Raw genomic sequence first — 57,671 nt, 5'->3', positions numbered from 1 at the left:
TATGACAACCCGCAAGATGCAGTACAGCTTTTGGAAGTCGCTCAGCAGCTGGTTCCGAATGATCCCGTTGTGGAGCGCAAGTTGCAGCAACTGTCGTAACGTGGAGATGTAATGCGGACGATATTGGTCGAAATAGGTCAGTGGCTTTTGTCGCTGGCCTTTTTAATAGCTTATGGATTGATATTTCGATGAAATCTAATGAAGCAGTACAAAATAAAAAGCCCAAGCAAATGCTTGGGCTCCATAAATGTTAATGCGAGTTTTAAAACTCTTTTGGCGCAAAGCCTGTCATCACATCAAGGCGAAGTTCTTTACCAACTTTTGTTAATGGGTGAACGATTACTAAGCCGCGTACGCGTTTTTTCAGTTTGCCGATGTCCGCTTGTTCTGCTTTGGTGATTTCACGAGAGAAAGGCATATCAAGTAAGCTTTTACGTTCTTTGTTCAGCTCATAGTTTTGCTTGTGCTTTAACTGGTTAAGCTTTTTGGTAAGCTGTTCTACTTCATCCGTGAACTTTGTAATCATTTCGTGATCACCACGAGAACGTGCCGCATCAAGTTTACGTTGGCATGTATCTAAACGGTTGTGCAGCTTTTGAATATCAGTTTTTATGCTCATGGTAATTTGACTCAAATTTTAAATAGTCGAGGAGTATAGCATAGCTGAGATCACACGCTCTACTATACTTCTCGATTGTCTGGCTTTAGTTAATCAGTTCATTGCCCGATACGTTACCAGAGAAAAAGGCTTCGACGTTATCAAGCGTCACAGAGGCAATATTATTAAGTGCTTCGTGAGTCAAGAATGCTTGGTGGCCAGTAAACAGCACGTTATGACAAGCCGATAAACGGCGGAAAACATCATCTACAATGACATCGTTAGATTTATCTTGGAAGAATAAGTCTTTTTCATTGTCATACACGTCTAGGCCAAGCGCACCAATCTTACCTTGTTTCAACGCTTCTATCGCCGCTAGTGAATCTAGCAACTCGCCTCGACTGGTGTTAATGATCATTACACCATCTTTCATTTGCGCGAAGGCTTTTTCGTTCAATAAGTGATAGTTTTCTTCACTCATTGGACAATGGAGAGAGATAACATCCGCATTAGCGTAGATTTCTTCAAGCGAACAGTAACGGGCTCCCATTTCTAGCGCTAATGGGTTTTCGTAGGGGTCGTAGCAAAGCAGCTCCATGCCAAGCCCTTTGAAGATACGCATCGTCGCGATACCAATCTTACCCGTACCAATAACACCAACAGTTTTTCCGTAAAAGTTAAAGCCAACAAGACCCTCTAGCGAGAAGTTGGCGTCACGTGTGCGTTGGTAGGCCTTGTGAAGACGGCGGTTTAGGCACATCATTAAACCAACCGTGTGCTCTGCCACTGCTTCTGGTGAGTAAGCAGGAACTCGAACCACTTGTAAACCTAGTTCTTTGGCTGCTTGTTGATCAACTTTATCAAATCCCGCGCAGCGCATAGCAATAAGCTTGGTCCCGCCCAGAGAAAGCTGTTTAAGGACAGGAGCTGAAAGATCATCATTAACAAACGCACATACGACATCACTGCCGTGCGCCATCTTGGCTGTTTTTTCGGTTAGTCGGAAGTCGTGATAGTGAAATTCAAAATCGCGGTTATTTTTAATTTTATTAAAAGAGGCTTCGTCGTAGGATTTTGCACTAAAAAAAGCAATGTTAATCATGGTTCCCTCTCAAAAAGTGCGGACTTTATAAATAAATATGCTTATAAAGTAATGCAACTTAGCCGCAATGAATAGAGAAATCTTCTCTTTGACTTTTGTTGTATCAAATAACGATAAGAAGTACGCCTTTCAGCGAGTCTATCTTATGGTTCCGCATTAGATACTGTTTGCTTTACGAGCATTAACTGACTAGCATTATCGCTCTTTTCTTGTTCACTTTATTAGCTTAGGCGTTACGACAATGTCAGTAAAATGGTGCTCTATGTTCTTGTGTTGTGTGTTTGCTTCTGGCACTCACGCAGCTGTTGACCTCGTTAAAGTCGACAAGTCTAAGCGTCGAATGTATTTGATGGAACAAGGAGCAGTGCTAAAAGAATACCGAATTGCTTTAGGAGCGAACCCTCAAGGACATAAACAAGAAGAGGGAGACAATCGCACACCAGAGGGCGAATACACTCTAGATTATGTTATAGAGGACTCTGCTTTTTATCGTTCTGTGCATATCAGTTACCCTGATGCGATTGATACGTTGGAAGCGAAGCGCCGAGGTGTGTCCCCTGGAGGGAACATCAAAATTCATGGCTTAAAAAACGGTGAGAGTCAGTTGCCGATTTACATCCAAAGTTTTGATTGGACTAATGGGTGTATTGCGATTACCAACGAGGAGATGGACGAATTTATCCAGCTTGTCGAGATGGGGACACCAATTCAGATTGAGTGGTAACAAAAGGTCCCCTTTAATGTTCTGGCTCTTATAGGCTATGGCATAAAGCGCTGTGGATGATCACTAAAAATACCGTCTAACTGAGGCAGGTATTTCAGTTTATTTGGATTGTTCACCGTATAGCACATCACTTTGTAACCGGCTTGTTGGAGTTTGTTTATCTGGCGAGTACGAACCCAGTTAATATTTAGGTTGCAGCTATAGGCACTAACTTCTTCCAAAAGGCGTTTATCTTTTCTCGTAAAGAATTCACTTAACACACCCAATCGGTAGCCACTGCAGTATTTGTGCATTGCTCTAATGACGTCATGACTAAAGCTCGATAGGAGTACATTCTCTTGCGGCATTGGACTTTTTGTTAACGCATTGGCGAGAGTCTGCGCCACTTCTTCCGCTGGATGGTTGTCTACTTTAACTTCGATATTCAAGTTAAGCTTATTCTCAGTAGCTAAAGTGAGCAGTTCATCTAGTGTCACGATCTTCTCGCCTGAAAAGTCTGTGCTAAACCAACTACCGAAATCTAATGCTTTTAACTCTTCCAGGGTGAGCTCATCAACACGCCCTTGTCCATTGCTGCATCGATTGACGGTATGATCATGGCAAACCACTAAAACATTATCTTTGGTAGGCTGTATATCCACTTCCACCCACTTCAACCCCAGGTCAATGGCTGCCTGAATGCTTATTTTTGTATTCTCAGGGTATGAACCTGCCACGCCACGGTGACCAATTAATAACGTTTCCATTCGCTTTATCTTTTGCTTTGCGGTTGCCAGATTGTACTCGTTTTTTCTATGAAGATATATCTAGGTGCATATTGTTAGGAACCTTTAGTAAAAGTGAACATTAAACTCTAATGGCACGTTGCTGCTTCTTGGACTGAGTCCTGTGGACTTAAAGCATTAGAGTGTTAGTTGTTTAATTGGTAAATGAGTAATAAAATGCGAACCATTTTTATTTGAATGGTGAGTGGTAATGTCACGAGTTTTGATAGTCGATGATGACGTTCCTTTGTGTGAGCTGTTAGAAGCGGTTTTGCAAGAGGAGGGCTACATCGTCTCTTCTATACATTGCGGTGAAAGTGCGCTGCAATATATGGAAAAAACGCCTGTAGATCTTGTATTGCTTGATGTCATGTTACCAAACCTTAACGGCATGCAAGTTGCTCGTAGGATCTGTCAGCGCTTCGCGACACCTATCCTAATGCTTACCGCTCTCAACGATGAAAACTCGATGCTTGATGGTTACCAAGCGGGGGCCGATCAGTATATCGGAAAGCCTTTTAATGTCGCTGAGCTTCTAATGCGCATCAAAGCGATTCTTCGTCGTGTCGGCTTGGAACGTCAACGTCAGACGATGTGTAGTACCGTTCAAACGATCAGTGACCAGCTTAATAGCTTACCCCTCACAAGTACGGAAGCTGAACTATTGAGCTACTTGGTAAAAAACCAAGGAGTCGTGATTTCAAAAGCAGAGCTTCAAACCGAAGTGTTAAAGAAAGAGCTGAGTCCTTTTGATCGCAACCTTGATATGCACATCAGTAACATACGTCGCAAGTTAGTTGAAGCGGGGCTTTCCAAGCAACATATCAAAACCTTCCGTGGCAAAGGTTACAGTTATTTAGAGGCTGTAAACCGTTAATGAAGCTCCGGTGTCCACCTTTTATTGCAAAACGTAAAGATAGCTTAGCGTTCAAGTTATTTAGTTGCATGACCGCAATTGTAATTAGTATTTTGGTCGTGCAATCCTTAGCGGAACAAGCTCTGGTGAAAGCCATGTTGAAAGTGCCCGATAGTGTGCGAGAAGAAATGCTAGACCTTGCACATCAAGCCAATGTATTGATTGAGCACGGAGACATGGACGAACTTGCTGACTGGGCAAATGCGCAAAACTTTTATTTATTTGTGTTGAATGAACATCAGCAACCAGTTACGCACCGTCTGATGCATCCGCACTTCGAGTTCAAACTTCAATTTAAGAGAAGCATTGATGATCAACTTGAGGGGAAAGTGAATCGCCCCATCATCAATATTCCTTTAGTTCATGGCAATACTTTAGTGATTCAATTGCCACATCGACTGCACCCTGCAAATGACTTCATTCTGTATTTCTCTATTCTCAAAGTCGTGATTGCAGTGGTTATTTTGGCGCTCTTTTCGCTGCTAATGGCACGTAACTTACAGCAACCATTGGATCGATTGAGAGAAGCAAGCAAAAAGCTATCTAATGGCGATTTTAATGTCAGTGTCGTGAAAGAGCTGAAGTCGAGCACGCGTGAGTTTAACGAGTTAGCGCAAGATTTCGATCACATGACGCAACAGATTCATTCTCTCGCTGAAAAGCAGCGACTGCTTATAAGAGATGTCTCTCACGAATTGAGAACGCCGTTAGCGAGGCAGAACTTGGTTCTGCATCTTTTGCGAAAGCGTGTTGGAGAAAGTGAGCAAAGCCTAGTGACAAGGCTAGAAGATGAAGCAAAAGAGCTAAACCATTTGATCAGCGATATATTGGAGTTCAGTCGCTTGGAAAATGCGCGCTTCGACAAAGCCACGAAACGCTGTGATTTAGAAGTTTTGCTCTCCCCGCAAGTAGAACGTTGCAAAATAGATTTGAAGTCAGAACAGACGTTGTCTTTCCGCTCAGAAGCTGTATGTGCTAAAGCCATTTGTGAAGAAACGCTGGTCATTCGTTGTTTGAACAATCTTATTGGTAATGCCATTAAATATTCAGGACAAGCATCTCAGATAGAAGTTTCTCTGGAAAATTATGTCAAAGAAGGGCAGCAGTTCACCATAATGTCAGTATCTGATGATGGGCCTGGTATTCCAGAGAACAAGCTGGTCGATATTTTTGATCCGTTTACACGCTTAGATGCTTCTAGAGATAAAAAGCTTGGTGGCTACGGTTTAGGTCTTGCGATTGTCAAAGAATCCATGCGTATTATGGGTGGAGCAGTTACGGCGAAAAACCGTGAGCAAGGTGGTCTGAGGGTTACTTTAGTGTTCAAGCAATAAGTATGATTAAGTCGTAATTCTTGTGATTAATATCACGTTATCATAGCGCATCATCAGAGAGTACTTTACAAAAGTTTGCAAATGCAAAGAATGTAAATTTAATGCAAATGGTAATACTTATCACTTATATTCACCCGCGAAATAATTAAGAGGGAATCGCATTCAACAAGTATGTGACCCGAAAAATAATAATCGGAGTGAAAGGATATGTTTACTAAGAGCCATTTGGCGTTAGTGATCGGTGCAGTGTTAGCAACACCTGCAGTGGCGGAAGTTCAAACAGACGAACATGTAGTTGTAGAAGGTCGAGAGTTCGGCTACAAGGCAGATACAAACAGTACAGCAATGCGCATGGAAATGACGCAGCTGGAAACGCCGGGACAAGTAGCGGTTATCGATGAAACGGTAATTGATGAGCAGCGTGCAAGTACACTTGGTGAAGTGCTACGTAACGATGCAAGTGTTAGCGCGGGTGGTACAAGCCGTAACCGCGAACGTTTCTCTCTACGTGGTTTTGAACTTAGCAGTTCAGACGGTTTTCTTCGTGATGGTCGTCAACACTGGTCACACTACCGTCAGCCAATTGAGCTTTTAGAGCGTGTTGAAGTGCTTAAAGGTCCATCAGGTCTGCTATACGGTAAATCTGAGCCAGGTGGCTTGGTAAACATGGTTTCGAAAAAACCAACAACTCAAACACAAGCAAGTTTGAGTCAAGATCTAGGTTCGAATGATCACTCACGCACTGTGCTTGATGTGAGTGGCGCGCTAAATGATGCAGAGACACTGCGAGCGCGCGCAATTTTTGCCAAAGAAAGCTACGGCTCTTGGCGCAGGTACGGTGATGGCACCGAGCCAGAAACGGATCGTACGGTTGCGGGCCTAGTGGTTGAGTACGATATCACAGACAACTTTATGGTATCGGCTCATTACGATCGCACGAAAGACGATGGTAGCGTGGACTCTGGCGCATACATTGTTGATGGCAAAGCGGTTCGCGGTGATAAGTATATTTGGGATGCGCAGTGGTCTGAAATTGATAACGAAGTAGAAAACTACGGTGTCGATATTAATGCGCAAGTCACGGATAACGTGAACGTAAAAGCAGGTTACAACCGCCAAGACTTTAAGCGTTTTGATGTAGAGTCTTACCCTAAGTTTGATCAGTATGAAGAGTTAAATACGATTAAGCATCGAGGCAACGATCGCTCCGATAATTGGGTATTTGATACTGCATATATAGATGTGACGACGGACTTTACTTTGTTCGGTACGGAAAACACGTTGTTAGTGGGCGCTAACTACTTAGATTACAGTTATGATCGCTTTATGGCATTTCATAATGAGGCGAGTATTGCGCCAGGAGAAACGGTGCCTAAGCCTAGCTATCGTAGTTCGAAGAAATCACCAACTGCTGAGTACGATACTTGGGGTATCTACGCGCAAAATATGATGACGATTAATGATTACTGGCAAGTGCTTGCAGGTGTTCGTTATGACGAAAAGCGTGATGATGAACTGACCGAAAACCAGGTTTCTCCAAAATTTGGTGTCATTTTCCACCCATCGACGAATGGCTCGGTTTACGTTCAGTATTCTGAAAGCTTCATGCCTCAAGGTGAAGTCAGCAACGGTAGTCGTACCTACATCAATGAAGGTGAGAAACTCGACGCTGAGCGTGGTATCTCTTATGAAATCGGTACGAAGTGGGAACTGTTTGATCAGCGTTTATTTGTATCTGGTGCTGTGTTTGATATCACGTTAGAGAACATCTCGCTGGATGTTGAAAGCGGCAAAGACGCGGGCGGCAATCTCCTACACAAGAAAACGCAAGGTGGTGAGCAAGTTCACAAAGGCGCTGAGTTAATGGCTCAAGGTTTTGTGACCCCAGAGTTGTCGCTAACCGCTTCTGCAATGTATTTGGATGCAGAGCTTAAGAAGGCAGAAAGATATGAAGGTAACCGCCCTGTAGACGTGCCAGAGTTCTCGGCAAGTCTATGGTCTAGCTACAAGGTTCAAGACAACACTAACTTAAACCTTGGTTTGATTTATGAAGGTGATCGCTACGGTGATGCAAAGAACACCTTCAAGAAAGATGGCTACGCTCGCGTTGATATGGGTGTGTCATACAAACATAAGTACGATGAAAACTTGGATATTATTGCTCGATTCAATGTCGAAAACTTATTCGATACCGACTACTTCGCAGGTGGTGGTAGCACGAATGGCGAGCAAAAAGGTGCGAGTGGGGTTGTGGTTGGAGAAAGCCGCAACTACATGGCAACAATCCAGTTCAAGTACTGATAACAATTTGATTATTAAAGGGGAAGGGTAGTCTTCCCCTTTGGTCGTTTTTGGAACATAGAAATATAACTCGTATGAATCTAATGAAATCAAGTATCGCTCTGTTGATATCATCGGTTTTGATTCCCGCTCACGCGGCGAACTTAAACGATGCACAAGCTGTGCAGAGTAAAACAAACCAGTCGTCGGCGGTAAGCCAAAAACGTATTGATGCAAGCGCAGAAAAATCACTTACTCTAGAAGCTGAAATTGAGCAGCTGCAAGAGGAAGTCGGTAACTTGAAGATTTATCGCGATCATCTTGCAAGCCTTGTTGAAAGTCAAAATCAAGAAGTTGATAGCTTGAACGAGCAAATTGAGCAGATTGCTCAAACTCGTCAAGGTGTCGTGCCTTTGATGTATCACATGCTTGAGGGCTTAAAAGTGCTCGTCGCTAACGACAAGCCTATACGCAAAGCGCAACGTGAGGAGCGAATTGCAAAGCTGGATTCCATGATGACGCGTGCAGACGTTGCGGATGCAGAGAAGTTTCGTCGTATTTTAGAAGCGTACCAAATTGAAATGGATTACGGCACCAAGCTTGGCGTTTACCAAGGCAAGATTAACCTGGGTGACAATGAAGCTGTGGAGGCGGACATTCTCTATTTAGGCCGTTTGTCTTTGGTAGCGCGTAGCTTATCTGGTGACACATTTTGGAGCTGGTCGCAGCAAAAACACGCATGGCAACAAGTGGGTTCTGAGCAAAAATCAGAGCTAGACAAAGCGTTCGCTATGGCGAATAAACAGATCGCGCCGAGCATGTTAACTCTGCCAGTGTCGTTAACCGCTGCGGAGGGCAAATAAATGATGAAAAAATGGTTATCGGTTGCATTAATCTCGACAGCCGCATTAATGCCTCATACAACTTTTGCTAGTGATGCGTTGTTACAAAAGGCGCAGCAAGAAAATCGTCAACACCAATCGCACAATGTCGCGCGTGAATCAGGTTTTAAGCAAACAGAGCAAGAGCTACAGGCTATAAAGAATAAATTGGTGGCAGAGCGGGCTGCTCTTCAAGCAGAAGCGGACTCATTAAGTGTTACCTTCGGTGAAAATGAAGCAGAACTGGCACAGCTAGAAGAAAAGTTGCGTCTAGAAACCGGGAGCCTAGGTGAGTTATTTGGCGTCGTTCGCCAGAACGCAAAAGAGCTAGAGTCTGAGCTAAAAAGCTCAGTAACCGGTGTCGATGCAAACTCATATCAGAAAGATATCGATGCTATTGTTGCGGCTAAATCACTGCCAACGTTGACCCAACTTCAGGCGATGTGGCGCAGCATGGAAGAACAAATCAAAGCAAGCGGTGAAATGGCAAACGTCTCTTTCACACTGCTAAATGGCGAAGGTCGTGAACAAACGGTTAGTGGTGTTCGTCTTGGTTCTATGGCGCTGCTGGATGAGACTGGCTACGTTAAGTGGAATGGTCAACGCGGAGATGCGGTAAACTATCTTCGTCAGCCTGGAAGCGGTCCAACAGCGAATACTATTTCCTCTGGTGACATTGATGCGCTTGTCATTGATCCGTCACGCGGCATTCTTCTTGAGCAGCTCGCAAACTCACCGACTTTGGCTGATCGCCTAAATGCAGGCGGCGTTGTCGGTAAAATCATCCTTGGTTTATTGGCTATCGGCCTATTGATTGCGCTCGTACGTGGTGCATCACTGATGATTTCGCGCCAGAAAATCATGAAGCAGCTGAAAACCCCAGCTCAGCCAGGAAACAACCCTTTGGGTCGCGTGCTTGCGGTATACCAGAAAGACAAGCATCGCAGCGTAGAAGCGTTAGAACTACGTCTTTTGGAAGCTGTTGTTGATGAGCAAACCCACCTAGAAAAAGGGTTGTCGATGCTTAAGCTTCTTGCTGCTCTAGCTCCTATGCTTGGCCTACTAGGCACGGTAACGGGTATGATCGAAACCTTCCAAGTCATCACTCAATTTGGTAATGGTGATCCGAAAGTAATGGCGGGTGGCATTTCGATGGCACTTGTGACTACCGTACTTGGCCTTGTTTCAGCCATGCCTTTGTTATTAGCGCACAACGTATTGAGCTCTCAAGCAGAAAATATTCGCAGTATCTTAGAAAAACAAGGCATCGGTTTAGTTGCAGAACAAGCTGAGCGTGATATGCCGAGTAACAAAAGCCATTCTAACACCTTAGCGGAGAACGCAGCGTAATGGAGCAGATCCTACTCAGCACATTGGGTTTGATCAGTGAGGATTGGGCCACAACCTTGATGAGCTTTATGCAGCAAGGTGGTCAAATCCTATGGTGGCTGGCCGCTGTCGTGGCGGTGTGCTGGCTGTTGGTTATGGAGCGAGTTATTTATCTCACAACGGTTTTCCCTGGGGTAAAAAAACAGCTTTGTGAGCAGTGGCAAGCAAGATCAGAGCACCACTCTTGGTACGCGCATCAAATCCGTGAAGGATGGATTGCAAAAGCGCAAATCGAACTGCGCCAAAACCTATCGACTATTAAGCTACTTGTGGCGGTTTGCCCAATGCTAGGGTTGTTAGGGACGGTGACAGGCATGATTACGGTGTTTGACGTAATGGCATCGCAAGGCAGCAGCAATCCGAAATTGATGGCTTCTGGTATCTCACTTGCTACGCTGCCAACCATGGCAGGTATGGTAGCAGCGCTTGCGGGCATGTTTATTCATGCTCGCCTTAGCAAAGTGTGTGAACGAAAAGCTATCCAGTTAGAACAATCTTTAAGGAGTCAAAAGTGAGACTCGGACGCAGACCTAACCAACAAGATGAAGCTCAAGTCGATTTAACCTCGATGCTTGATATCGTCTTCATCATGTTGATCTTCTTCATTGTGACCAGTTCGTTTGTACGTGAGTCCGGTGTAGAAGTGAATCGCCCTCAGGCTTCTAATGTAGTAAGCCAAAAAGATGCGGGCATTTTTATCGCAGTAACGGCAGCGAATGATGTGTACATCGACAAACGAGTGGTTGATATTGAGCGTGTTGAGGCCTCTATTGAGCACCTGTTACTTGATCAGCCTGATGCCTCGTTAGTTATCCAAGCTGACGAGCATGCTTACAATGGCACTGTCGTGAAAGTGATGGACGCTGCAAAGGCGGCGGGTGTGAAGAACATTGCATTGGCGGCGGAGAAACCTTAATGGGCAGGCTGTTACTTGCACTACCAGCATCACTGTTAATTTCTGTGAGCTTGTTTAGCTTTATGGCGTGGATGGTTGATAAAGGCAACCAGCGTGCACCAGAAGCTTCAGAAGCCGTTCGTTTTGATATGGTGATGGTAGAGAATGAAGCAGACGTGCAGCGTCGTCAACGTTCAGTGCCGGAGCAACCAGAGCCACCTCAAGCGCCGGAGCCAATGGATCTGTCTCAAGCTGACACTCAAATGGAACCAATGAGTCAGATGACGCCAGTCAGTGCTTTAGGTTTAAACACAGCCCTTGAAGGCATCGCGATTAGCGCCCCAAACTTGAAGGGAACAATGGGCAACCAGCAAGCACTGCCGTTGTATCGTGTTGATCCTCGCTATCCAAGTAAGGCGCTGAAACGTAGAGTGGAAGGTTATGTCATTATGCGTTTCACGATCGATGCAACTGGACGACCAAAAGATATTGAAGTGATCGAGGCTGAGCCCGAGCGCATGTTTGAAAGAGAAGCAATCCGTGCGCTTAAAAAATGGAAGTATCAGCCAAAAGTTGAGGATGGTGTGTCAATTGAGCAGTTCGGACAAACCGCTAAAGTGGAGTTCAAGTTAGCCAAATGATGAAAAAATTCTTAATCGGTACGGTATTAAGCCTGAGTGCACTCTCAACCATTGCCAGTGAGTTAAGCCAATACACCGCAGCGAGAGTTCAACGAGCACACAACTTGGCTCAAGAAGAGAAACTGAAAGAAGCGATTTCATCTCTTGAAGCTATGGAGCTTTCTCGTGGATATGACCAAGCTTATGTCGCTCGAATGTTGGGTATTTTTTACTGGCAGAATGAGCAAACTCAAGCGGCGATTAAGCAACTTGAGTTGGCAGTCAATAGTGGTTTGCTACAAGATGAGCAATCATGGCAAACCCGAAAAATGTTGGCTGATATACTGCTGAACGAGCAACGTTTTTCTAAGGCGTTACCTCATTACTATGCCTTGAGCAAAAACATTCCTAAAGGTCAAAAAGCGCATGAGCTATGGCTACGTATTTCCCAATCTCATTATCAACTGAGTCAGTGGCAAAAAGTGCTTTCAGCAATGGCTCGTTATGAGAAGTTTGGTCAGCCAGACAAGCTTGGCGCATTGTCGATAAAGCTTTCTGCTGAGCTAGAACTGAAAAAGTGGAAGCCGGCAATCTCGACCATCAAACGCTTAATCGTGATTGAACCTGAGCGAATTGAATGGTGGCGTCAGCTTGTTGCTCTATACCTTCGGGTTGATGACAACAAACGTGCCCTAGACTCTTTGGCGTTGGCAAAACTGAAAGGGTTACAACTTAGCCAAGATGACTTAAAGCTGCTGGCACAATTGTACGCGAAACGAGGTATTCCTGAGAGAGCTGCGTTGGTGATGAACGAGCTAGAGGATGTAAACTCGAATAGTAAGCTAAAAGCTCAGCAAGCAACGTATTGGCAAATGGCAAAAGAGTGGGAAGAGTCTATTGATAGCTGGCGTATTGCAGCTCAGCTAGATAGGCAGTATTACTGGAACTATTCTCAACTGTTGGTGCAAGAAGGCCATTATAAAGATGCCATTGCCGCGCTCGATAAGGTCAGAGGTCGTAAAGCGGATGTTGCACTTATCAAAACTCGCGCTTACTACAAACTTAAGCGGTTTGACGATGCGCTCGCTAATGCCAAAAGAGCGAATGAGATTAAGCCATCGAATCAGGCAAAAAGTTGGGTTAAGTATCTATCTCAGCTACGCAAAGTAGAATCGACGCAGAACTCATAGCGAACATTTTTATTAAATACCCGAGCTCAGTCTCGGGTATTTTTTTGTCTAAAGTCATAAAGGCTATTTATTGTATGAGCTTTTCATAAAAAGCTAATGCATCAAATGGTCGGGAGAAAAAAGGGCTTTTCTCTATATATTCTTGATGTACCTTGCTCAGTGTTTCAAACTTTTCTCTCGATGTAGGTTCGATATGAAAAGTTAGGCTTTCAGTCGATTCTACAAGCTTTAATGTTGAGGTTCTTGAAGCGTTATTTTTTGCTATTAATAGATAATATGCTAGCTCTTGCTTCTCTTTTAATACACAAGCCTCAAAAGCTTTCTCGCTTAAAAACGGCAGAACAGGAGTTAATGCTTCTATATGCTTCTTTGAATACTCTAGGGTTTGTTTGTCAGGTGTATTCTGGTCTGCCATAGATTCGCACAGCTTTATCTTAGCACCATAATTATCGATAGATTGACTTACGTTGTTAAACAAACTGGCTTCAAACTTTTCACTTGCGAAAGTGACACTTGAGAAAAGTGATAAGAGAATTATTCCAACATTCTTGTTCATATTTTTCCTTCTGAACTACACCATAACGTTTGGCTAGCATCAGAAAATCTTCTCTATCTAACCCTACACTAACTTCTTAGCTTACCTTTTTTATCTAGTTTATGGGTAGCTTTTAAGCTTTTCATTAAATATACATAAAGGCGCATTTTGGTGGAGTCTATCCCACTTTTTAGTATTGGAAATATCATTAAATTTTGAGTCATTAAAATTGATAGGGTTATTATCTAGAGGGTAGGCAATCGGTAACTCACATTGGCGCAAATAGTTACAACATGCGCCAGCCAAGCTGAATTGAAAAAAGTAAACAATGTAAATTAAATGCCAATACGAATGATTATCACCTAAATTATGACCCACATTTATTGGTGATGATTGTTTCTATGTTGCTTAAAAGCAAAGGTGTTCAAACTTGGGCTCGCCGCCTACATATCTATATTTCGATGGCTCTTCTCTTAGTTACGCTGTTTTTTGCAGTAACTGGTATTACCCTCAATCGCCCCGAATTGTTTGAACGCAGTGAACCTATCATTCAACAACATACTCTGACGGTTCCGCACTCAGTTCTATTCTCACATTCAGATACCTTTCAACCTAATCGTGAAGGGCTGGTGGCTTTCTTGACTAAAGAAACCGAGCTTCGCGGTACTCCCTCCGCACTAGATGTGTATACCGAAGTTGAGCAAGGTGAGTTGTTACTCGGAGAGCTTTCTATGGATTTTAAAGGCCCGGGTTATAACGCTACGGTCTTTATTGATATGACTACTGGTGCAGCAGACGTCGAAACGACGCACTACGGTATTGTTGCGCTGCTGAACGATCTACATAAAGGACGCAACAGTGGTGGGATTTGGAAGTGGTTTATCGACGTCACTGCGCTTTTGATGGTGTTTTTTGTTCTTACAGGCGTGTGCTTGTTACTGCCTAAGAAGAAGACGCTCAGAACGTCAATGCAATGGATGAGCTTTGGTACGTTACTGTCGCTCGTAATTTATTTTGTTGCTGTTCCATAACAGCTTTTTTAGAGAACACTTATGTTGAACACAGGAAGATTTTTCCGCCGTAATCACTTTTGTAAAGCCGCTTTGATCGCGGCTTTTGCTCCTTTCTCTCTTTCCGCGGCGCCTCTACCAGATAACGCGAAGGTCGACTTCGAACTCGAACTTCCAAAGATAGATACCTCAATGTATGCACGCCCTTATGTGGCGGTTTGGGTTGAAAACGATCAGCGTAAACCGGTTAAAACCATTCAGTTATGGGTAGGGAAAGACGAATGGTTAAAAGATCTACGCAGCTGGTGGAGAAAAGCGGGTCGTTATGATCGTGAACTTGTTGATGCGGTGACTTCTGCAACACGTCCTGCTGGTCAATACCGCTTTGTCTGGGATGGAACCAATGACGCAGGGGAGCGTTTGAAACAAGGAAATTACACGTTGTACGTCGAAGTCGTTCGTGAACACGGTGGGCGAAACTACTTACGTCAAAAAATAACGCTAGCGGACAGTGACGTGCGCTATGAGCTTAAACCAACACAAGAGACGGGTGTCATCACCGTCAATTATCAAGTTAAGTGATTAAAGGACACAACAATGAAAACCAAAATGAAAGCAGTGGCATTGGCGAGTGTAATGGCAATGGGATTGGCTGTAACCACCACCGCGCAAGCACATCCACGTTGGGTTCTGCCCTCTCACTTTACGGTTTCTAAAGAAGGCGGTGACTGGCTGACATTTGATGTTACTGCTTCTCACGGAACGTTTGTTTTTGACAAGCCAGCGGGTAGTGACCAAGCGTTCGTGGTGATGCCGGATGGCCGTTCTGAGCGTCCTAACTTTGTTGTTCGTGGCAAACGTCGTTCTATGTTTGATTTCTTTTTTACGGAAGAAGGCACGCACAAAGTCGCGATCAATAATCAGCCGAGCTACTACACCCAATACAAAGCGGGTCGTCGTGATACGGTGAAACGGGCGCGAGCAAACAAAGCTGAGCGTGGTGACGTGCTTCCTGAGCAAGCGCGTGATGTGGTTACTCAACTAAGTTACACCCGAGCAGAAAGCTACATTACGGTTGGTATGCCAACGGACAAAGCGTTGGAGATTGAAGGCAAAATGCTGGAAATGAAACCGATCACGCATCCATCGGACATCATTGAAGGTGAGCCTGTGACTTTCCAGTTTTTCTTTAACGGAGAGCCACAAGAGGGCGTTACTGCTGAGATTACACGTGAAGGTACTATGTACCGAAACCATCAAGAACAAATCGATGTGGTGAGCGATAAAGATGGCAAAGTGATCTTCACGCCAGAAGTCGCCGGGCGCTACTTAATGAAAGCGAACTACAAAGGTGAATTAAAAGATAATCCATTGGCGGATAAAGCGAGTGCCAATGTTCATCTTACGTTTGAAACTCAACTTAACTAATCGAATTAGGCTCAGCAATTGCTGGGCCATTTTGGAATTATCATGAATAACACTTCTCTTCTAAAAGCGGTTTTGCTTTTTTCTGGATTTGCGTCCTTTCACGCTGCTGCACATTTTCCTCTGATGAGCTGTCACTTGGCGCAAGATAAAGTGATTTGTGAAGCGGGCTACTCGGATGGATCGACAGCGGTCGACTACGATGTCGAAATGTACGATTACGACGACAATCTGATCGCCAAAGAAAAAACAGATAAGCGTTCCATCGCAGAATTTACTCACCCTGAAACAGATTTCTATTTGGTATTTGATGCCGGACATGAAAGCCCGGTGGAAGTGGATATCGTTGAGTTGAAAGAGAAATGAGTGTACAGAAAGTTCGCCCTGATGATGGTAACCGAGAAGGAAAGTGGGTCGCACTGACAATCGCAGCAATTCTCAGTTCAGCAGCCATACTTATGCCCTACCATCAGGTCGCGACTGAAAAGCCAGACATGCAGTCTCATCAAGTGTTAATCACGGATTTACATCAAAATGAGTTGGGGTTGATCGCTGAGCTTAAGCTCGCTCATGAAGAGATTCGTGATTTGCAGTTAGATACCGGAACTTGGCCTGAGATCTCTGATATGGAGGTGCTTTGGATTGCTCCGTTCGTGAAAGACCAAAACTGGAAGCGTAAAGGTTCTCATCAGTGGCAACGAATTGATGACGGTGTCTACATTGGCGTGAAGACCAGTGCCCAAGGCTCTGCTTCCATGCTGTTGGATAGCCGCAGTTCTCAAGCTGATATTTGGTTTAATGATTCTAGCCGTTCGTTAAATGTGGAGGGACTAAGCGATCTAGCTAAACGCCACGATTTCGGGTGGAAACAAATCATTCTGTCAGACTCTTCTTCCCACTCTCACGCCCATTAAGACAACATAATTGATAAGTACTATGATCAAACGCTCTCTTTTACGTCGTATTCTTACAGCCACCGCGTTATTGACGGTGTCTTCTACTGGCTTTGCTGCCGATAAACTCAGTATTGGTATTACGCTTCAACCTTATTACAGCTATGTTAAAGCCGTTGTTGGTGAGAAGGCGGACATCGTTCCTTTGGTTGATGCTGGTTTTAATCCTCACAACTATTTGCCACAACCTAATGATCTTAAGCGCTTAAATGAAATGGACGTAATAGTGATCAATGGTATTGGTCATGACGATTTTGCACTGAAAGTGATCAAGGCTTCTCAGCGTGATGATCTCGTGGTTATCGAAGCGAACAAAGAAGTGCCTTTATTGCCTGCTATGGGGCAGTCTGTTGGTCAAGGAGCAGTGAACCCTCACACCTTTGTCGGTTTATCAACAACCATTCAAAAGGTTTACACCATCGCGAGTGAGCTAAGCCAATTGGACCCAGACAATGCTACGTTCTATCGCCAAAATGCTCGTAAATACGCGAAAACATTTCGCCTGATGAAGCGTGATGCAATGTTGTCTCTTGGTGAGTTGGACACGGCTGGTATGAAGGTGGCGACAACCCACAATGCTTACGGATATATCCTTCAGGAGTTTGGTGTTGACGTTGCCGCTGTCATTGAGCCTGCTCATGGTGTAGAACCAAGTGCAAGTCAGCTACAGGAAACGATAGAGAAAATTCGTGAATCGGGCATTGATGTTCTGTTTTATGAGCTCAATATGCCGAATCGCTTTGTTGATACCATCGAAGAGGCGACTGGGGTGCAGCTTTATCGCTTTTCTCACATGACTCACGGTGAGTATGAGGCCGATAAAGTCGAGGTTGAGATGCGAGATAATGTGGAAACACTAATCGAAGCCATGAAATTTGTGGCGAGTAAGCGAGCAGGGGAAAAGGCGTAATGACTGGACCTTCCGTTTCCTTAAGTAACGTGGGCCTAAAATACGCCGACAATATCATTTTGCAGAACATCAGCGTCGAATTCGAGAACGCGAAATGTCACGTGATTATGGGACCGAACGGCGGTGGTAAAACCTCTTTGCTTCGTTCGGTACTTGGACTCACGCCATTTTCGGGAAACATAGCGCTCAATTGGCCAGAACCATCAGCTGCATCGGGGAAGATAGGGTATGTGCCACAAAAAGCGATGTTTGAAGCAAGCCTCCCGTTAACCGTGATGGATTTTGTACTGCTTAACCAAACTCGTATCCCTCTATTTTGGCGACGTAAAACCAAACAAACTCAACATGCCCTGGCCCAGCTGGATCGCGTGGGTATGGCAACGCGTTGCGATCGTCGTATGGGGCAACTCTCTGGCGGTGAGCAACAGCGTGTTTTGTTTGCGCAAGCTTTACTGGATGAGCCCAATTTATTGGTTTTAGACGAACCTACAACTGGCATGGATGAGCAAGGTGTTCGATATCTTGAAGGTTTGATTCATGAAGTCGTTGGAGAAGGCAAAACGGTACTGGCAGTGCACCATGACGTGACCGCAGTGCGCCGTTTAGATGCGCAGGTCCATGTTGTAAATCGTCAAATTGTGGCGTCAGGGCACCATTCAGATGTGCTAAGTCCTGATCGTATAGAAACATTATTCAAGCACTACACAGCAAAAGTGGAGGCTGCATAATGGATTGGTTGCGAGAGTTAGCGGTTAGCGGCGTTGAAGCTGGATGGTTAAGCGATAGCTTTTCTTATGCTTTCATGGTGAACGCAATTGTGGCAGCGCTGATATTAGGGCCATTACTTGGTGGTCTTGGTACATTAGTCATCGCCAAGCGACTGGCTTTTTTCTCTGAAGCGGTTGGGCATGCTGCGCTTACCGGAATCGCGATTGGTGTGTTGCTCGGTGAGCCGCCAGAGAATCCGATCATCGGATTGTTTAGCTTTTGTATGATTTTTGCGCTGTTGCTTCACTTTGTTCGTAATCGTACGAATGTACCTTACGACACACTGGTTGGGGTTTTTCTTGCACTAGCGTTAGCGGTTGGTGCTGCGCTGTTAATGTACGTTGCTCGCAAGATCAACATTCACATGTTGGAGAACGTGTTGTTTGGCTCGATCTTGACTGTGACGGACAACGATATCCTTATTTTAGCGATCAGTTGTTTGATCATATTACTGCTTCTTATTCCAACGTTTAACCGCATTTTGCTGACTTGTATTAGCCCGGATATTGCACGTGTACGCGGCTTTAATACCAGCTTTTATGATTACTTATTTGTCATGATGATCACCTTGGTCACCATCGCCGCGGTAAAGATTATTGGCGCGGTATTGGTTGGTGCATTGCTACTGATTCCTGGTGCAACGGCTAGGCTATTGACTAAACGCATGGGCAGTTTCGTTCTCCTTTCTTCTTTATTGGCAACCATTGCGTGTTTAGTAGGAACCATACTGCCGATGGAGCTTGAGCTACCAGTGCCATCAGGCGCATCCATCATCATTGTTTCTGCGGCATTTTTCCTAACAGCAACGGTTTACCGAATTATACAAAAAGCGTAACCCTTTTTATAAAGTAATGAACATGAAGATAAAAAAATTAGCGATAACTTTTGGTTTGGTTATAGCGACGACACTTCCATCGTTGGCAAGCGCCAAAGACATTTTAACCAGCACTCCCGTCACGTACATGTTGTCTGAGCAACTCATGAAAGGTACAGGGATAGAGACTCAGTATCTGCCTCCAAAGCGTTACGGCGTTGAGCGTCTTGAGAACTGGTTCGCAAATAAAGGTACAGAGCAAGTTAAGCAAGCGGGTCAAGCCGCGACGGTTGCTGTTACTCTTGGTGCGATTTGGAAACAAGACCCGACTTATGTTTACGCTCGACAGGGCAACATTCACTTGATTGAAATCGATGCATCGCAGGCCATTTCTCCTAGAGCTCAAGGAGTTGCAGTACTGACATTGGAAAACGGGTCAACATCGAAGTACGCATGGCTGAACCCTACAAACTTAATCCGAATGGCGGGCATTGTTGGAGAGGATCTACAACGTGTATATCCTGAACACCAAAAGGCTATTCAAACGAATCAACAGGCTCTTATGCTCAATGTGCGTGAACTGATCAACCAACAACAGGCAGAGATCTTCGATAAAGGCATCGATTCAGTGGTACTGATGAGTGAGTCATTAGAGGACTTTGCCTCTGGCAACCAATTGTTTGTGGTTGGGCGCGAATTTAAGCCGGAGCTCGAGTGGACAGAAGAAGACAAATTATCTTTAAAAGCTCAGTTTGAACAAGATAAAACGCTATGGTTAGTGACGGATAAACGACCGTCGAAAACCTTGACATCGCTTATTAAACCGAGCCGCATACTGCAAATTGATGTTATTGACCGCTGGGGCAGTAAGGGTATCAAAACTGAGAAGCCACTCGCACGTTGGGAGATGTGACACGTAAAAAGCCACAAATTTTATGATGGGGAATGAAAAGTTCCCTATTTTTTTGTGACTCAGTTCAAAATGTGAGCATTAATACCACTGGTTGCATAAGAAAGTGTTTGTTTCATTTCTATTTCATTACTACTTTGTTATGTGTTCGTTGCGATTGATTCGGATTTAATCTGTTTCTAAGCGAACCGGTACAAACAACTATACGGATGTTAACAATGAAAATGAAAACTCTAGCCGTTGCAGTGGCGGCACTAGCATGTGGTTCACAGGCCTTCGCAGCAGAAGTTTACAACAGCGATGGTACATCTTTATCGATCGGCGGTCACGTTTCAGTTGGCGTGGGTGAGTATTTCGAAGAAGATGTAAAAGTTCACCAAGTGTCTCCACGTATTAACGTTGCGGGTAAGAAAGACATTGGCAACGGTATTACTATCGACGCTAAAGGTGAATGGGCGCTTAACTACCTAAATGGTGGTGAACAGTCATTCAAAACTCGTCTAGGTTACATCGGTGCTACTCATGAGCAGTTTGGCCGTTTAGTAGCAGGTACTCAATGGTCACCTTACTACGATGTCGCTGGCGTTGCGGATCTACCAATCGCGTTTGCGAACGACTTTTTGTACGACAACCACGGCAACCTAGGCTCAGCTCGTGCTGATAAAATGCTTAGCTACCGTAAAGGTTTTGAATTTGGTGAAGGTTTTGCTTTCAACCTAGGTCTAGGTTGGCAAGGTGAGCAAACTTCAGATGCAACAACATACGAGCAACGTGGTCAAGTTGCATTGAGCGGTTCTGTAGCTGGCTTTGGTCTAGGCTACGTATACAGCGGTGGTGATGTTAAAAACGCGACTCTAGGTACTAAGAACGCTGAATCACACCTATTCTCTTTAAACTACGGTCAGTACGGTTCAGGTCTATACGCAGCAGTAGTATACGGTATGAACGAGTACTTTTACCAAATGCGTAAAGACACTTCTCAACTTGAAGCTCTTTTGGCATACGGCGTAAACGATTGGACATTCAGCGTTAACTACGAAGGCGTAGAAGACGAAGAAGACAATAAGACAGTTTCAAGCGAAACTGCGCTACAAGCAGAGTACGCTGTAACTCCTGCTTTCGTAACGTTTGCAGCTTACCAGTTTGATCTAGGTAACGACTACAACAATGAAGAGAACGACTACTGGACTCTAGGTGCTCGTTACTACTTCTAATAAATAGGCCAGTTTCTACTGCCTAAACACATTTATTGTGTTAACGCCTACTCGTTGTGAGTAGGCGTTTTTCTTTCTGCTATCCTTTGGCTATAAGAGACGCTAGTCATTCTGTGCTTAGGTAACCCCACTCTTTGTTTAGAGAGTGCGTCTATAAAAATGCCCGCAACTTGCGGGCATTTTTTGTTGTTAGAGATACAGTTCTATTAATACGCTTATTTTTTATCGAGTAAATCGAGGAAGAAGGCATACTCTAGCGCATCTTCTTTTAAGCGCTTAAATCGACCAGATGCGCCGCCGTGTCCGGCTTCCATATCGGTTTTGAACAACAAGACGTTATCGTCTGTCTTCATTTCACGAAGTTTGGCGACCCACTTCATTGGTTCAAAGTACTGTACTTGAGAGTCGTGCAAGCCAGTCGTTACCAACATGTTCGGGTAGTTTTGCGCCTTGATGTTGTCGTAAGGCGAGTAACTCAACATATAGTCATAGTATGTTTTGTTATTTGGGTTACCCCATTCATCATACTCATTGGTGGTCAATGGAATTGATTCATCGAGCATAGTGGTTACCACGTCCACAAACGGAACATGTGCACCGATACCGCGGTACAGTTCTGGTGCTTGGTTGATGATAGCCCCCATTAAGAGACCTCCTGCAGAGCCACCAACAGCGAAGACTTTATCTTTCGCGCCGTAGCCTTGTTCAACCAAACCTTTAGTCACATCAATAAAGTCGTTGAATGTGTTTTGCTTGGTTAGTTTTTTACCGTCTTCATACCAAGGGCGGCCAAGCATTTCAGATCCACGAATATGAGCAATGGCGTAAACAAAGCCGCGATCCAATAGACTCAAACGTGTCGAGCGGAAAGTTGGCTCAATGGTTGCGCCATAAGATCCATAACCATATTGGTAGAGTGGATTTGTACCATCTTTCTTAAATAAGTCTTTACGATACACCAAAGAAACGGGTACTTCTTTACCGTCACGGGCTGTGACCATGATGCGTTCTGATTGGTAATTGTCAGGATTAAAATCACCAAGTACAGGTGTTTGCTTCATGATTTCTGACCCGCCCGTTTTTAGATCGAAATCGTAGTAGGTTCCTGGAGTGGTTAAACTGCTGTAATAAATACGAACTTTCTCGTTATCCAGCTCTAGGTTACCTGTCAAATAGGCAGCAAACGCATCGTCATTAAATGTGAGGGGGAGTTCTTTTCCTGTTGAAAGCTGACGTACAGTGACGCTTGCTAGGCCGTTAGAGCGCTGCTCATAGACGATGTGATCATTGAATAACTCGAAGTCGACAAGTTGAGTGTTGTCGTCTGCGGCAATCACATCTTGCCATTTAGAGCGGTCATGCATGTCATTTTGATGAACTTTCATCAAACGGAAGTTGACGGCTTGATAGTTAGTATAAATGTAGTACCAATCGCCTAGCTTAGAAATACTGTATTCAATGCCATCTTCACGAGGATAGAACGGTTTCGCCTTTGCTTTAGGGTTGTTCGCATCAATGATAGAGACCCCACTGGTTTCTGTACTCGAATGCCAGATATAAATATCTTCGCCATCTTTGCTTTTGCTTAGTGAGGTGTAATAGGCGCTGTCGGTTTCCTCAAAAATCAGCTCATCGCTGCTTTGTGGTGTGCCCAATACATGACGATAAACTTGGTAGCCCAATAAGGTCTGTGGATCTTTTTTGATGTAGTAAAAGGCGTTGTTATCGTTCTGCCATGCGACAGCGCTTGAGGCCCCTTCGATTTCATCTTGTAGGTAATTGCCTGTTGTCAGGTCTTTGATCTTAAGGGTGTACACGCGGCGGCTTAATGTGTCTTCGCCATACGCCAATAAGTTTTCATTCGGACTAACGTATAGGCCGCCGATACTGAAAAATTCATGTTCTTTTGCTAGTTCATTGACATCTAAAATGATTTGTTTGTCTTTGCCTGCAAAGTCTTTAGCTCGCAAATGGACTTCGTACTCGTTATCTCCGGTCACTTCACTGGAGTAGAAGTAGTTGCCTTTACGAACCGGTACTGAGTTGTCGTCTTTTGCGATGCGCCCTTTAATTTCTTCAAATAGCGTATCTTGAAGTGTTTCAGTGTGCTTTAGAACGGTTTCTGCGTACTGATTTTCTTTCTCTAGGTGCTGTAAAATTTCAGGGTCTTTACGTTCGTCGTCACGCATCCAGTAGTAGTTATCAACGCGGGTATCGCCATGAATAGTCATCGAGTGAGGGACTTTTTTCGCAACCGGAGCTTGAGTTTGTTGAGCAACGATCTGTGTTTGGGAGTATTGAGTCATGCTGGGGATTCCTTGATTGCTGCATCCGGCGACAAGCGCGACCGAGACGGCCAACGTAGTTAAAGTGAAACGCATCTGATTTTATCCTTATTGTACACCCAAGTGGCCTCATCCTGAGGGCTGGGCTTTCATTTTGTTAGTGTTTTTCAGTTGTCCATTCTTTGTTATGGGGTATGCCGAAAAAGTGAGAATCCTCAATATTTTCGAGTTGGCTACTCAATTTGAAGGAAGCTGAAAACACATTGTGTAAGTAGCTGTTATTTTTAACAAATATCAATTCGAAAGTTAAATCATTCTCATCGGGAAATCGATATAGTGTGATATGAAAAAAGGGACACACTTGTTGAGAGTGTCCCTTTTGGATTTTGAAAGTAAGCTGATAATGATCAGATAACTTGCGGTACTTCGTTTGAGTGATTGTGTGCTCGATTCACCCACATTAACCCAAGCATTGCAATTACCGACATTGCCATCATCAAAATGCCCAAAGGCATCTGGTTATGCGCTGGAAATAGTGACGCGAGCAAAGTTGCGACACCTGCCCCCAAGTTTTGCATACCACCCAATGTCGCGCCTGCTGTTCCTGCATGGTATGGGAATGGCGCAATCGCTCCAGTTGTTGCTGCTGGGAAGAGAATACCCGCACCCAAAAAGTACACGGTTGCGCCTCCAACAAGCGTTAATGCCGTGGTTAAACCAAACAAGCCTGGGATGAGCACAATAGCAGAGCCCACAAAAATAGAGACCAAGCCTACGTTTAAAGCACGACGCTCAGAGCGACGTCTTGCGATGTAGCTAGATAAGCCAGCACCCACCAAGTAACCTGGGATCGGCAATATAAACAGCAAACTTACCGTTGTTGCCGGTAATTCTAATACCCCACCTAACAACACCCCAGCCGCCGCTTCGAATACACCCACACCAGCGAATGTTGCAACCAGGCAAATCAAAAAGCCTTGAAAGCGACGGTCAGACAAAACGTGTTTGTAGCTTTTGGCTACTGGTTCGAATTTGCGTTTCTCTTTTGGTAGTGTCTCCATCATGCTTGTCATCATGGTGATCACAACCGCGATAGCAAATAGCGCTAAGAACAAGTAGCTTGACCGCCATCCGAAAGCTTCTGTTAGGTAACCGCCTAATACTGGTGCCATTAAAGGTGAGAAAATCACACACATGCTAATTAAGCTGTTTGCTCTGTGTAGATCAGAGCCTTCAAAGCAATCGCGAGTCAGAGTGCGTGACATCGCACCGCCGCAGCCAATACCTAAGCCTTGGATAAAGCTACCAATCAAGAACCATTCAAATTGATGTGCAAATAATGCTACCAGTGTACCCGCGATGTAGATAAGCAGCCCGACGATGATGATCGGTTTGCGTCCCAAGCGGTCCGATAGTGTGCCATACGCAAATTGCGACAAGCCATATGGGATTAGGTAACAAGCCATCACAGCTTGAAGTGATGACGCAGATACCAAAAACTCGCCCGCCATATGACCGATTGAAGGCACGTACATTGTCTGGGTCATTTGACCCACGGCAGTCAATATAGCGATTAAAAAGGTAAGTTTCGCTAATGGAAACGAAGCAGACATTTGCGTATCTCTCCAAAAAATTTAAGACGTAAAAACCCTTAGCGCTCTTTTACAGAGTGCCAACTGAATTCTTGTGTTGCGGGGGTATTTGCGCGAGATAATAGTGCTTGCTTGTATAATTAGCAATCGAAAAGTGTGAAGTTGAGCAAGATAAAAATCTATGATTTCAGTTAGAAAAACTAATCCGATTTTGTTTTCAAAAAGCGGTGCATTTCTTTGTCTAATTACGTTAAATATTTTACTTTTCGTGAATAGAATGAGCCTTATAGGTAACTGGTTTTAATGGTTAAAGTGCAAAAATAAAGCGTCTGCTCGGTTGATCTGAGTTCAAGATGAAACGAGTGAATAAAAGGTAGAGGAAGGCATCAGAAAGAAAAGGGAGCCGAAGCTCCCTTAGAAATGATTATGTCTATTCGCGCTCAGATGCGTATGCGTAAAGCATTTCTAGTGCGATGGTTGCTCCCGCTAGTGCGGTAACATCACTGTGGTCGTATGGAGGCGATACTTCGACAACATCCATACCCACGATATTCATGCCGGCTAAACCACGAATAATTTTCAGCGCTTTGTCTGAGTTCAAGCCACCACAAACTGGTGTACCAGTTCCCGGTGCGAAGGCCGGGTCTAAGCAGTCGATGTCAAAAGTGACATATACTGGCTTGTCTGCGACGGTGCGACGAATTTCTTCTAGGATCTCGTTCACCGACATGTCATTCGCTTGCATCGCATTAATCACATTGAAGCCGTGATCTTGCTGTTTGTACTCCGTACGAATGCCGATTTGTATTGAGTTCTTCGCTGAGATCAAACCTTCTTTCGGCGCATGGTAGAACATCGTACCGTGGTCGTATGAACTGCCATTTGCATAGGTGTCCGTATGAGCATCAAAGTGAATCAAAGCCATTTGGCCATGATGCTTCGCATAGGCACGTAGGATAGGTAGCGTGATGAAGTGGTCACCGCCCAATCCCAACATGGTTTTACCACTTTTTAGAATTTCACTGGTTGCCGCTTCAAGGCGGTAAGTAAAATCTTCCGCATCACCGCAATCGAACACGAGATCACCTGCGTCGATCACTTTCAGTTTATCCAATACGTTGAAGCTCCACGGGAACTTCTTACCTTCCCATGCCAAGTTGACTGAGGCACGGCGAATTGCATCTGGACCCATACGCGCACCTGGACGCCCAGATGTTGCCATGTCCAGAGGGACTCCCAACACCACAACGTCTGCGTCTGCCGATACCGGGTTACGAATGTACGGCAGACGTAAAAACGACATAGAGTTGGAGTAAAGCGAATAATCAGTTTTAGTAAACAAATCATTCATATCAGAAGTCCTCTAAATAGGTGTATCCTGCTAGACCTTGTTCTAGTTCTGCTAGGATTTGTGCTTGTTCATTGGCTTCAACTCGCTGTGAAACCAATTGTTTATAATTGTCACGAATCGCATCCACGTCGATATGAACGTAGCGCATCATGTCTTCTACACTATCACCTTCGTTGATGTAACTGATCTCAAATTGACCGTGTTCATCAACATTGACTACAGCACTGTGGGTATCACCAAATAGGTTGTGCATGTCACCAAGGATTTCTTGGTATGCGCCTACTAGGAAAAAGCCCATTAAGTACGGTTTGTCTTTGCTCCAAGCTGGTACAGGTAGCGTGCTCTCGATGCCTTGACCATCAACGTAGTGATCGATCGCGCCATCAGAGTCACATGTGATGTCCAACATCACTGCACGACGCTCTTCCGCCTCGCCCAGACCAGAAAGTGGCAGAACAGGGAACACCTGATCAATACCCCAAGCATCTGGTAGAGATTGGAAGAGAGAGAAGTTCACGAAGAACTTATCCGCAAGACGTTCGCTCAACTCGTCCAGAATCGGACGGTGGAAGCGATTCTTAGTGCTCATCTTTCGGCTTAATTCGAAGTAAATGCGAAGTGACAATTGTTCTGCCCACGCACGTTGTTCCAAGTTAAGCACACCTGTAGCAAATTGAGAGTGCACTTCTGCCAAATCACTTTGGGTATCATTATAAATCTCAATTAACGCACGAGCGTCTGTACCATCTTGTAAGTTTTCCCAGTTTCGCCACATGTTTTGTAGCAAAAGCGGAGCGTCCTCATCAAGCTCATGTACTTCTTCCGGTAGGTACGACTCGGTACCAATTACGTTAGAAATCAATACAGCGTGGTGCGCTGTTAGCGAGCGACCCGATTCCGAAATGATCACTGGCATTGGTTGTTCGTATTGCAGACACACATCGCCCACTGTGTTCACGATATTACGTGCGTATTCTGCAAGGCCGTAGTTCATCGAATTCGATGATTGGCTGCGTGTGCCGTCATAATCCACTGCCAAGCCGCCGCCCACATCGAAGTACTCGATGTTTGCACCGAGTGCGCGTAGTTCGCAGTAGAAACGTGCAGACTCGTTCACACCATTGCGTACATCACGGATGTTTGCCATCTGTGAACCAAGGTGGAAGTGAACCAGTTGCATCGCGTCTAGGTTGCCTTCGCGTTTAAGACGTTCAATAACGCTAAGCACTTGCGATGCTGATAAACCAAACTTCGATTTTTCACCGCCACTTGCTTGCCATTTTCCTGCGCCTTGAGAGGCGAGGCGAATGCGTAAACCAAGGCGCGGTTTTACGCCCAAACTTTTCGCTTCTTCTAGTACCAGATCCAGCTCAGAAAGCTTCTCTAGTACGATGAATACCTTGTGACCCAGCTTTTCACCGATCAGTGCAAGACGCACATACTCACGGTCTTTGTAGCCATTACACACGATCACGGAGCTACCTTGCTGAGCCAATGCAAGTACCGCCAACAATTCTGGCTTGCTACCCGCTTCAAGACCAAGCTGCTTGGTTTCTAGTTGAGCTTGGCTCGCTAGAATTTCATCCACCACTTCACGTTGTTGGTTTACTTTAATTGGGTACACCAACAAGTATTTGTTTGGATATTGGTATTCTTCAATTGCTTGGTTGAATGCGTGGCAAATACCATGCACACGTTGGTGCACGATTTGCGGGAAGCGTACTAATACAGGCAGATTTAACTGCTTCGCTTCTAGCTCATTTACAATAGCGCTGAAAGGGATTTGATGTGCACGATCACTACGTGGTGATACATATACTTCGCCTTGGTCATCAATGCCGTAGAAACCTTGGCTCCAGTAGTGAACGTTGTAGTCCGCGCGGATGCGGTCTAATTTAGTTGCTTTTTCCAACTCGATTCTCACAAAAATGTACTTAACTCCTTAATTAATTAGAAGGAAAAGTACAAAAAAGCAAATCATGAGGTATTTACCTCATACCCTGACACGAACTCCGTGTGCGCGCATTAACGGATAAAAGGGCCCTTGAGTCTAATGATTAAAATCTATCATCTCGATTATGATTTGTTGTCGTCGCTACGTGTGAATATTTGTTTACCGAAGCGTCCATTCTGCTGTTATAGTTGGTCTGACCAGTAAGGATTCGGTCATGAAGCATCTCACTAAAATAAGGACATATTTTGCAGCTGCACAGAATTCAGGGGTACATTCAGACCATGTATCTCGCCGAATATCCCGATAGATTATTGTTGCTTGATGGTGCCAGTCGAGCAGACATTCCTCATCTTAAAGACTTTATTGAACATCAACTCCATCGTCCTTTTTCTGATCTAAAGTTGGTTGTTGTGACCCACATGCATCCAGACCATGCTGGTGGTGCGCACAAACTACGTGACTTAACAGGATGCAAGCTATTGGCCGCAAAGCGAGAGAACCAGTGGTATAGCGGTGTAGACGGTTGGCTAATGCATTTGACCGATTTGATGTTAGCACGCTGGATGGCGAATCGGATGCGTAAACCAAAGCAAAACCTGTGGTATTCCCGCAAGCTAAAGCCAGATATTGAACTTATTGATGGAGAGTTTATTCCTGGATTTGATGATTGGCAGGTGCTAGAAACACTAGGGCATACCGACCGAGATCTGTCGGTTTATCATTCTGAACAAGATGTACTGTATGTGGCGGATTTAATGGTGCAGGTGAAACAGCATCTGATTGCGCCGTTTCCCATATTTCATCCGAATCAATATCGGCAATCATTAAAGCGTGTGTTTGAGATGAATCCGCAATGTTTGCTTTTGGCACATGGGGGAGAGGTGACTTTGGATGAAAAAGCGTATCAGCACATTTTGAATACAGCGCCGACTAAGCCAATGACGCACTGGCGAGTGACAAAAGTTAAAGCGAAGGGATTGTTGTTTGCGTTATTTCGTAGGAAGTAGGCTAAGATAAAGCCAGACGAGTGATGCTCAACAAAAACGTTCGATCACTCATCTGAAGCTACGGGGTTAAGATGCCAATAAGTGAGATTGGCTAGGATCAACCAGCACTTTGTCTGCCATACCCTGACGACCTAACAACATCATGTAAGTCATTTTTTCACGGTTAGTCAACGTAATGTCGATTGGCCATTGTTGGTCGCCCATACGCAGCATCGTTGTGATCACGCAGCGGTGCTCAAAAGTACCGTTAGAAGATTTAACCTTACGGTTTGCTTTTAGTTTCGCTGTGCAGCGAACCACTTGTTCTAAATGGTATACATCTGGGTGCAAATCGAATGCAACATAAGACTGACCATCTTTTTCAAAGCAATCAATATTGTCTACATGTAATGAAGAGGTTTGAGCGCCTGTATCAATACGCGCTTCAAGGTGAGTAATCCCTAACTCTGGCAAGCAAATAGCTTCGGCATTCCCAATGATCATTTTCTGATTCATAGTGTCATCCTAGCGACGAGTAACAAGAGAGCCGGTTTTTGGCTCTCTTGTGCGTTAAACAAAAATCAACCTTTACCGCGAGTACGGTTTGAATTTGGCTTAGCGTTTTTCTCGATAAAATCGAAGATCATACCTGCAATGTTTTTACCCGTTGCTAGTTCGATGCCTTCTAGACCAGGGGAAGAGTTCACTTCCATTACCACTGGGCCATTTTTAGATTGAAGGATATCCACACCACAAAGGTTCAAGCCCATCACTTTCGCTGCATTTACAGCGGTCGCACGCTCTTCTTTGCTCAAACGCACGAGTTGTGCAGAGCCACCACGGTGAAGGTTAGAACGGAACTCGCCTTCTTTTGCTTGGCGCTTCATTGCGGCAATCACCTTATTTCCGACAACAAAACAACGGATGTCCGCGCCTTTTGCTTCTTCGATAAATTCTTGCACCATGATGTTAGCTTTCAAACCCATGAAAGCTTCAATCACGCTTTCTGCCGCTTTATTTGTTTCAGCAAGTACAACACCAATGCCTTGAGTGCCTTCTAGCAATTTAATTACTAGAGGTGCGCCACCAACGTTTTTGATCACGTCCTGAATGTTGTCAGGATGGTGAGCAAAGCCAGTGCGTGGCAAACCGATGCCTTTACGTGATAGCAGTTGCAATGAGCGCAACTTGTCACGAGAGCGGCTGATCGCGACAGATTCGTTGACACAAAATGTACCCATCATTTCAAACTGACGTACAACAGCAGTGCCGTAAAACGTAATAGATGCCCCAATACGTGGAATAACAGCATCGTATTGCGGTAATTCTTCACCCTTGTAGCGGATCTTAGGGTTGTTGCTCGTAATGTCCATATAACAGTGAAGCGTGTCGATCACATCGATTTGATGCCCACGTTCTTCACCCGCCTGTTTTAGGCGCATGGTTGAATATAAATTCTCATTACGAGAGAGAATAGCAATACGCATGGCAATTCCTTAGTAAGTCAGTACCAAATTAAAATATAAGTATAGAGCATAGAATGCAGTAGGCAGGTGATCATGTTATGACATAACCTACTTACTTCAACGATTTAGAATTGTGGTTGAACAACCACGTCGTCAGAGGTGCGCACCTTAGGGCGTTTTTTTGTGAGATGAAAACGAAAAAGCATCGTCGACACGACAAAAATATTTTATCGAACGCTCACGCCTTGCGGTATGAGACTGTCAAGGGTGAGATAAATAAAATTGAGCAAAAATTTCATCGCTTTGTCACGAATTATCGCTTAAAAAAGCGGCCAATTTGACCGCTGTTTTTAGCTGTTTTGATAGTGACTTAAAAAAAGTTCCGCCGTTTGGGTAGCTAACAGCCTAGATTCTTCATTCGACAAAGAGGGGCGAATTCCCATTAACTGCGGCCAGAATGCACTGCCTTTAAGTAAGTTGTGCAATTGAGTGCTTGCTATATGTACATCATCAATTTGCAAAGCGCCACTGTTCGATTTCTCCGTAAGCCAGCGGTACAGGGCGGTTTCCTGTTTCGACATTTGTTCTGCTTGTTCTTTGAGATCTTCTGGCTTAAATAAGAAGTGCCCAAATGCCACTTTTGCCAGCTCAATATAGTTTGGTTCCGTCACCACAATGATCTCGCTGTAGAGTAATTCAATCAATTGATCTTTGAGTGGCAGAGTGGCCAAGCGTTTAATATCGCTTTCCATCATTGACGAACGCCAAAGCTCAGTCAGCAACTCCGTCACGATCGCTTCCTTAGAAGGGAAGTGATTATAGACCGTGCGCTTAGAGACTTGTGCGATTGCAGAGAGCTTATCCATGCTGGTGTTTTGCACCCCAAACTCTTGGAACGCTTGCCTTGCCGCGCACAAGATGGCTTCTCTTTTGGTTTCGCTACGACTTTTTCTTTTTACATTCATAAGCTTGCTAAGTTAAGACGATCATTTCTTGATCTATTTTACACTAAGTAGTTTACTTTTGATAATTAGAATGTAAACTGCACCGTGTAGTTTACTTTTGTTCGGGTTAACTTTTTATGAAAAAAACTTTGCTAGCCACAGTAGGAGCGTTCGCGATGGGTACATCAATGATTTCTTGTTCTAATGTTGATACTGAAAAAGCGCCAACATACCCGGACAAATTTGCAAATACAGAGTTGGAATACAAAAGCGGTTTGGGCGACATGTTCGAAATCATGAAAGCGTATTTTACGACTGAGCGCCTTAACCCAACACCAACGATTGAAATTCCAGTGCATGCGATCACAGCGCGGCAACTGTTAGAAGAGCAAGATGACGTCATCTATCGTCTGGGTCACTCAAGCGTATTAATGAAGCTCGATGGAAAACTGGTGATGACCGACCCTGTATTCAGTGATCGCGCGTCTCCTGTACAATGGGCAGGGCCAAAACGCTTTCACCAAACCCCCATCACGATAGAAGATTTGCCAACTATCGATGTGGTGGTGATCAGTCATGACCATTACGATCACCTAGATAAAGCTTCTATTAAAGTGCTAGGCGACAAGGTGGGCACTTTCTTGGTACCGTTAAAAGTTGGCCAATTACTGGTGAATTGGGGTGTGCCGAAGGAGAAAGTGATCGAGCTAGATTGGTGGGAGTCACATTCTGTCGACGGTATTGAATATACATTGACTCCGACTCAGCATTTCTCTGGTCGAGGTTTGACAGACCGCGATACGACACTGTGGGGCAGTTGGGTTATTAATGCACAACAACACAAAGTGTTCTTCAGTGGTGACTCTGGTTACTTCAATGGCTTTAAAGAGATTGGCGAAAAGTACGGTCCGTTTGACTTCACCATGATTGAAACAGGTGCATACAATGAACTTTGGTCAGACATTCACATGTTCCCTGAGCAAAGTGTTCAAGCACACATTGATGTGCAGGGTAAAGTGATGATGCCGATTCACAACAGCACGTTTGATCTGTCGATGCACGATTGGAATGAACCGATGCAACGCGCGTTAGACATTAGTGAAGAGCGCGGTGTAACGTTAGTGAGCCCTGAGATTGGTCAACGCTTGGCGATTGCGGAGCCTCAGCCTGCTAAGGCATGGTGGCAATAATTGCTGAGCTAAACAGCCAAACACCAGAATAGTTAAGTCACTTATCAGTAGTTACTATTAGTAGTTACGTGGTCAGGGATAAGGATAAAGGTGCGATGAAAGCAAAGTGGACGTTGTTACTTACATTAAGCATTCTGCCTACCTTTGCACTAGCAGGGGTAGAGCAAGATATCTCGACGTTGATAAAACGAGTTGAGCAATCCTCTTGCACCTTTATCCGCAACGGCAAGGCGTACACTAATCAAGAAGCGGCAGAACACATGCGCAATAAATGGGATTACGCCAAAGATGACGTTGATTCCGTGGATGTGTTTATAAAAGAAGTTGCGTCGAAAAGTTGGTTATCTGGCAAACCATATTGGGTGGATTGCCAAGAGGAACGCATTACCAGCGAAGAGTGGCTAACATCATTGATGCGCACCACCGACCACATCCAATAACACTTCTTTGATGGTCTGATAGCGCAGAGGTAGAGCACGACTGCGCTTACGAACCAGAAATAGCTCTTCACATACAGTGTTTTTCAGTTGAGCAATGTATAACGTGTCTTTTAGTGGAAAATTGTCGACCGCACTTTGAGGCAGCACGGTGAAGCCAAGTCCTTTGCTGACAGGTAGCAAAATTTGGCTCAATTGATTTACGTAGCCGGATAATGGTAAATCGCTCATCTTAATTTCTTGGAGCTGTGGTTCTTCACACTGGTCAAAAAACAGCGTCATGTAATGCTCGGCATCAGGGTGGCTAATGACACCACAGTCATGCAAGAGTTGTGGCGTTATCTGCTTATTTTGATAATGCTTTGGCAGAACCAAGCACAACCTCTCTTTACCAATTCGCTCACTGTGAAACAGACCTTTGTTGGGAACATCAGTCACGATACCAATATCGATGTGCCCTTGCGTTATGGCGTTGAGAATAGATTGATTTGGCGCGGCTTCTAAATGTAACGATAAGCTCGGGTGCTGTTTTTGCTTCTCCAAAATGGGCCCATACAACATTAACGCCATTGCACCAGAACAAGCCAGTTTACAGTGGCCTGAAAACGCATCATCAAAACTGAGCTCTTCGAGCAGCTTCTTCTCTCTATCTTCTAACTCGAGCGCATATGCGTAGACAATCCTGCCTTGCTCGGTTAATTCGAAGCTTTTGTTTTCGCGCTTGATCAAGGCATGCTGACAACTTTGCTCTAATTTTTTGATGTGTTGGCTGACGCCAGGCTGAGTCATAAAAAGTTTTTCTGCCGTTTGCGTAAAATGACCGACTTCAATCAATGTCTTAAATGTATGTAACCAAACAGGATTAAGCATAGTGTGTGATTTTCTGAGAGCTTTGTTGGGAGACGTAAAGAAAATGATAGCACGGTGTTTTATGAAAACAGAGAAGACTTAAACGATAAAGATGAATCTTTATCAATACATTACAGACAAAATAAAACCCCGCCTGGTTTCCCAGACGGGGCTTATTCTTTTTCGCAGCAATCCAGCTACTAATAGGTGCTCCCTGCATCTATCCTTGATTGTGGCTAAGTCCTTTAACCGAGTTCCTTGTTCATCGCCTTCCTAGCGGTGTCCATTCTTGCCTATCATCCTGACGGGCGAACTCTATCCTAGAGCTTAACTACATCCTTGCTGACAACTCATCCTAAGCTATCAAATCTTCATCCTGAAGATACCCAATCCTTTAGGCTTTTTTCCTGTTCCCGCCAACATCCTGTCGACAAATTGAGTATTGATGTTTTGCTGATTTGACTCAATTAACTTTTCTAAATTATTTTTACTTATTATTTTAAGTGAATTTAAATATTACTTTTAAATCATATGTTTAATGTTTTTTCTGGCATTGCTCTTAGACGTGGTTAATCTATTTGCTTACAACTCTTGTAAGAGATCTCGCACAAGTTTGGTGGTGAATGTATTAATGAGCGCTTTTTGTTCCGAGTTCTGTGGATTGAACTTGATCACAATGCGTTAAAAGGGAGACGATAAAGATGAAAGTGAATTGATCTTGAGTAGAGATTTGTTTGAAAAGAAATAAAAAATCTTGCGGTTTTTATAAACAGTATGGTAAATCTGAAATGCCCACCTTGTTAATCCTTATTAAGATTCAATGACAGTATAAGTAGGGAACTTGATTGCCATTTTTCTGTCATATCTGGTGAGTAAGTTAACTGTGTCAGATAGATAATATGCCGTTTGCCAGTAAAAACAGGCTGCAAGAAATCGGTAATTATCATTATGTTGTGAAATTGGTCACGGTTAAATGATTGATTCCCTTATAGATTGAAGGGGATACGACCTTAGACAATAAGCTCCATGAGGAGCGTTACTTATATAAGATGAGGGACTTTACTATGAAAAAGACTAGAAGAGCTCAGCTACATCGTGTGCGTATTCAATACTGGAAAGACACGAAAGACGCCCCAGCTAAAAAATCATAGTTAATTATACCTAAAGGCACGAGCTGGCTGTGGAACGCAGTTTCCCGTTGATTGCCAGCTCAAAAACGCCAAAATCACTCCGCGCAACTTCCCAAGCACCCTATTTTTAATATCGCATTCTTCCAAAATTAAAAAAGCCAGTCTTAAGACCAGCTTTCTCTACCATTTACTGAGCTCTGCGTATTACAGGTTGCCCTTTAGTTACAGGTAGTTGGCGTCAACTAGTTCGCCCGCTTGCGCGCTTTTCACTTCTGGGCGTGCTTCTAACCATTTGATAACTTGCGCTTTCTGTTCTTCAGTCGCACTGCCGTAACGGTCAGTAGAACATAGGAAGCCTTCAAACAGTTCTAGACCACCGCCACCGAAGCAAAGACCAAGCTCGTCAATGTAGTCGATAAAGTCATCAACGAATGCATCGTAACGGTCGAAGTCGTTAATGTCTGTTTCACAGCTGATCTCGAAACCTAGGATTGCGAACTCACCTAAGAACAGCTTTTTACGGATACGACGGCTCTTGTTATCGATCTTGTCTAATTTCATGATTATCTCTCGTAGATGATTTGATTTCGTACACCTTATACCTTCTATCACACTTTAGCCCAAGTAAAATCAGAATGAAGCGATACAGTTGGTTATTATGTGACCATGATTTAATTGCTTCGTTAGCTGTGTTGGTTTGGTTTGCAGTATTGTTGAAACACAAGTTTCATATGTTTTAAGCACTTTTGTCATTTTTCTTATCCAAACTTCTTGCCGTTCAACTAATCACTTATTTATTAATTAAACTATAAGATCGGGAAAGTAAAAATGAGCAAGGAAACCTTTGACGCGACGCGTTATAACCAAAGTGAAAACAAACCATTTGAAGATGTATTAGAAGCGAGCCTATCTCGACGCAGCATTCTGAAAGGTGGTTTAGGTATCAGTGCGATGACAGCGTTTGGTGCTTTCGGATTGGCTGGTTGTAACTCGTCTGACTCAGGGAGTACAGTAAGCAGTGGTTCGGGCGCATCTAAAGCCGTTCTTAACTTTGAATCTATCCCTGGCTCACTCACTGACGCAGTTTCAATTCCACAAGGTTACACCGCACAAGTACTAGTACCTTGGGGAACACCACTTAATGCACAAGGCAGCGCATGGCAAAATGATGGTACCAACACCAGTACCGATCAGTTAAATGCGCTAGGCATGCACCATGACGGCATGCATTTTTTCCCATTGAACGATAGCACTACAGATGGCTTGTTATGTATTAACCACGAGTACATCGACACATCAGCACTGCATCCAAACGGTCCGACGGTTGAAAATGGCGTACGTACCATTGTAGATGAAGTGCGCAAAGAGATTAACGCGCACGGTGTATCAGTGGTTCGCATTCAACTGGAAGACAACATGTGGAAGTTGGTTGATACCGATCCACTAAACCGTCGTTATACTGGTGCGACAGTCATGGATTTGTCTGGCCCGGTGGCCCACACATCTTTAACTGTCACTCGTTTCTCGCCAGATGGCAGCCAAGCGCGTGGTACGTTAAACAACTGTGGCAACGGCTACACGCCGTGGGGCACGTACTTAACGTGTGAAGAGAACTGGCCAGGTTACTTTGTTAATGCCGGGACTCGTACAGAAGAGCAAGATCGCATTGGTGTCGATGATCAAAGTACACGCTACTTGTGGGAGACATTAGCAGGAAATGCAGAAGAGCGTCTTGATGAGTTCTCTCGCTTTAATGTGGCTCCAACAGGAGCAAGTGCGATGGATGATTACCGTAATGAAGCCAATGGTCACGGTTACATTGTCGAGATTGACCCTTACACGCAAAACTCACGTGCGAAGAAACGTACTGCGCTAGGTCGTTTCCGTCACGAGGGCTGTACTTTCGGTAAGCTTGAAGAAGGCAAACCAGTGGTATTTTATTCTGGCCACGATTCTCGCTTTGAATACCTATACAAATTTGAATCTGCGGCAGCGTGGGATCCAGCAGATGCTAACCCTGATAATCGCTTGGCGATGGGTGACAAGTACATGGACGAAGGCACACTGTATGTGGCGCGCTTCAATGAAGACAGCACAGGTACTTGGTTACCATTAACGCTTGATAGCGTAACAACCGCTGGTGGTACGTTAGCGGATCACTTTGATTCACTGGCTGAAATTATCATCAATACTGCGGGTGCGGCGGATTTAGTTGGGGCAACACCAATGGATCGACCAGAGTGGTGTACGGTTGATCCATTCACGGGTTCAGTATATTTAACATTGACGAACAATACGCGCCGTACAGATGAAACCAATCCTGCGAATCCACGTTTGAATAATAAGTTTGGTCATGTTATCCGTTGGGATGAAGGTGCTGCAGCAACTGACTTTACTTGGGATATCTTTGTGTTTGGTTCTCCAGCAAATGGTGATGCAGATACCAACCGTTCTGGCTTGAATGAGTTAAACCAGTTTGCGAGCCCAGACGGATTAGCGTTTGATGGCCGTGGTATTTTGTGGATTCAGACTGATAACGGCGCAGATGAAGTTACGTCTTACACCAATGATCAAATGTTGGCTGTTGTGCCATCTAAGCTAACAGATGAGAATGGTGATCAAGCTGTGATTGGTGCGGATAATCAAGCTGAATTGAAACGCTTCTTTGTCGGACCAAATGGTTGTGAAGTAACAGGCTTTACCATCAGCCCTGATTACAAATCATTGTTTGTGAATATTCAGCACCCAGGTAACTGGCCATACAGTGAAGATGCAGCCGAAGAAACGCCTGCTGGTGTTTCTGTGCGCCCACGAGCGGCGACAGTGGTTATTCGCCGTGAAGACGGTGGAGAGATTGCAGTTTAAACACCTTAAAATTCAAGCCCTGCAATTGCAGGGCTTGATGGTTTAGGCGAATGCCTAGTTGCACTTTATACCTAGACAACAGGCTTAGCTTTTCAATGAACCGCCTGAAGTACGAATCACGTCTTGATACCAGAAAAAGCTTTTCTTGCGTTTACGTTCTAGCGTTCCTTGCCCATCATCATGACGATCGACATAGATAAAGCCGTAACGTTTGCTCATCTCAGCGGTTGAGTTTGCGACCAAATCGATTGGCCCCCAGCTGGTAAAGCCCATCAGCTCAACGCCATCCAGAATCGCTTCGTGTGCTTGAACAAGATGGTCGTTCAAGTAAGCGATGCGGTAATCATCTTGAATCTCACCGTTTTCATCGATTTCATCACGTGCACCTAAGCCGTTTTCTACGACAAACAGTGGTTTTTGGTAGCGATCGTGAAGGAAGTTCAGCAGAACGCGAAGGCCTTTTGGATCGATCAGCCAGCCCCATTGGCTCTTCTCAAGATATGGGTTTGGTACGCTATCGACGATGTTACCTACTTCTTTCTGTTTCGGGTCTGCACTTGCACAGCCACTTGCGTAGTAGCTGAATGAGATGAAATCGACACTTGCCGATGCGATCTCTTCTAAGTCGCCTGCTTCCATCTGAATTTCAATGCCATTTTCACGGAAGTAACGCTTCATGTAGCCAGGGTACTGACCACGTGTTTGTACATCACCGAAGAACAACCACTTGTTGTTTTCATGCATTGCTGCCAGCACGTCATCAGGATTACAGGTGTATGGGTAGTTGATTGCGCCAAGCAGCATGTTACCAATCTTGCCGTTTGGTACGATTTGCTGACAAAGTTTTACCGCTTTTGCGTTTGCGACTAGCTGGTGATGAATCGCTTGGTAAATCTCTTGTTCATTGGCGTCTTCTTGCAAACCAACACCAGTAAATGGTGCGTGTAGAGACATGTTGATTTCGTTGAAGGTTAACCACAGCTTCACTTTGTCTTTGTAGCGTTCCAGCACGGTGCGAGCATAACGTTCGAAGAATTCGATGACGCGACGATCGCCCCAACCGCCATAGTTTTCAACCAGTGCGTAAGGCATTTCGTAGTGAGATAAGGTCACGAAAGGTTGGATGTTGTGCTCGGCAAGTTCGTCAAAAATTTTATCGTAGAACGCTAAACCTTCTTCGTTAGGTTCTAGTTCGTCCCCGTTCGGGAAGATGCGGCTCCATGCCAAAGAGAGACGCAGACAGTTAAAGCCCATCTCTTTGAACAGCGCGATGTCTTCTGGGTAGAGATTGTAGAAGTCGATCGCCACGTCTTTGATACCCGGTGTACGCTCTTCACGGGTTTGATGCGGACTCAAAATACCGTTTGGCAGCATGTCTGATGTCGATAACCCTTTACCCCCAAGGTTGTACGCCCCTTCTACTTGGTTTGCAGCAATGGCACCACCCCAAAGAAAATGTTCAGGAAACTTAATCATGCTTCTCACTCTTTATATTTAGGAAATGTTTGTGGATTTATTGCTTGAGAATAGTGGAGGAGACACCTCGATACTTGTATCGAGATCGTATTTTTCTCAAACAGCGGGGATGCTTAGTTCTAATGATGATTTTGTAATCAATATCAACCTAGGCTGATTTGAACAATAGAGCGAAAGTCAGCCCATTTTGTTCATTCTTATGCACGGTAATTTGTCCGTTCATATCACGCATATTGTTGGCCGTAATCGCTAAACCCAGCCCCAATCCTTCACCAATTTTCTTTGAGGTTTGGAAGGGTTCGAACATGGATTCAAGCATCTCATTCGACACGCCGCAGCCATTATCACTGACGATCAGTTCGACCTGATTAACGGTTGGATTGACGATCAAGTTGAGCTGCGGGTTGGTGGTGTTGTTCATTGCGTCTAGCGCATTCGAGACAAGATTACCGAGCACCTGAAGCAGTCGTTGTTCTTCACCCATGATATTAGGTAAATCATGAGGAACGCGCACACGCACATCCACCTTGTCTAATTGGGATTGATAAACGCGTAAGGTATCTTCGAGTGCGGAGGTAAGAGAAATTGCTTGTAGGCTTTCTGGTTTGTTATAGGCGAACGTCTTTAACTGGCTAGTCATGCTTGCCATGCGATCAATCAGCTTCTGGACCAATACATTGTTGGCTTTCATCATCTCGGTTTCGCCACGTTCTGCTAGCAGTTCGTTTGTTGTGAGCAGGGTACGCAAGCCCGTCAGTGGCTGATTGAGCTCATGAGTAATCGCGCTCGACATGCGACCCAAGGCGGCCATTTTGCTCGATTCAATCAACTGGCTTTGCGCTTCTTTTAGCGCTTGAGTTCGCTCTTCTACCCGTTGCGCCAGTTCTTGGTTGACCTGTTGCAGCGATTGCTCGGCTTTTTTCCGCTTACTGATGTCTATGATCGTCGCAAGGAAATACTGCTCGCCATGCCAAGGGAAACTGGTTAGCGAGAACAGGACAGGGAAGACGCTTCCGTCACTGCGTCTGGCAATGGTTTCGACCGTGCTGATCTCTGCGAGCTCTTTATGTTTAGGTAAGTCCTTGAGCAACTTAAGTGTGGTGGAATTAGGATTGCCTGCATCGAATAACTCCCAAGCAAAAGCATGTCGATTGACGCTTTCTGGTAAACAGAATAAACGCTTCGCCATTGGGTTGAGATCGAACAGTTGCCCTTGTTCATCAATCAATAGCAAACCAACGTGGGTCTTATTGATCATCTGTTTCAAGCGGCGTTGGGACTCTTCCAACAGAGCTTGAATTCTTTGTTGGTTGATGTGCTTTTGGCGGCGTTGTAAGCCAATGATGACGAGTAATACAACCAATAAGAGCAGCGCTGCTACGCTCCAACCAATCACGTTGATGGTTTGCTGAATCGGCTTAGAAGGGGTGAGGTAGCTTACGTACCAATTCAAATCATCCAATTTTACGGTGTGCGCAAAATAGCGTTGCTGGTTGAGCGTCCACACACTGATATTGGTGTTGTCGTATAAGCGCTGCGTTTCTAACTGAACGGTGTTGCTCGGTTCGTTAAACCAGTCAGCGTTATAGAGCGAGCTGCTCGATAGGAAAAAGCGTTGCTGGCGATTTTGCAACGTAATGATGTCTTGGCTAGTGATAGTCTGTTCGGTCAACAGACTGAGGTTGATTTGCACCACCACAATGCCTGCGATATCCAGACCGTCGTAGATAGGGGCTGCAAGATAATATAGCGGGCTCGAACCTTTGGTTTTGTTCACCAAGGAAACCCCGCCGCCTTGATTGTGAATTTGTTCCACAATGGCTTTTCGGTCAGACAGGCTAAAGCGCTCTTCGATTAAACTCGAGACCAATACTTCGCCAGAGTTAGACAGGATTAGCCAACCTTCCGTATTGGCGGCTTTGTCGAGTTGAGTCAGTTGGGTTTGCAACGGTTCGTAATAAGTCCGGTTTCCTTTCACAAACGCGATGGTTTCCGGGTTATTGGTGACAAGGTAAGGCAAGTGATAGAAGCGTTTGAGTGCACGGCGAACTTCACCGATATAGTCGAGCAGTTTTTGTTGAGCTTCGGTTTGAGTTTGTACGCTCAACCATTGACGAGCAACCTCTCTGCTGGCGCTATAACAAGACAACATCAGCACTGCCGCAATTGCGACCACAAGCCATGTTTTGCCATTCCTTTTGCGCTGCATACCGACTCCATTCAGCTAGTGCGTTCTCACCAACAGTCATTAAAGAGTGCGCCTAACTGGTTGGATGTTAAAGACTTGTAAGCAAGAAGTGAGATCTAGCTCCTTTTCTCCTCAGTGGTTTTTGCTACCGTTAATAAAGATCGATTTCTTTCCCACCCCATAAAGCAGGCAGTAACTCATGGCTTTTGACGACATCCCTAAAATTGCACTTATCGAAGACGATGACATTGTTCGTCAGGCTACCAGCCAATGGCTGCAACTGGCGGGGTTCGATGTGACCGCATTCAGTTTAGGCGAAGAGGGCAAAGCGGCCATTCTTAGCCAAGAATTTGATGCGATTGTCAGTGATGTTCGCCTGCCAGACACCGATGGTTTGTCGATATTAGAAAGCCTGATTGCCAATCACATTCCAACGCCGATTATCTTGATCACCGGACATGGTGATGTTGATATGGCGGTAGGCGCATTACAAAACGGTGCGTTCGATTTTATCGAGAAACCTTTCCAACCGGAGCGCTTATCCCAACGAGTGACCGAAGCGGTAGAAAGCTATCGCGCACAAACGTCTACTCAAGATCGCCAAGAGTACCTATCTAGTGTTAGCGGCTTAGAAGAGGTGTTGATTGGGCGAAGCCGAGTGATGCAACAGCTTAGAGAACAAGTAGCCAAGTTAGCGCGCATTGATACTAACGTGATCATTTACGGCGAAACCGGTTGTGGTAAAGAGCTGGTAGCGACCAGTTTGCACAATGAAAGCCAACGTAGAACCCATCATTTTGTGCCAATCAACTGTGGCGCTATTCCTGAGAACCTGTTTGAAAGTGAGCTGTTTGGGCATGAAGCAGGGGCATTTACCGGAGCGGGTAAAAAGCGCATTGGTAAGTTGGAATACGCGGATAAAGGCACTTTATTCTTTGATGAAATCGAGAGTATGCCGCTGTCCATGCAGGTGAAAGTGTTGCGTTCATTACAGGAACATACGGTAGAGCGCGTTGGGGGCAACCAACAGATCTCAGTTGATTTGAGAGTGATCGCCGCCGCGAAAGAAGATCTCAATGATCATGACGAGTTTCGTCAGGATTTGTACTATCGTCTTAATGTGGCGCAGATCTATTTGCCACCGCTACGTGAGCGAGAAGAAGATGCGTTGATCTTGTTCGAACACTTTGCTCTGAAAAGTAATCCTGAGAGTCGTCTGCTGAGTGAAGCCGATAGAAAGGCCATTCTTGCTTACTCTTGGCCCGGTAACGTACGTGAGCTTAGGAATGTAGCGATGCGTTTTGCATTGGATGAAACCGTCTCCGTGATGGAAATTCTCTCCAGTCGACCATCCTCAACAACCGAAGAGACGCATGCGGGCGTGCCGCTGGCGATTCAGCTACATAACTTTGAACGTAAGGTGCTACATGATTCTTTAGTCAGGCATCATGGACGCATCAATGAGGTGATGCAGGAGTTGGATTTACCACGTCGAACCCTTAACCAAAAGATGCAGAAGTTTGGTTTGAATCGCTCCGACTATACTTAGTGCGATTTCTAGCTAATTCGAAATTACTGGCATAACAAACACGTTATGCGCTTTTGGCTGGAGCTGGGACAAACTTATAATTTAGGTCTTTACCTTCTCCAAACAAGGTAACGAGGTTCCTTCCAGTATGTTTAGAGCTATATAGCGCTTCGTCTGCTTCAGCAAGCGCCTCTTGAAGTGATTGCCCCTCAGATAACTGACTGATACCAAAGCTCATGGTCACTTCAGTTTTAAATGATTGCAAAGCGGTTTCAGTTTCGACCGCAAGGCGAATTTGCTCTGCGACAATTTTGGCTTGCTGTGCTTTTTCGAGCAAAACAATCATGAACTCGTCACCACCAAATCGCACAATGCAGGCGGACTCAGGAAGATGCTTTTTAAAAATAGTGGAGATCGTTGCCATGACGGAGTCGCCAACCGTGTGACCATAGTGATCATTAATCGCTTTGAACTTGTCGACATCAGTCATAATAATGCTGATTGCTTGGCTTTTTTTATGTGCTTTACTAACCAAGTTTGGAACGATTTCTTCCATGGCTCGACGATTATATAGCCCTGTGAGTGCATCTAAATGAGAGAGATCATTAATGGATTGCACCAAGCGTCCGTTAATTAACCACAGCATACTAAAGCTCAAAGCAACGATCAGGCAGATGCTAAATAAGAACGTCAGCTGATGGATAAGGCCTGCGACCATAAAGCTTGGTAACTCACCTGAAAAAGTACTCCAAAGCGCCCTAAATCCCATAAAAAAACTAAATCCAAAGAAAGAGTAAGCCATTGCTTTAACAGGGAGCTTTAAGTCCTTTTGGGTACCTTTAAGCATGGCGACACCACTAAAGAAGGTGACGATACAAATATACATGCTCAGATAAATAATGCGGCTTTTGATAGAAGGGTCATGGAAGGTGAAATAGTAAAATGAACCACTGAAAACAGGTGTTAACAAGGTAAGACAGTGAGCCAATTTTAAAGGGTATTGACGAAAAATGCTTACGCTATATAGCGTAAGCAAGAAGCCGACTAATATGAGAGTGTTGGCTATGACGATGGTCAGCCAGTCTGGCGCAGAGCCTCTAAAGCCAAGTAAAAAAGGGCCTAAACCAATAAACAGTAGTGATATCGAGAAGGTTTTTAAGCCTTTGACTCTACCCTGAGTGTATTGATAACAAAGCAGACTAATAGAGTAAATGCAAGAGAACAGAATAACGATAAAGTTCAGTGTTCTGATGTCTAGATACTGATTATCCATAGGCGACCCATATCAATCTTTCATTCAGGCAACTCCTTTGCCTGATATCAATAAGCGAGCTACATAGTAACGCACTTATTGAGCGATGTCTTATGTTAAACGGCTATTCATTCACCAGCTCGAATTGTTCGGTTTGGTTGGTTTTCGTCGTAAACAGCAGACCAACAATCATCATAAATACGCTAGGCACAATCCAGCTAGCAAAGTCATTGTACAGAGGCATGTAATTACCCATCCACTCATCAGTGGAACTTGGCATGTAACCTAGGATGTGCAGCGCATCAACACAACCAAACGTTAGAGCAGTGAATGCGGTTGCTACCACCATGATTTGCGACATCTTGTTGCGCACTGGTGCCATGATCATCAACGCAATCGCGACTGGGTGAAGCGCCACAACCGCTGGCAATGTGATAGCCAATAGTTGTTCCAGACCTACGTTAGCGATCAAACCAGCCAATACCATGGTCGTGATAACGCAGCCTTTGTAGTTCACTTTGCTGAAAGTGTTGTCGTAGAACTCACTGCCTGCGGTGGTTACGCCGATAGCAGTAGTCAAACACGCCAATACCATCACGGCACCTAGTAGTAGTGAACCAAACGCGCCGAAGTGGCTGAAGGTGAATGCCGTTAAAATGTCGCCACCATTGCTGAACTCAGAACCCAAGTATGAGCTTGTCGAGCCAATGTAAGCCAATGAGATGTAAACAAACGCCATGGCAACCGCGTACATCAAAGCTGCGATTAGCGTGTATTTTGCGGTGGCTTTCGGGCAATCCACACCCATGCTGCGAATCGCGCGGAAGATAATCCAACCAAAACCGATAGAACCTAATGCATCCATGGTCATGTAACCTTGGGTTAAGCCTTCAGCAAATGCACCAGATAGGTATGGTCCCGTTGCGGCAGTTAGCTCACCTGCAGGAGAAACCAAAGCCGTCACAGACATGATGATCAAGATTGCCATCAAGGCAGGCGTTAAGATCTTGCCTAGGTTGTCGACCAATTTACCCGGATATAGGGCAAATAGAATGGTGATAGCACAGAAGGCAATAGTGAAAGGCACCAAAGCTGCATCACCAAACATTGGCGCAAAGCTAAATTGGTAAGCCACGGTAATTGCACGTGGGATCACGAACGCAGGGCCAATCACGATAAACACCATCACCCAAAAACTGGTCGCCAAAGGTTTAGGTAGGGCAGCGGTTAATTTGTCTGAACCGTTTACGATAGCCACCATCACCAGTGCCATCGCAGGCAGACCTACACCCGTCAAGAGGAAGCCAGACATCCCGCTCAGAAAGTTTTCACCTGCTTGGTAACCCAAAAATGGAGGGAAGATCAGGTTACCCGCGCCTAAGTACATGGCGAAAGTCATGAAGCCCAAAGCGGCGATATTGCGTGCGCTTAACATTGTTATTCCTCTTATGTTTCGCTTGGAAGAAACTGAAAGGAATGGGAGGAGTATGTGGTGTTCCCGTCAGCTTCTTCTCAAGCTGACAGAAAGTTTAGATATAGCCTGTCAGCTCTGAATCAGTTTCAGAGAGAGCAGGAGGATCGCAGCAGCAACGCCAGATGGGCGTTTTAAAGCGAATTGTAATTGCGCAGTTGCTGACATGGGTGATCCTTAAAGACGAAAAAATACCAAGGAATACGTTTGCCTTGGCGTGTTGTTACACTAACGAACATAGGGCCATTGGCACAACCCCGAAGTAGAAAATAAGTTGATACGGTCAATGTTTATTTCTGAACTGGTGGATCGAGCTGCTTTTTAAATTAAAAATTAGAATAAATGACTTTTCATTTTTGTAACATGGCTTTCTTTGCTGTATTTTTGTGCTATTTGTAGTCGTTTAGGCTATAAACCTCAGCTGATAAATTGAGCAGTTTAGAATGATGCGCTTTTTCTTCTTATTGTTAAGACGCTCATTAGTTGCAATTCAATCCAAAATTGCATCGGCAAAATATTGCTTATTAGTGAATCGTGCATTTATTTTGTCTTGATCACATTTTATTAACCTTTTGCGATCTAGGCGTGCAACCTTCTCCTCTTCAATGAGCAAGATCTTGCTCATTACTTTGCTATCAAATCAGCATGATTTTGCTCATTTTTGATGTCTTTCAGCTCTTAGTTCAATAAATACAAAGGGTTAAAAGTTGGCATTTCAATTGCTCTAGGGAATGTGTTGTTAATAAAGGTTTAACATGATGTAAATCCCCAATCGTGAAACGACTACACGGAGAGTAATAATGAAAATGAATAAGCTGGTAAAAGCTTTGGCTGTCGCTGTGACTTCTTTTGGTATTGCTGCTAACGCTGCGGCAGAAGATCGTAGCTATATTCTTGCAACGGCATCGACAGGTGGTACTTACTACCCTGTGGGCGTAGCGTTGGCGACGTTAAGCAAAGTGAAGTTGGCACCAAAGCACCACTTCTCCCTTTCTGCAATCAGCTCTGCGGGCTCTGGTGAAAACGTTAAACTGCTGAATGAAAACGAAGCACAGTTCGCGATTCTACAAGGTCTTTACGGTGCGTGGGCTTGGTCTGGTGAAGGTCCTTATGAGAAGAGTGGTCGCCAAGAACAACTGCGCTCAGTCTCTATGCTTTGGCAAAACGTTGAGCACTTTATTGTTCGCTCTGACCTAGCAAAAACGGGCACTGTGACTGATCTGAACAACCTAGATGGCAAGAAGTTCTCTATCGGTAAGAAGAACTCAGGTACTGAGAACTCTGGTCGCCAAATCATGAAAGGTCTGAAGGTCGACCCTGATAAATTCAATCTTGCTTACATGGGTTACGGCGGCAGTGCGAGCGCACTTCAAAACGGCACCATTGACGGCATGAACACGCCTGCGGGTGTACCTGTTGGTGCGGTCACTCAAGCTTTTGCTGCGTTGGGTAAAGACATTTCGATTCTTTCGTTTACTGACGAACAAATCAAAGAGGCGAACGGCAATTACAACCTATGGACGAAGTACGAGATCCCAGCGAACACGTACCCGGGTCTAGATAAGCCGATCACCACCATTGCACAGCCTAACTTCTTGGCAGTTCGTGAAGATATCTCGGAAGAAGACGTTTACCAGCTAACCAAAGCGATCTACGAGAACCTGCCTTTCCTACAAGGCATCCACAAAGCAACAAAAGCAATGGCGATTGAGAAAGCGATCGCTGGCTTGCCAGTGCCTCTTCACCCAGGTGCGGTGCGTTACTACAAAGAAATGGGCATCGAAATCCCATCAGACCTAATGGTGAAATAACGCCAACTTCGCCCCGAGTTTCGGCTCGGGGCATTTTATCCCTACCGATTTCTAAGATGGAAAAAGCCGCCAGAGCTTGGAGTATGAGATGAGCGACTCAATAGAAAAGGAATTGCAGAAGTTTGAGCTGCCCACGCGCACTGATTTTCCGTGGGTAACCACCACAATCACAGTGTTTGGCGTGGTGTTGTCTGCTTTGCACATTTGGTTTAATACCTTATCGACGTTACCAGAGTTATGGATTTCCGCGACCCACTTTGCTGGCTTTGCGGTGATTTGTGCGCTTTGGTATCCGGCTCATATCTCTCTCAAGCAGAGTAAGATTGCACTCGGCATCGATGTGTTGATTGCCATGGGCGCGGTCGCGTGTTTGCTCTACATTCCCTATGCCGAAGATGCGCTATATGAACGCGGTGTGAAGTTCGTGACCAGCGATTGGGTCTTCGCCATCATGGCAATTTTGATTGTTATCGAACTGATTCGACGCACCATGGGCTGGTTTATTCCAGTGTTGATTGTGGTGTGTTTAAGCTACGTTGTGCTTTGGGGTAAGTGGGCGACAGGTATTTTCCACTTCCCGGGTTTGAGCATGGAAACCTTGCTCTACCGCAGCTTCTATTCTTCTGAGGGCATGTTTGGCTCTATCTCACGCATCAGTTGGACTTTCGTATTCATGTTCATTCTGTTCGGTGCGTTTCTTGTTCGCTCTGGTGTCGGTGATTACATCATCAATGTGGCACGTGCTGCGGCTGGCAAAATCATTGGTGGTCCCGGTTTTATCGCAGTGATTGGCTCGGGATTGATGGGCTCAGTATCTGGATCTAGTGTGGCAAATACGGTTTCAACTGGTGTTATCAGTATTCCTTTAATGCAAAAAGCAGGTTTCCCTTCGCGCTTCGCGGCGGGCGTTGAAGCTGCGGCGTCGACAGGTGGTCAGCTGATGCCACCAGTGATGGGCGCGGGCGCTTTCATCATGGCGTCTTACACGCAAATTCCTTATGTCGATATCATCGCGGTTTCTTTCATTCCTGCTCTTATCTATTTCTTGTCCGTGGCGTTCTTTGTGCGTATTGAAGCCAAACGCAGCGGCGTTCAAAAAATCACGACAAGTGATGAATCTCTATTAAAAGTGCTGATCAGCGGTTGGCACAACCTTATCCCACTGGCGGTATTGGTCACTTTGTTGGTTCAAGGTTTTACACCGACTTACGCTGCAGGTTTGTCAATCATTTCTGTGGTGGTGGCTTCTTGGTTCTCGAAAGATCATAAGATGGGACCAAAAGCGATCATCGAAGCGCTATCGCAAGGTGCAAAGAACATGGCGACAACCGCCGTATTGCTGGTGGGTATCGGTTTGGTGATCAACGTGATCAGTACAACAGGCATCGGCAACACCTTCTCACTGATGATCGACGGTTGGGCGAATGGCGACTTGTTCATCATGATCGTTCTGATTGCGCTCGCTTCTCTTGTTTTAGGTATGGGTTTACCTGTGACAGCGGCGTATATTGTATTGGGTACTCTGTCTGCCCCTGCGCTTTACAAGTTAATTGCCGAAAACCAATTGCTTGAATTGATGGTGTCGGGTCAATTGCCTGAACAAGCAAAAGCTATCTTCATGTTGGCGGCGCCAGAAAAGTTGGAACTGCTTAATGCACCAATGGCGTTGGAAACCGCGAAAGAAATGGTGGCGCTAGTACCTGCGGACTTTATGGAAACCCTACTAGAGCAAAGTTTGGGTATGGAAGCGGTAGGCTTGGCATTGCTGGCTGCTCACCTCATCATCTTCTGGTTATCGCAAGACAGTAACGTAACGCCTCCAGTGTGTTTGACCGCATTTGCAGCGGCAACCATCGCGAAAACACCTCCAATGCGTACCGGCCTGATGGCGTGGAAAATCGCTAAAGGTTTGTATCTTGTACCGCTACTTATTGCCTATACAGGCTTGGTCAGTTGGGATGTGACGTCGGTAATTACCGTAGGCTTCTTTGCCATCATCGGTACCTATGCATTGATTGGTGCGATTGAAGGCTACTTGGAAGGTCCTCTAAACATTCTGACGCGTCTCTTGTTGGTAGTGGTGGGTACATTGCTGGTTTGGCACGATATCCCAATGTTGGTTCGTGTGGCAAGCTGCGCGGTATTTGTCGCGGTGTTCATTTACAGTGGTCGCAAGTTCAAATTGCAACAATCTCAACTATCGGTTTTATAAGAGGTCGTATGAAATCAGTCTATGACTACATCATTGTTGGTGGCGGTATCGTTGGTGTGTCGACAGCATGGCAACTACAGCAACGTCATCCAGACAAATCCATTTTATTGGTTGAGAAAGAGTCCGGTTTTGCCCAGCACCAAACCGGACACAATAGCGGCGTGATTCATGCCGGGGTGTACTACGCACCGGGCAGCTTAAAAGCGGATTTTTGTAAGCGTGGGGTAGAGCGAACCATTTCGTTCTGCGCCGAGCACGATATTCCGGTGGAGAACTGTGGCAAGTTACTGGTTGCGACCAATGAGCAAGAAGTCGAACGCATGAATGCCCTCTATGAGCGCTGCCATGTCAACGGCATCGACGTAAAGCTACTCGATGAAGTTCAACTTAAACTGGCTGAACCAAACATCACGGGATTGGGCGCGATTTATGTCAAAACCACCAGTATTGTGGACTATCGTTTGGTCACTGAGCAGATGGCGGAAGAGTTCAAAAAGCTCGGCGGTCAAATCAGCTTGAGAACCAAAGTGGTGGCTGCCGAAGAGAAGGACGAAGAAGTTCAACTGACCTGTATTTCAGACGGTCAAACCATGCAGCTCAATGCTAAGTTCTTGGTTACTTGCAGCGGCTTGATGGCGGATCGCATGACGAAGATGATGTCTATTCCGACCGATTTCCAAATCATCCCTTATCGTGGTGAATACTACCGCTTAGATAGCAAACACGACCAAGTGGTGAATCATCTTATTTATCCAATTCCCGACCCTGATTTGCCATTCTTGGGCGTCCACCTGACTCGCATGATTGATGGCAGTGTGACCGTAGGTCCAAATGCGGTGCAAGGCTGGAAGCGAGAAGGGTACGACAAGGTTAACTTCAGCTTGCAAGATACCATGCAAATGCTGAGCTTCTCCGGTTTCTGGAAGGTGACACAAAAGCATCTAAAAACCGGATTGGATGAGTTTAAGAACTCGTGGTGGAAGCCGGGCTATCTCAAGCTGGTCAATAAATACTGCCCAAGCATCAAGGTAGACGATCTCAAACCATATCCTGCGGGTATTCGTGCGCAAGCGGTGTTATCCGACGGAACCTTGGTTCATGACTTCTTGTTTGCCGAAAGCGCCAGAAGCCTGCACGTTTGCAACGCCCCCTCTCCAGCAGCGACATCTGCAATGCCTATTGGAGAGTACATTTGCGATAAAGTAAATGAGAAGATAGAGGCGAAAACCGAGACGGTTTAACAGTAAAAAGCCATGTTAAAATATATGAGCGAAAAGAATGCTTTTCTAGAATATTGACTGGTATGTTATTTGCCGCACAATAATGTAATTAGTATGTAAGAAATGGTTTTAAAATGTCGTAATACAATGTCAACTTCAAATTTTATAGGTGATTTTTTGTTCTTTCAGTTTTAATCTTCATCAGATGGAGGGACTATGATTACAAAACAGCACCTTAGAAAAGTATGGAAGAATGAAACTAAAGTTTCAGAAGACTATTTAGTGATTATAAGCAAAGAACTTTCTATGAAGATCTCTGAATGTAAGTTAGACAGTGAACTGAGACTGTCACACTTTGTCGCTCAATTAGCAAAAGAGGTTGGTCCTGGAATGAGAATGGAGGAAAACCTGAATTATTCAGTTCAAGGATTGAAAAGCACTTTCAGAGTCTATCGGAATAGGCCGGCGTTAGCTGAAAAGCACGGGAGAAAAAATGCCATCAATCAAAAAGCAAACCAAGAAGCGATAGCAAATAATGCCTATGCCATGAAAATAGGCAATGGTGATGCAAGTACCGGAGATGGATGGAAATATCGCGGTAGAGGAATGATACAGTTAACAGGGAAAGGAAACTATTTAGCGACAGAAAGCATACACGCAAATATTTGGAACGAAAATACGAGTTTCTCTTCTTCGCCTCAGTTAGTTGCTCAACCTAAATATGCCATCAGGACTGCTATGATTTTTTGGCTGAAGAATAAGCTATATTTAAAAGCCGATAAGGGAGCATCTAGAACGGTGACTGATAGTATTACTAGGGTTATTAATAAAAATACAGATTCATATGGACAACGACATGAGATATTTACCGAACTGTATAAAAAAGGCATTTTCAAAGAAATTTTTAAGTAGGGCTTTTGGAGCTTGTTTGATAGTACATTACCCTGCATTTTCCTTTCAGTTAACTAGTGTCGACGATGGTTATTTGCTGACTGATAATAAGTTTGAATCGGATTATATGGTATATACTCCGGGCGCGAAGGAAGCGGAAATTACTGATGCATATGACTTCACTTGTGTTGGTAGCAAAATCGAAGTGGTTAAAATTAGAAGTGAAATTAACAATGCCGTGACTCATGGAGAGCAGCTCCAATATTACTTTTTTCTTGTTACTGAGAATAAAGCTTACTGGCCACTTAGAATTGTTGAATCTTTCCAGACCGTGGACAAAGATTCCCAGGAATTAGTGTCAGAACATTTACCTTTCACAAAAAATGATGACCTTGGGTTAGCTTGTGATTTAGTTAGGCCTCAGGTTGAAAGCTATTACTTTTCCCAAGCTTTTGAAGCGATACCTAAACATACCAACAATAAAGGCGACTGAATCAGTCGACTTTATTGTGTCGGCTGTAGAGTCGTAGTGTCTATTGCTATTTAGGGCAGAGTTCCCCTTTCTTGGCGTGTCTTTCTATCATGTAATCGCCTCGGGCACTGTGCAATACAATTGCATTCCAGACTTGACCATCTTGCAACTCGAACTCAAACGCATAATGGGTGCCGCCGACCATTTTCGTTCTCACCTCATGAATTGCTTTCAATTTATCATCGGCATTCATTTGATAAAGCACCATGTTAAGTGAACGTCTGGCGTCAGGAGTTGCTTCGGCAAGTCGCCAACGGCCCTGCTCGTCTGTTGCGGAGCAAATAGACCGCATTTTACTTTTCATGGCGGATGACATCTGCTTGTCTACGGCCAATGCATTTGGTGAAAACAGTGGAACCGTCAAAGGAATCAAAGTTACCAGAAACCGCTTTAAGGTCATAAAAACACTCCGTTGTTTTACTCTTGTTTGAGTATAGACCTCAATGGCTTCAGATGTGGTGCAGTAGACTCTGGGCCTACAATATCGCAGTTCGTATCAACGAACTGATGATAAACAAGGCGACCACGCTTACCAGCCAAATGCCAATGAACCACAAAATGGGTTTTAGTTTCATCAGTGATATCCTTCTCCACGTTTCATCTTGCCGCGGAAAACCCAGTACGAATAAGCCGTGTAGGCTATGATCAGAGGAAGTAATACCACCGCACCGGTAAGTAAAAATGCCAAACTCTTATCTGGCGCGGCGACGTCTTGATAAGTGAGTGCGAATGGGACCAAGTAAGGGAATGTACTGACACCGAAACCCATCGCGGACACAAGAAACAGGCCGATCGCAAGAACGTAGGCTCGGACGGCTTTGTGGTCGAGTAAGGCTTTGAATAACTGCCAAATAAGTGCCGCTGCAATAATTGGTAAAATGAAAAACAGTAGCGAGTTTGGTAATGAGAACCAACGTTCAAATACGATATTTTGGCTCAATGGCAGCCACAAACTGGCGATGAATATACAGGTTACCATCGCTAGTCCCCATCGTCGCGCGACCACGTAATAGCGCCCCATCAGCTCTTCTGGAAGCTTGATTAATAACCAGCATGAACCGAGCAGAATATAAGCACAAACAAGCGCCAAGCCACAAAATACGCTAAATGGTGAAAGCCAATCAAACCATCCACCTGCGTATGCTCGTTCACTAACCTCTATACCTTGGAGCAGGGTTCCGAGCATAATGCCTTGCATCAATGCTGCGGTGAGTGAACCAATGAAAAAAGCGCTATCCCATAAAAACTTTCCGCGTTGTGTTCGGAAGCGATACTCAAAAGAAACCCCGCGCAGAATTAATCCGAGCAGCATTAAAATCAGAGGAGCATAGAGTGCTGGCATAATGACCGCGTAGGCGAGGGGGAACACGGCAAAAAGCCCACCACCGCCAAGAACTAGCCAAGTTTCATTCCCATCCCAAACAGGAGCGATGCTGTTCATCATCATGTCGCGCTCTTCATCGTCATTAGCGCTGAGGAATAGGATACCAATACCGAGATCAAAGCCATCTAACACGACATAAATCAGAACGGCGAGCCCAATCAAAGCGTACCAAATTAATGCGTAATCCATGAGTTAGCTCCTAGGTTAGATGGTTAGAATGTGTGATGGCATCAGTTTTCGTGCCATCAGGAAGTCGGCTATCTAGACCTTCTTCATATCGAGTTGGAGACTTGCGCATCAAACGTAGGAGATAGAAGAAGCCAGCTCCAAAAACCACAAAGTAAACCACGATGAACGCCGTCAGGGAGACGCTCACCGCGGCGGCATCAATAGGCGATGCCGAATTGGCTGTGGTTAAAAGACCGTATACGGTGTAAGGCTGTCGACCGACTTCGGTAGTTATCCAGCCTGCTAAAACTGCAATGAACCCCGCTGGGGCAAACAGCACACAAATACGTTGAAGTGCCCTCGAATCAAAAAGTTTGCGACGTTTTCTTAGCCAAAGGCTCCACAAACCAATAACAAGCATGCCAAAACCAAGCGCGACCATTACTCGGAAAGACCAGAAAACGATAGAGACAGGAGGGTGTTCCTCCTCTGGAAAAGCATCTAATCCCTTCACTTCACCGTTGAGGTCATGAGTTAAAATCAAACTACCGAGTTTGGGGATTTCCAGTGCGTATTCCATGCGTTTTTCTTCATCGTTAGGGATACCGAAGAGGATCAATGGCGCGCCTTGGTGAGACTCATAGTGCCCTTCCATCGCGGCAACTTTGGCGGGTTGATGTTCAAGGGTGTTTAATCCATGCATGTCTCCAGCAACGATTTGAATTGGTGTCACGATGGCAGCCATCCACATTGCCATCGAGAACATAATTCTGGCTAGAGGGTTATGGTTTGCTTTTAGTAAGTGATAAGCGGCAACGCCGGCTACAACAAAGGCAGTAGTAAGGTAAGCGGCGAGCAACATATGAACGAGCCGGTAAGGGAAGGAAGGGTTGAAGACAATCGCCCACCAGTCTTCTGGGATAAACTGTCCGGCTTCGTTGATACTATAGCCCGCTGGTGTTTGCATCCAACTATTAACCGAAAGTATCCAAAACGCAGACAAAAACGTCCCGAATGCAACAATACAAGTCGCGGCGAAGTGAAGCTTCTTACCTACCTTATCCATACCGAAAAGCATCACGCCTAAAAACCCAGCTTCGAGGAAAAACGCAGTAAAAACTTCATAACCCATTAGCGGGCCTAGGATTGGGCCTGTTTTGTCGGCAAACACGCTCCAGTTAGTACCGAATTGATAGCTCAACACGATGCCACTCACCACACCCATACCAAAACTGATGGCAAAGATTTTGAGCCAGTACTTATAGATTTGCATGTACTGTTTGTTGCCCGTTTTTAAGTACAAGCCCTCTAATACAGCGAGATAACTTGCCAAACCAATCGTAAACGCTGGAAAAATAATGTGGAAAGAGACAGTAAAGGCAAATTGGAATCTAGCTAGGTCAATGGCGAGTGTGTCCATGAGCGGTCCCTTTTTCGTTGGATAAACTGTTCGCCGGATTTAAAGAGGAGACAGAAGAGTGGCGAACAAGGTGAAATACGAAGAAGGAAGACGAAGAGATTAAAAAACGATCGCTTTTTACACATGTGCGTACCATCTTTTAGATAAAGGAGGAGCGTTATGAGCCTTAAACATTACTTTGAGAAAGCGACACCTAAGTTTGGTCCAGGTGGGAAGTATCACAAGTTCTACCCACTTTTCGAAGCTGTCGAAACCATTTTTTACACGCCTGGTAAGGTAAACCAGGGCATGACTCACGTTCGAGATAGCATCGATTTAAAACGTATTATGATCATGGTGTGGTTGGCGGTCTTCCCTGCCATGTTCTGGGGTATGTACAACATAGGCCAGCAAGCGAGTGATGCCTTGTTGTATGGAATGGATCAAGCCTCAGCTCAGCAAGCGCTTGTTTCTTCATGGCAACTGAGTTGGGTATGGGGCTCGTTAGATGCGGTTTCACAAGCGGGGTGGGGAAGTAAAATGTGGCTTGGTGCTACTTACTTTCTCCCGGTTTATGCGACGGTGTTTATCGTTGGTGGTTTCTGGGAAGTTCTGTTTGCTATTGTGCGAAAGCATGAGGTAAATGAAGGCTTTTTTGTCAGCTCTATACTCTTTGCGCTGATCCTTCCTCCGACAATTCCACTATGGCAAGCGGCTTTAGGTATCACTTTCGGTATTGTTGTGGCGAAGGAGATTTTCGGTGGTACTGGACGAAACTTCCTAAATCCAGCTTTAGCAGGGCGCGCGTTCTTATACTTTGCCTATCCTGCCAACATGTCCGGTGGTGCCGTGTGGGTCGCGGCTGATGGTTACTCTGGCGCTACTCCACTTAGCCAATGGTATGAAGGAGGGCAAAGTGCTTTGATAAATAATATGACGGGAGAGCCAATTTCATGGGGAGATGCTTTTGTTGGTAATTTACCAGGCTCGATGGGTGAAGTCTCCACGTTGTTGATCGCACTAACAGGCTTGGTTCTCATCTTTATGAAGATTGCATCGTGGAGAATTGTTGCGGGCGTGTTGGTCGGTTTAATCGGAGCTTCATTACTATTGAATGCGATCGGTTCAGACTCTAACCCCATGTTCTCCATGCCGTTCTACTGGCACTTCGTGATTGGTGGGGTTGCGTTTGGTACCTTCTTTATGGCGACAGACCCTGTCTCGGCAGCTTTTACCAATAACGGGAAATGGGCATACGGACTATTAATCGGCGTGATGACGATTTTTATCCGAGTGCTGAACCCGGCTTATCCAGAAGGCATCATGTTAGCGATTCTATTTGCTAACTTATTCGCGCCACTTTTCGATTACCTAGTCAAAGAAAGTAATATCAAACGCAGAATGAAAAGGGCGAGACCTTCTTAAAATGAGGGTGACCTCACTGAAAATTGATTGAAAACTGCACTATATTGAAAAGGTCAGAGACATGGGGTTTCTGACTTTTTATTTTTATCAGGAGGACGAAGACGATGAGAATAAAGGATATTCTCGATAGCCGTTTGGTGCTGTCGTTCTGGTATAACCTAGACTACTGCTTGTCTCTTCTTAGTAAAATCTCTTCTCGTTGATTTCCTCAATGCAATCGCATTGAAAAGCATTCTATCTATTTGTTTTTTAGTCTTACGTGAAACTGCGTAGGGCAATGCGTATAAGGAAATTAACAATGAAACGTATTCCAGAACCTTTCCGTATCAAAATGGTTGAGCCAATCAAAATGACGACTTTGGCAGACCGTGAAGTCGCGTTAAAAGAAGCGGGCTATAATCCATTTCTTCTTCGTAGTGATGATGTTTATATC

At 44.9% G+C, this 57,671-nt stretch carries 53 protein-coding genes (2 of these 53 running past the window's edge); 33 read left to right on the top strand and 20 right to left on the bottom strand.

The features are described from left to right. Positions 1–99 carry the 3' portion of a cytosolic protein gene (locus tag R7E47_RS06525; RefSeq protein WP_171342684.1) on the top strand. It extends 933 nt beyond the left edge of the window, so only the last 99 of its 1,032 coding nucleotides appear in the window; the start codon falls outside the window, past its left edge; it ends in the stop codon at positions 97–99. Positions 100–262: 163 nt separating this feature from the next. Here R7E47_RS06525 and R7E47_RS06520 read toward each other — a convergent pair whose 3' ends face one another. Continuing rightward, positions 263–619 carry a YibL family ribosome-associated protein gene (locus tag R7E47_RS06520; protein ID WP_005374274.1) on the bottom strand — a complete coding sequence of 119 codons (357 nt, stop codon included), beginning with the start codon at positions 617–619 and terminating at the stop codon, positions 263–265. An 85-nt stretch (positions 620–704) separates the two neighbouring features. Next, a complete protein-coding gene (locus tag R7E47_RS06515) occupies positions 705–1,700 on the bottom strand; it encodes a 2-hydroxyacid dehydrogenase (RefSeq protein ID WP_053350830.1) in 996 nt (331 codons plus the stop codon). Positions 1,701–1,941: 241 nt separating this feature from the next. Between R7E47_RS06515 and R7E47_RS06510 the strand changes: the two genes are divergently transcribed. Next, positions 1,942–2,424, top strand: coding sequence for a murein L,D-transpeptidase family protein (locus R7E47_RS06510; RefSeq protein ID WP_017819702.1), 483 nt, complete (start codon positions 1,942–1,944; stop codon positions 2,422–2,424). 35 nt (positions 2,425–2,459) lie between these two features. Here the strand turns inward: R7E47_RS06510 and R7E47_RS06505 are convergent, their stop codons facing one another. Further along, positions 2,460–3,170, bottom strand: a complete 711-nt coding sequence (locus R7E47_RS06505) for a glycerophosphodiester phosphodiesterase family protein (RefSeq protein WP_005374268.1) — start codon at positions 3,168–3,170, stop codon at positions 2,460–2,462. A 229-nt stretch (positions 3,171–3,399) separates the two neighbouring features. On the opposite strand from R7E47_RS06505, the gene R7E47_RS06500 reads away from it, so the two are divergent. The 9 genes from R7E47_RS06500 (at position 3,400) to R7E47_RS06460 (ending at position 12,693) form a co-directional block, all read left to right on the top strand. Next, the gene (locus tag R7E47_RS06500; RefSeq protein ID WP_065275613.1) at positions 3,400–4,065 is read left to right on the top strand and encodes a response regulator transcription factor; all 666 of its coding nucleotides are present in this window, start codon (positions 3,400–3,402) and stop codon (positions 4,063–4,065) included. Next, complete coding sequence (locus R7E47_RS06495; RefSeq protein ID WP_222711991.1) at positions 4,065–5,438, top strand: sensor histidine kinase; 1,374 nt, start codon at positions 4,065–4,067, stop codon at positions 5,436–5,438. The genes R7E47_RS06500 and R7E47_RS06495 overlap by 1 nt, the downstream gene beginning before the upstream one ends. 207 nt (positions 5,439–5,645) lie before the next feature. Further along, entirely contained in the window at positions 5,646–7,739 is a 2,094-nt protein-coding gene (locus tag R7E47_RS06490) for a TonB-dependent siderophore receptor (protein ID WP_136976328.1), read from the top strand. A 74-nt stretch (positions 7,740–7,813) separates the two neighbouring features. Then, positions 7,814–8,581 (top strand): DUF3450 domain-containing protein, encoded by a 768-nt coding sequence (locus R7E47_RS06485; RefSeq protein WP_005386010.1) that lies wholly within the window; start codon positions 7,814–7,816, stop codon positions 8,579–8,581. Then, positions 8,582–9,949, top strand: a complete 1,368-nt coding sequence (locus tag R7E47_RS06480) for a MotA/TolQ/ExbB proton channel family protein (protein ID WP_318083985.1) — start codon at positions 8,582–8,584, stop codon at positions 9,947–9,949. After that, entirely contained in the window at positions 9,949–10,503 is a 555-nt protein-coding gene (locus R7E47_RS06475) for a MotA/TolQ/ExbB proton channel family protein (RefSeq protein WP_017635540.1), read from the top strand. The genes R7E47_RS06480 and R7E47_RS06475 overlap by 1 nt, the downstream gene beginning before the upstream one ends. After that, positions 10,500–10,904 (top strand): ExbD/TolR family protein, encoded by a 405-nt coding sequence (locus R7E47_RS06470; RefSeq protein ID WP_005374257.1) that lies wholly within the window; start codon positions 10,500–10,502, stop codon positions 10,902–10,904. The genes R7E47_RS06475 and R7E47_RS06470 overlap by 4 nt, the downstream gene beginning before the upstream one ends. Next, entirely contained in the window at positions 10,904–11,524 is a 621-nt protein-coding gene (locus R7E47_RS06465) for an energy transducer TonB (RefSeq protein WP_005374256.1), read from the top strand. The genes R7E47_RS06470 and R7E47_RS06465 overlap by 1 nt, the downstream gene beginning before the upstream one ends. Further along, positions 11,521–12,693 (top strand): tetratricopeptide repeat protein, encoded by a 1,173-nt coding sequence (locus tag R7E47_RS06460; RefSeq protein ID WP_151515843.1) that lies wholly within the window; start codon positions 11,521–11,523, stop codon positions 12,691–12,693. The genes R7E47_RS06465 and R7E47_RS06460 overlap by 4 nt, the downstream gene beginning before the upstream one ends. Before the next feature lie 67 nt (positions 12,694–12,760). Here R7E47_RS06460 and R7E47_RS06455 read toward each other — a convergent pair whose 3' ends face one another. After that, positions 12,761–13,249 (bottom strand): hypothetical protein, encoded by a 489-nt coding sequence (locus R7E47_RS06455; RefSeq protein ID WP_042523421.1) that lies wholly within the window; start codon positions 13,247–13,249, stop codon positions 12,761–12,763. Positions 13,250–13,629: 380 nt separating this feature from the next. On the opposite strand from R7E47_RS06455, the gene R7E47_RS06450 reads away from it, so the two are divergent. From R7E47_RS06450 to R7E47_RS06405, 10 genes are all read left to right on the top strand, one after another. Beyond that, entirely contained in the window at positions 13,630–14,259 is a 630-nt protein-coding gene (locus R7E47_RS06450; protein ID WP_005374254.1) for a PepSY-associated TM helix domain-containing protein, read from the top strand. Between the two features lie 21 nt (positions 14,260–14,280). Then, positions 14,281–14,820, top strand: coding sequence for a DUF2271 domain-containing protein (locus R7E47_RS06445; protein ID WP_213969640.1), 540 nt, complete (start codon positions 14,281–14,283; stop codon positions 14,818–14,820). Between the two features lie 15 nt (positions 14,821–14,835). After that, entirely contained in the window at positions 14,836–15,666 is an 831-nt protein-coding gene (locus R7E47_RS06440; protein WP_318083984.1) for a DUF4198 domain-containing protein, read from the top strand. Between the two features lie 42 nt (positions 15,667–15,708). After that, positions 15,709–16,029 carry a hypothetical protein gene (locus R7E47_RS06435; protein WP_005374251.1) on the top strand — a complete coding sequence of 107 codons (321 nt, stop codon included), beginning with the start codon at positions 15,709–15,711 and terminating at the stop codon, positions 16,027–16,029. After that, entirely contained in the window at positions 16,026–16,577 is a 552-nt protein-coding gene (locus R7E47_RS06430) for a DUF6162 family protein (RefSeq protein WP_033906233.1), read from the top strand. Before R7E47_RS06435 ends, R7E47_RS06430 begins: the two co-directional genes overlap by 4 nt. Before the next feature lie 22 nt (positions 16,578–16,599). Then, positions 16,600–17,526 (top strand): metal ABC transporter solute-binding protein, Zn/Mn family, encoded by a 927-nt coding sequence (locus R7E47_RS06425; protein WP_005374249.1) that lies wholly within the window; start codon positions 16,600–16,602, stop codon positions 17,524–17,526. Next, positions 17,526–18,254, top strand: a complete 729-nt coding sequence (locus R7E47_RS06420) for a metal ABC transporter ATP-binding protein (protein ID WP_318083983.1) — start codon at positions 17,526–17,528, stop codon at positions 18,252–18,254. The genes R7E47_RS06425 and R7E47_RS06420 overlap by 1 nt, the downstream gene beginning before the upstream one ends. Then, positions 18,254–19,129, top strand: a complete 876-nt coding sequence (locus R7E47_RS06415) for a metal ABC transporter permease (protein ID WP_005393560.1) — start codon at positions 18,254–18,256, stop codon at positions 19,127–19,129. Before R7E47_RS06420 ends, R7E47_RS06415 begins: the two co-directional genes overlap by 1 nt. 22 nt (positions 19,130–19,151) lie before the next feature. Further along, entirely contained in the window at positions 19,152–20,021 is an 870-nt protein-coding gene (locus R7E47_RS06410; RefSeq protein ID WP_053307119.1) for a metal ABC transporter solute-binding protein, Zn/Mn family, read from the top strand. Positions 20,022–20,236: 215 nt separating this feature from the next. Beyond that, positions 20,237–21,232, top strand: a complete 996-nt coding sequence (locus R7E47_RS06405; protein WP_318083982.1) for a porin — start codon at positions 20,237–20,239, stop codon at positions 21,230–21,232. Between the two features lie 215 nt (positions 21,233–21,447). Here R7E47_RS06405 and R7E47_RS06400 read toward each other — a convergent pair whose 3' ends face one another. The 4 genes from R7E47_RS06400 to speA form a co-directional block, all read right to left on the bottom strand. Further along, positions 21,448–23,613 (bottom strand): S9 family peptidase, encoded by a 2,166-nt coding sequence (locus R7E47_RS06400; RefSeq protein ID WP_318083981.1) that lies wholly within the window; start codon positions 23,611–23,613, stop codon positions 21,448–21,450. A 311-nt stretch (positions 23,614–23,924) separates the two neighbouring features. Next, positions 23,925–25,130, bottom strand: coding sequence for a multidrug efflux MFS transporter EmrD (emrD, locus tag R7E47_RS06395; protein ID WP_005374234.1), 1,206 nt, complete (start codon positions 25,128–25,130; stop codon positions 23,925–23,927). 409 nt (positions 25,131–25,539) lie between these two features. Beyond that, positions 25,540–26,460, bottom strand: coding sequence for an agmatinase (gene speB, locus R7E47_RS06390; RefSeq protein WP_005374233.1), 921 nt, complete (start codon positions 26,458–26,460; stop codon positions 25,540–25,542). A 1-nt stretch (position 26,461) separates the two neighbouring features. Continuing rightward, a complete protein-coding gene (gene speA / locus R7E47_RS06385; protein ID WP_031778854.1) occupies positions 26,462–28,372 on the bottom strand; it encodes an arginine decarboxylase in 1,911 nt (636 codons plus the stop codon). 323 nt (positions 28,373–28,695) lie between these two features. On the opposite strand from speA, the gene R7E47_RS06380 reads away from it, so the two are divergent. Next, positions 28,696–29,421, top strand: a complete 726-nt coding sequence (locus R7E47_RS06380) for an MBL fold metallo-hydrolase (protein WP_054574596.1) — start codon at positions 28,696–28,698, stop codon at positions 29,419–29,421. 66 nt (positions 29,422–29,487) lie between these two features. Here R7E47_RS06380 and R7E47_RS06375 read toward each other — a convergent pair whose 3' ends face one another. The 3 genes from R7E47_RS06375 to R7E47_RS06365 all read right to left on the bottom strand — a co-directional run bounded on the left by R7E47_RS06375 (position 29,488) and on the right by R7E47_RS06365 (position 31,831). Then, positions 29,488–29,916 carry an ATP-dependent zinc protease gene (locus R7E47_RS06375; RefSeq protein WP_005384193.1) on the bottom strand — a complete coding sequence of 143 codons (429 nt, stop codon included), beginning with the start codon at positions 29,914–29,916 and terminating at the stop codon, positions 29,488–29,490. Positions 29,917–29,981: 65 nt separating this feature from the next. After that, the gene (rimK, locus tag R7E47_RS06370) at positions 29,982–30,887 is read right to left on the bottom strand and encodes a 30S ribosomal protein S6--L-glutamate ligase (protein WP_005374224.1); all 906 of its coding nucleotides are present in this window, start codon (positions 30,885–30,887) and stop codon (positions 29,982–29,984) included. Between the two features lie 329 nt (positions 30,888–31,216). Further along, positions 31,217–31,831: a TetR/AcrR family transcriptional regulator gene (locus tag R7E47_RS06365; RefSeq protein ID WP_025768062.1), complete on the bottom strand. Its 615-nt coding sequence runs from the start codon at positions 31,829–31,831 to the stop codon at positions 31,217–31,219. Between the two features lie 155 nt (positions 31,832–31,986). Between R7E47_RS06365 and R7E47_RS06360 the strand changes: the two genes are divergently transcribed. Together R7E47_RS06360 and R7E47_RS06355 are read left to right on the top strand one after the other, a co-directional pair. Beyond that, on the top strand, positions 31,987–33,000 hold the full coding sequence (locus R7E47_RS06360) for an MBL fold metallo-hydrolase (RefSeq protein WP_031780877.1): 1,014 nt from the start codon (positions 31,987–31,989) through the stop codon (positions 32,998–33,000). A gap of 95 nt (positions 33,001–33,095) precedes the next feature. Further along, complete coding sequence (locus tag R7E47_RS06355; protein ID WP_017635527.1) at positions 33,096–33,440, top strand: DUF5329 family protein; 345 nt, start codon at positions 33,096–33,098, stop codon at positions 33,438–33,440. Here R7E47_RS06355 and R7E47_RS06350 read toward each other — a convergent pair. Both R7E47_RS06350 and R7E47_RS06345 read right to left on the bottom strand, forming a co-directional pair. Beyond that, complete coding sequence (locus R7E47_RS06350) at positions 33,408–34,307, bottom strand: LysR family transcriptional regulator (protein WP_054574492.1); 900 nt, start codon at positions 34,305–34,307, stop codon at positions 33,408–33,410. The genes R7E47_RS06355 and R7E47_RS06350 overlap by 33 nt on opposite strands. A 1,331-nt stretch (positions 34,308–35,638) precedes the next feature. Continuing rightward, positions 35,639–35,977 (bottom strand): YggL family protein, encoded by a 339-nt coding sequence (locus tag R7E47_RS06345; protein WP_005374208.1) that lies wholly within the window; start codon positions 35,975–35,977, stop codon positions 35,639–35,641. A 267-nt stretch (positions 35,978–36,244) separates the two neighbouring features. Here R7E47_RS06345 and R7E47_RS06340 point away from each other — a divergent pair, with 267 nt between their 5' ends. Further along, complete coding sequence (locus R7E47_RS06340; protein ID WP_213870212.1) at positions 36,245–38,281, top strand: PhoX family protein; 2,037 nt, start codon at positions 36,245–36,247, stop codon at positions 38,279–38,281. 84 nt (positions 38,282–38,365) lie between these two features. On the opposite strand, the gene R7E47_RS06335 is transcribed toward R7E47_RS06340, so the two are convergent. Both R7E47_RS06335 and R7E47_RS06330 read right to left on the bottom strand, forming a co-directional pair. Then, the gene (locus R7E47_RS06335; RefSeq protein ID WP_258487812.1) at positions 38,366–39,757 is read right to left on the bottom strand and encodes a glycoside hydrolase family 1 protein; all 1,392 of its coding nucleotides are present in this window, start codon (positions 39,755–39,757) and stop codon (positions 38,366–38,368) included. Positions 39,758–39,905: 148 nt separating this feature from the next. Continuing rightward, the gene (locus tag R7E47_RS06330) at positions 39,906–41,966 is read right to left on the bottom strand and encodes a sensor histidine kinase (protein WP_318083980.1); all 2,061 of its coding nucleotides are present in this window, start codon (positions 41,964–41,966) and stop codon (positions 39,906–39,908) included. Between the two features lie 178 nt (positions 41,967–42,144). Here R7E47_RS06330 and R7E47_RS06325 point away from each other — a divergent pair, with 178 nt between their 5' ends. Next, a complete protein-coding gene (locus R7E47_RS06325) occupies positions 42,145–43,494 on the top strand; it encodes a sigma-54 dependent transcriptional regulator (protein ID WP_318083979.1) in 1,350 nt (449 codons plus the stop codon). A gap of 43 nt (positions 43,495–43,537) precedes the next feature. Here the strand turns inward: R7E47_RS06325 and R7E47_RS06320 are convergent, their stop codons facing one another. Then, positions 43,538–44,746 carry a GGDEF domain-containing protein gene (locus R7E47_RS06320; protein ID WP_005374203.1) on the bottom strand — a complete coding sequence of 403 codons (1,209 nt, stop codon included), beginning with the start codon at positions 44,744–44,746 and terminating at the stop codon, positions 43,538–43,540. A gap of 103 nt (positions 44,747–44,849) precedes the next feature. After that, a complete protein-coding gene (gene brnQ, locus R7E47_RS06315; protein ID WP_005374201.1) occupies positions 44,850–46,160 on the bottom strand; it encodes a branched-chain amino acid transport system II carrier protein in 1,311 nt (436 codons plus the stop codon). Between the two features lie 836 nt (positions 46,161–46,996). On the opposite strand from brnQ, the gene R7E47_RS06310 reads away from it, so the two are divergent. The 5 genes from R7E47_RS06310 (at position 46,997) to R7E47_RS06290 (ending at position 52,823) form a co-directional block, all read left to right on the top strand. After that, positions 46,997–48,007, top strand: coding sequence for a TAXI family TRAP transporter solute-binding subunit (locus R7E47_RS06310; RefSeq protein WP_053307129.1), 1,011 nt, complete (start codon positions 46,997–46,999; stop codon positions 48,005–48,007). 88 nt (positions 48,008–48,095) lie between these two features. Next, complete coding sequence (locus R7E47_RS06305) at positions 48,096–50,219, top strand: TRAP transporter permease (protein WP_009705104.1); 2,124 nt, start codon at positions 48,096–48,098, stop codon at positions 50,217–50,219. An 8-nt stretch (positions 50,220–50,227) separates the two neighbouring features. After that, positions 50,228–51,460 carry an L-2-hydroxyglutarate oxidase gene (gene lhgO, locus R7E47_RS06300; protein ID WP_053307131.1) on the top strand — a complete coding sequence of 411 codons (1,233 nt, stop codon included), beginning with the start codon at positions 50,228–50,230 and terminating at the stop codon, positions 51,458–51,460. 195 nt (positions 51,461–51,655) lie between these two features. Continuing rightward, on the top strand, positions 51,656–52,351 hold the full coding sequence (locus R7E47_RS06295; RefSeq protein ID WP_005374179.1) for a glycoside hydrolase family 19 protein: 696 nt from the start codon (positions 51,656–51,658) through the stop codon (positions 52,349–52,351). Beyond that, positions 52,296–52,823 (top strand): hypothetical protein, encoded by a 528-nt coding sequence (locus R7E47_RS06290; protein WP_231970768.1) that lies wholly within the window; start codon positions 52,296–52,298, stop codon positions 52,821–52,823. The genes R7E47_RS06295 and R7E47_RS06290 overlap by 56 nt, the downstream gene beginning before the upstream one ends. Before the next feature lie 46 nt (positions 52,824–52,869). On the opposite strand, the gene R7E47_RS06285 is transcribed toward R7E47_RS06290, so the two are convergent. The 3 genes from R7E47_RS06285 to R7E47_RS06275 all read right to left on the bottom strand — a co-directional run bounded on the left by R7E47_RS06285 (position 52,870) and on the right by R7E47_RS06275 (position 55,834). Beyond that, positions 52,870–53,262 (bottom strand): cystatin, encoded by a 393-nt coding sequence (locus R7E47_RS06285; RefSeq protein ID WP_085569247.1) that lies wholly within the window; start codon positions 53,260–53,262, stop codon positions 52,870–52,872. A gap of 174 nt (positions 53,263–53,436) precedes the next feature. After that, the gene (gene cydB, locus R7E47_RS06280; RefSeq protein WP_085569246.1) at positions 53,437–54,435 is read right to left on the bottom strand and encodes a cytochrome d ubiquinol oxidase subunit II; all 999 of its coding nucleotides are present in this window, start codon (positions 54,433–54,435) and stop codon (positions 53,437–53,439) included. A gap of 10 nt (positions 54,436–54,445) precedes the next feature. Continuing rightward, positions 54,446–55,834 (bottom strand): cytochrome ubiquinol oxidase subunit I, encoded by a 1,389-nt coding sequence (locus R7E47_RS06275; RefSeq protein WP_017635517.1) that lies wholly within the window; start codon positions 55,832–55,834, stop codon positions 54,446–54,448. Positions 55,835–55,993: 159 nt separating this feature from the next. Here R7E47_RS06275 and R7E47_RS06270 point away from each other — a divergent pair, with 159 nt between their 5' ends. Both R7E47_RS06270 and R7E47_RS06265 read left to right on the top strand, forming a co-directional pair. After that, a complete protein-coding gene (locus R7E47_RS06270) occupies positions 55,994–57,238 on the top strand; it encodes an NADH:ubiquinone reductase (Na(+)-transporting) subunit B (protein ID WP_047102825.1) in 1,245 nt (414 codons plus the stop codon). Between the two features lie 298 nt (positions 57,239–57,536). After that, positions 57,537–57,671, top strand: partial view of a tryptophanase gene (locus R7E47_RS06265; protein WP_005384172.1) — the beginning only. The gene runs 1,266 nt beyond the window's last position; the window shows 135 of its 1,401 coding nt (coding positions 1–135); it begins with the start codon at positions 57,537–57,539; its stop codon lies beyond the right edge, outside the window.

Source organism: Vibrio sp. Vb1026, from assembly GCF_033338745.1.
Taxonomy (GTDB): domain Bacteria; phylum Pseudomonadota; class Gammaproteobacteria; order Enterobacterales; family Vibrionaceae; genus Vibrio; species Vibrio alginolyticus.
This window is presented reverse-complemented; position numbering and strand designations above follow the sequence as displayed.

Excerpts from the sequence above, each read along its gene's own strand:
- R7E47_RS06520 (WP_005374274.1), bottom strand. The coding sequence starts at position 619 with ATGAGCATAAAAACTGATATTCAAAAGCTGCACAACCGTTTAGATACA.
- R7E47_RS06515 (WP_053350830.1), bottom strand. The coding sequence starts at position 1,700 with ATGATTAACATTGCTTTTTTTAGTGCAAAATCCTACGACGAAGCCTCT.
- R7E47_RS06510 (WP_017819702.1), top strand. The coding sequence starts at position 1,942 with ATGTCAGTAAAATGGTGCTCTATGTTCTTGTGTTGTGTGTTTGCTTCT.
- R7E47_RS06505 (WP_005374268.1), bottom strand. The coding sequence starts at position 3,170 with ATGGAAACGTTATTAATTGGTCACCGTGGCGTGGCAGGTTCATACCCT.
- R7E47_RS06500 (WP_065275613.1), top strand. The coding sequence starts at position 3,400 with ATGTCACGAGTTTTGATAGTCGATGATGACGTTCCTTTGTGTGAGCTG.
- R7E47_RS06495 (WP_222711991.1), top strand. The coding sequence starts at position 4,065 with ATGAAGCTCCGGTGTCCACCTTTTATTGCAAAACGTAAAGATAGCTTA.
- R7E47_RS06490 (WP_136976328.1), top strand. The coding sequence starts at position 5,646 with ATGTTTACTAAGAGCCATTTGGCGTTAGTGATCGGTGCAGTGTTAGCA.
- R7E47_RS06485 (WP_005386010.1), top strand. The coding sequence starts at position 7,814 with ATGAATCTAATGAAATCAAGTATCGCTCTGTTGATATCATCGGTTTTG.
- R7E47_RS06480 (WP_318083985.1), top strand. The coding sequence starts at position 8,582 with ATGATGAAAAAATGGTTATCGGTTGCATTAATCTCGACAGCCGCATTA.
- R7E47_RS06475 (WP_017635540.1), top strand. The coding sequence starts at position 9,949 with ATGGAGCAGATCCTACTCAGCACATTGGGTTTGATCAGTGAGGATTGG.
- R7E47_RS06465 (WP_005374256.1), top strand. The coding sequence starts at position 10,904 with ATGGGCAGGCTGTTACTTGCACTACCAGCATCACTGTTAATTTCTGTG.
- R7E47_RS06460 (WP_151515843.1), top strand. The coding sequence starts at position 11,521 with ATGATGAAAAAATTCTTAATCGGTACGGTATTAAGCCTGAGTGCACTC.
- R7E47_RS06455 (WP_042523421.1), bottom strand. The coding sequence starts at position 13,249 with ATGAACAAGAATGTTGGAATAATTCTCTTATCACTTTTCTCAAGTGTC.
- R7E47_RS06450 (WP_005374254.1), top strand. The coding sequence starts at position 13,630 with ATGTTGCTTAAAAGCAAAGGTGTTCAAACTTGGGCTCGCCGCCTACAT.
- R7E47_RS06445 (WP_213969640.1), top strand. The coding sequence starts at position 14,281 with ATGTTGAACACAGGAAGATTTTTCCGCCGTAATCACTTTTGTAAAGCC.
- R7E47_RS06440 (WP_318083984.1), top strand. The coding sequence starts at position 14,836 with ATGAAAACCAAAATGAAAGCAGTGGCATTGGCGAGTGTAATGGCAATG.
- R7E47_RS06435 (WP_005374251.1), top strand. The coding sequence starts at position 15,709 with ATGAATAACACTTCTCTTCTAAAAGCGGTTTTGCTTTTTTCTGGATTT.
- R7E47_RS06430 (WP_033906233.1), top strand. The coding sequence starts at position 16,026 with ATGAGTGTACAGAAAGTTCGCCCTGATGATGGTAACCGAGAAGGAAAG.
- R7E47_RS06425 (WP_005374249.1), top strand. The coding sequence starts at position 16,600 with ATGATCAAACGCTCTCTTTTACGTCGTATTCTTACAGCCACCGCGTTA.
- R7E47_RS06420 (WP_318083983.1), top strand. The coding sequence starts at position 17,526 with ATGACTGGACCTTCCGTTTCCTTAAGTAACGTGGGCCTAAAATACGCC.
- R7E47_RS06415 (WP_005393560.1), top strand. The coding sequence starts at position 18,254 with ATGGATTGGTTGCGAGAGTTAGCGGTTAGCGGCGTTGAAGCTGGATGG.
- R7E47_RS06410 (WP_053307119.1), top strand. The coding sequence starts at position 19,152 with ATGAAGATAAAAAAATTAGCGATAACTTTTGGTTTGGTTATAGCGACG.
- R7E47_RS06405 (WP_318083982.1), top strand. The coding sequence starts at position 20,237 with ATGAAAATGAAAACTCTAGCCGTTGCAGTGGCGGCACTAGCATGTGGT.
- R7E47_RS06400 (WP_318083981.1), bottom strand. The coding sequence starts at position 23,613 with ATGCGTTTCACTTTAACTACGTTGGCCGTCTCGGTCGCGCTTGTCGCC.
- emrD (WP_005374234.1), bottom strand. The coding sequence starts at position 25,130 with ATGTCTGCTTCGTTTCCATTAGCGAAACTTACCTTTTTAATCGCTATA.
- speB (WP_005374233.1), bottom strand. The coding sequence starts at position 26,460 with ATGAATGATTTGTTTACTAAAACTGATTATTCGCTTTACTCCAACTCT.
- R7E47_RS06380 (WP_054574596.1), top strand. The coding sequence starts at position 28,696 with ATGTATCTCGCCGAATATCCCGATAGATTATTGTTGCTTGATGGTGCC.
- R7E47_RS06375 (WP_005384193.1), bottom strand. The coding sequence starts at position 29,916 with ATGAATCAGAAAATGATCATTGGGAATGCCGAAGCTATTTGCTTGCCA.
- rimK (WP_005374224.1), bottom strand. The coding sequence starts at position 30,887 with ATGCGTATTGCTATTCTCTCTCGTAATGAGAATTTATATTCAACCATG.
- R7E47_RS06365 (WP_025768062.1), bottom strand. The coding sequence starts at position 31,831 with ATGAATGTAAAAAGAAAAAGTCGTAGCGAAACCAAAAGAGAAGCCATC.
- R7E47_RS06360 (WP_031780877.1), top strand. The coding sequence starts at position 31,987 with ATGGGTACATCAATGATTTCTTGTTCTAATGTTGATACTGAAAAAGCG.
- R7E47_RS06355 (WP_017635527.1), top strand. The coding sequence starts at position 33,096 with ATGAAAGCAAAGTGGACGTTGTTACTTACATTAAGCATTCTGCCTACC.
- R7E47_RS06350 (WP_054574492.1), bottom strand. The coding sequence starts at position 34,307 with ATGCTTAATCCTGTTTGGTTACATACATTTAAGACATTGATTGAAGTC.
- R7E47_RS06345 (WP_005374208.1), bottom strand. The coding sequence starts at position 35,977 with ATGAAATTAGACAAGATCGATAACAAGAGCCGTCGTATCCGTAAAAAG.
- R7E47_RS06340 (WP_213870212.1), top strand. The coding sequence starts at position 36,245 with ATGAGCAAGGAAACCTTTGACGCGACGCGTTATAACCAAAGTGAAAAC.
- R7E47_RS06335 (WP_258487812.1), bottom strand. The coding sequence starts at position 39,757 with ATGATTAAGTTTCCTGAACATTTTCTTTGGGGTGGTGCCATTGCTGCA.
- R7E47_RS06330 (WP_318083980.1), bottom strand. The coding sequence starts at position 41,966 with ATGCAGCGCAAAAGGAATGGCAAAACATGGCTTGTGGTCGCAATTGCG.
- R7E47_RS06325 (WP_318083979.1), top strand. The coding sequence starts at position 42,145 with ATGGCTTTTGACGACATCCCTAAAATTGCACTTATCGAAGACGATGAC.
- R7E47_RS06320 (WP_005374203.1), bottom strand. The coding sequence starts at position 44,746 with ATGGATAATCAGTATCTAGACATCAGAACACTGAACTTTATCGTTATT.
- brnQ (WP_005374201.1), bottom strand. The coding sequence starts at position 46,160 with ATGTTAAGCGCACGCAATATCGCCGCTTTGGGCTTCATGACTTTCGCC.
- R7E47_RS06310 (WP_053307129.1), top strand. The coding sequence starts at position 46,997 with ATGAAAATGAATAAGCTGGTAAAAGCTTTGGCTGTCGCTGTGACTTCT.
- R7E47_RS06305 (WP_009705104.1), top strand. The coding sequence starts at position 48,096 with ATGAGCGACTCAATAGAAAAGGAATTGCAGAAGTTTGAGCTGCCCACG.
- lhgO (WP_053307131.1), top strand. The coding sequence starts at position 50,228 with ATGAAATCAGTCTATGACTACATCATTGTTGGTGGCGGTATCGTTGGT.
- R7E47_RS06295 (WP_005374179.1), top strand. The coding sequence starts at position 51,656 with ATGATTACAAAACAGCACCTTAGAAAAGTATGGAAGAATGAAACTAAA.
- R7E47_RS06290 (WP_231970768.1), top strand. The coding sequence starts at position 52,296 with ATGAGATATTTACCGAACTGTATAAAAAAGGCATTTTCAAAGAAATTT.
- R7E47_RS06285 (WP_085569247.1), bottom strand. The coding sequence starts at position 53,262 with ATGACCTTAAAGCGGTTTCTGGTAACTTTGATTCCTTTGACGGTTCCA.
- cydB (WP_085569246.1), bottom strand. The coding sequence starts at position 54,435 with ATGGATTACGCATTAATTTGGTACGCTTTGATTGGGCTCGCCGTTCTG.
- R7E47_RS06275 (WP_017635517.1), bottom strand. The coding sequence starts at position 55,834 with ATGGACACACTCGCCATTGACCTAGCTAGATTCCAATTTGCCTTTACT.
- R7E47_RS06270 (WP_047102825.1), top strand. The coding sequence starts at position 55,994 with ATGAGCCTTAAACATTACTTTGAGAAAGCGACACCTAAGTTTGGTCCA.